We start from the raw sequence: 56672 nt of genomic DNA on the forward strand, positions 1-56672 counted from the left end.
ATCTCCTCGACCACCCGTTCGATCTGCTGTACCAGCTCGGCTTCCGGGTCACGGTCAACACCGACAACCGCCTGATGAGCGCCACCACACTCAGCCGGGAGCTGGCACTCCTCGCCGACGCCTTCGACTACGACCTGACCGACCTCGAGGTCTTCCAGTTGAACGCCGCGTCGTCGGCCTTCCTGCCCCTCGAAGATCGTGAGGAGTTGGCCGACATCATCACAGCAGGTTTCGAGGGTTCGTAAGCGCCCGGACGATACGCTTGGAGCATGCCCCTTCCGCCCCTTCCTGATTCCGCGATCACTGTCGGAGCGCACGCCTCCGACTGGCGGGAGGCCGTAGAACTCGCGGGTGAGGCACTTGCTCGTTCCGGTGCGACGACGCCCGGTTATGCGGCGCGGATGATCCAGGTCATCGACGAATTCGGCGCATACATCGTGATCGCTCCCGGCCTCGCGCTGGCGCACGCGCGCCCGGGTCCGGATGTGCTGGCAGATGGACTCTCGATCGTCACCCTCGACGAGCCCGTCGTCTTCGGGCATCCGCACAACGATCCTGTCGGCGTCGTGATCGGGCTCGCCGTGGCGACACCGGATGCGCATGTCACCAGCGTCGCGGAACTGGCCAATATCTTCAACGATCCCGGTGCGATCCCCGCGCTGGCCGCCGCCGCTGACGTCGGCGAGGTCCAGCGCATCATGGCTGCGAGCGGCGAGGAGGCGTCCCGGTGAAGATCGTCGCCATCTGCGGTGCCGGTATCGGAACTTCCGCCATCCTCAAGGTCAATGCCGAACGGGTTCTCGACCGGCTCGACATCGACGCCGAGGTGACCGCATCCGATGTGGCGAACGTCCGTGCCGTCGCATCCGACGCCCAGGTCATCCTGACTTCGCCTGAACTCGTGGATGCGATCGGCGACACCAACGCCGATATCGTCGTCATCGAGAACTATTTCGACCTCGAAGAACTCGAGGCGAAACTCGAGGCCGCCCTCGGCTGACTTGCGATCGGGTCAGGCGAGCAGGGCGCGCATCCCGTCCGCGAGTTCGCGAACGCGCGACTCGGCGGCGGAGCGACGCTCTGCTGCCGAGCCCTGGTCGCTCGACGCATCGATGTAGACCTTGAGCTTGGGCTCGGTTCCGCTCGGCCGCACCATCACGCGTGAACCGTCCTCCAGCCAGATGCGGAGGACGTCGCTCGGCGGGAGCGCGTCGAAACCGTCCTTGAGGTCGTCGATCTGGCTCACCGGCACCCCTCCGACGTCGGAGGGAGGCGTGGATCGCAGCCGCGCCATGATGACGTCGATGTCGGCGAGGTCCGTGACCCGCAGGGAGATCTGGTCGGAGGCGAAATGGCCGAATCGCTCGCTGAACCGGTCGAGCTGGTCGGCGATCGTCAGGTCGTCGGCCGCGAGTGACGACGCGAGATCGAGGAAGGCGACCGTCGCGGAGATGCCGTCCTTGTCGCGGACCACCTCCGGGTCGACGAGGTAGCCGAGAGCCTCCTCGAAGCCGAAGATCAGACCGGTCGCGCGCGACACCCATTTGAACCCGGTGAGGGTGTCCTGGAAATCGAGCCCGTATGCGTCCGCGACCGCCCTGAGCGCAGGGCTCGAGACGATGGAGCACGCGAGTGTGCCGTTCGGGCCGCTGTCTGTGGCCGCATCGGCTTCGGCCAGCTCTGCGGCGCGCCAACCCAGCAGTGCGCCCACTTCATTGCCGGTGAGGCGACGGTACTCTTCAGGGCTCGACGGGTCGGGGATGGCGATGGCCAGGCGGTCCGCATCCGGATCGTTGGCGACGACCAGCGCGACGCCCGCCTTCCGCGCCGTCGCGAAGGAGAGGTCCAGTGCACCCGGCTCCTCGGGGTTCGGGAAGGCGACGGTCGGGAACCGGGGGTCGGGGTCCACCTGCTCTGTGACCACGACGGGTGCGCTGAATCCGGCGCGCTCGAGAACGCGCGATGCGGTCTCCCAGCCGACGCCGTGCATCGCGGTATAGACGTACGAGACGGCCGCGCTGGGCGTCCGCGCGATGGCCGCGGTGGCTTCGATGTAGGCGTCGACGACGGATTCGGCGGCCACCTCGTACGCGTCCGATCGGGGCAACCCGGTGATCGGCGCTGCGGCGACGCGGAGGATGTGGGCCGCGATGTCCGCATCCGCTGGCGGCACGATCTGGGAGCCGTCGTCGATGCCGCCGAGGTACACCTTGTAGCCGTTGTCGTTCGGCGGATTGTGGCTTGCGGTGACCATCACACCGGCGCTGGTGCCGAGATGCCGTACCGCGAAGGCGAGCACCGGTGTGGGCAGCAGTCGCGGCAGGAGGATCGCACGAACACCGGCCCCGGCCATCAGCTCGGCCGTGTCTTGTGCGAAGATCGCCGAATTCTTGCGTCCGTCGTAGCCGATGACGACGGACGGGGTCGACCCTTCCGCGTGCTCGTGCAGATACGAGGCCAGCCCTGCTGCCGCCTGCGCCACCAGGACGCGGTTCATCCGGTTGGGTCCTGCCGCGATCTCGCCGCGGAGGCCGGCTGTTCCGAACGCGAGCCGTGCATCGAAGCGGGCGTGCAGGTCGTCGAGGGCCTCCGCTGAACCGGCCTCGGCGGCGATCACCAGCGAATCGAGTTCAGCGCGGGTCTCCGGGTCGGGGTCCTGTGCCATCCATGCCCGCGCCTGATCGAGCACGTCGGGTTGCGCGGCGCTCACAGCGCGTCCACGATCCGTGCCAGCAGAGCGCTGATCACCGGCTCGGCTTCACGGCCGGCCTCGATGACCTCCTGGTGGCTGAGGGGAGTCTTCTGGATGCCCGCAGCCAGGTTCGTGACCAGTGACATTCCGAGGATCTCCATTCCCGCCTGCCGCGCGGCGATCGCTTCGAGAGCGGTCGACATTCCGACGATGTGGCCGCCGATCGTCTTCGCCATCTGCACCTCGGCCGGCGTCTCGTAGTGCGGTCCGCGGAACTGGCAGTAGACGCCCTCGTCGAGCGTCGGGTCGATCGACCGGGCGAGCTGCCTGAGTCGGGCCGAATACAGGTCGGTGAGGTCGATGAACGTCGCCCCCTCGAGGGGCGAGTCGGCGGTGAGGTTGATGTGGTCGCTGATGAGGACGGGCGTGCCGGGCTTCCAGTGTTCCTTGATGCCTCCTGCGCCGTTCGTGAGCACCATCGTCGTCGCACCGGTCGCCGCCGCCGTGCGCACACTGTGAACGACCCGCCGCACGCCGTGGCCTTCGTAGTAGTGGGTGCGAGCCCCGATCACGAGGGCACGGTTGCCGTTGGGCAGCAGCACCGAGCGCAGCGTACCGACATGGCCCACGAGTGCGGGAGCGCCGAAGCCGACGATCTCGGTCGCAGGAATGGTCGCAGTGGTCTCCCCGATGAGATCGGCCGCTCTGCCCCAGCCGCTGCCGAGCGTGAGTGCGATGTCGTGGCGTGCGACGCCCGTCTTCTCAGCGATCGCTGCGGCGGCATCCCGGGCGACCTCGAACGGGTCGGCAGCAGGGTCATCGAGCGGGTTCTTGGTGGTGTCAGACATGGATCCACTCTATTGCGATCCCACTTTCGGGTGCTCGGGCCGTGTGGCGCTCATCGGCGCGGTTTGGCGGGCATCCCCGGAAGCGAGAGAATGAGTGCATGTCCTACGAGTTCGAGCGCAAGCAGAGAATCGCCGTACTCGGGGGAGGTCCCGGTGGGTATGAAGCGGCCCTGGCCGGCGCCCAACTCGGGGCCGTCGTGACCCTCGTCGAACGGGTCGGGGTCGGCGGCTCGGCCGTCATCACCGATGTTGTTCCCTCGAAGACGCTCATCGCGACGGCAGAGGCCACCAACGCGATCAGTGAGGCCGCCGACCTGGGTGTGCAGTTCTTCACCCGCGGGGAGTCCGGCAAGCCCGTTCGCCCCGAGATCGCCGTGAACCTCGCGGCCGTCAACAAGCGGGTCCTCGGTCTCGCGCGCCAGCAGTCGGAGGACATGAAATCCGAGCTCATCCGCGCCGGCGTGCGGATCGTCACCGGCGAGGGCCGGCTCGACGGTGCCGGCGCCGTGATCGTCTCGACGGCGAAAGGCGACACGGGTACTGATTTCGACCGGATCGAGGCGGACACGATCGTGGTCTCGGTCGGCGCGAGCCCGCGCATCCTGCCCTCTGCGCAGCCGGACGGCAAGCGCATCCTCACGTGGACCCAGCTCTACGACCTCCCGCACGTGCCGGAGCACCTTATCGTCGTCGGCTCCGGTGTGACCGGTGCGGAGTTCGCTTCCGCTTATACGGCACTCGGGTCGAAGGTGACGCTGATCTCCAGCCGCGACCAGGTGCTGCCGGGCGAGGATGCCGATGCCGCCCGAGTGATCGAGAACGTCTTCAAGCGCAACGGCATGACGGTCCTCTCGAAGTCGCGTGCAGAATCGGTCGAGCGCAATGAGGGCGGCGTCGTTGCGACGCTCTCCGACGGTCGGACCGTGCAGGGGAGTCACTGCCTGATGGCTGTCGGCTCGATCCCGAACACGGCGGGGATCGGCCTCGAGGAGGCGGGCGTGCAGCTGACGGCATCCGGTCACATCCGCGTGAACAGGGTGGCGCGCACGTCCATCCCCAACATCTATGCGGCGGGCGACTGCGCCGACCTGATGCCTCTCGCATCCGTCGCCTCCATGCAGGGACGTACCGCGGTGTTCCATGCGATGGGCGATGCGGTGAACCCTTTCGAACTCCGCAATGTGACGTCCAACATCTTCACCCAACCCGAGATCGCCACCGTCGGCTGGAATCAGAAGCAGATCGAAGAGGGCATCGCCCAGGGTGACATCTACAAGCTGCCGCTGAGGTCGAACCCGCGGGCAAAGATGCTCGGAATCCGCGACGGATTCGTCAAGCTGTTCGCCCGTACAGGTTCGGGAACCGTCATCGGCGGTGTCATCGTGGCGCCGCGAGCGAGCGAGCTGATCTTCCCGCTGGCGCTGGCGGTGGAGCACCGCCTGACGGTCGACCAGGTCGCCCGGGCCTTTACGGTGTACCCGTCGCTGTCGGGCTCGATCTCCGAGGCCGCGCGCGCAATGCACATCGTCCTGTAGGGCCGCGCTGCGCGCGTCCCGCCCCCTCAGGCCCGTCTCCCAGCGCGTCTGGTTCATAAAACAGGAGTTCGCGTCAACAGCGTGACGGATGGGGCAGATGTGCGCGCAATCGTGTCTCGTAGGCCACTCCTGTAACACGAACTCCTGTTTTATGAACGTCACGGTTGTCGCATTGAAGCCGGATTGACTCCTACACAGTTCCTGCTGGTCGTGGTGTTTTCCACAGATTCACGATCTCGGCTCGCTCAGGCTTCTACACCGGCCGAAGCTGAATCGCGTGCGAGAACTTCACGAAACAGTCCGACGCCTCGGTGACGTCGCTACCAGAGCCGAGCTCCTCAGATTCGGTCACCGTCCGCGAGAGTTGACGAATGCAGTTCGAACTGGCCGCCTTCACCGATTGCGCCGCGGGCACTATGCCACCGCGACTGCCACACCGGCTCAGCGGGCCGCGGTCGCCTTGGGGGGCCGGCTCTCTTGTGGGAGCGCGGCATCGACGTACGGTCTCTGGTCGGGTACCGACGCGACCCTGCATATCGCAGTGCCGCCGACGGCGTCGCGGCTCGAGACGACCGGTATGGATGCTGTCATCCGTGTTCACTGGCAGGACGACCTCCAGGAATCTGAATCCTGGCGCGTAAGCCTGGCGGACTGCCTGAGGGGAGTGGTGCGGTGCAACTCTTCGGAGTCGGCCGTCGCCACGCTCGACACGGCGATCACACTCAAGAAGCTCGAGCGGCGGGCGATCGGCCGGATCTTCGCAGGCGAGCCGATCGCATCGCGCATCATCTCGTCCCGCGCGCGGCCGGGCTCTGACTCAGGCGTGGAATCTCTCGCCCGGCAGCGGCTGCAGGACCGAGGGCTCGCGGTTGAACAACAGGTCGCCGTTCCAGGCGTCGGACGAGTCGACATGCTGGTCGAGGGGCGGCTCTTCATCGAGATCGACGGCTTCGAATTCCACTCGTCGCCGCGCGCCTTCGCACAGGATCGCCGACGCGATGCCGCCTTCGTCCTCGGAGGGCTTCAGCGGCTCCGTTTCGCGGCTACCGATGTGCTCCATGAGTGGAGCCGAGTCGAGCGCACGGTCCTGGAGGTGCTTGGGCCCACACGCAGCGCGTTCATAAAACAGGAGTTCGTGTGACAGGAGTGGACTGGAGCGGCCGAATAGGTGCCGAATGATGCATCAGGTGCCAGGCAAATCACCCGAACTCCTGTTTTATGAACAGGCGTGCGGAGGCGGCGCGCGACGGGTTGGGACGGGTCGCGGCGGGGCGGGCGGCTCAGCTGATGTTGAGCAGCAGGTGCCCGGATGACACCGTGGCGCCGACCGTCGTGTTGATCCCGGAGACCGTGCCGTCCTTGTGAGCGGTGAGCGGCTGCTCCATCTTCATCGCCTCGAGCACGAGGACGAGATCGCCTTTGACGACCTGGTCGCCGTTGTCCACGGCAAGCTTCACCACGGTGGCCTGCATGGGCGCGGTGATCGAGTCGCCGGTGGCGGTGTCGACCGCGTGGGCTCCGCCTCGGCGCCGAGGCGCCGGCGTGCTGGCGATGTCGGCGCCGGCCGAAGTCAGGAGCCTGCCCGGGAGGCTGACCTCGATGCGCTTGCCTTCGACCTCGACGACGACGCTGTGGCGCTGCTGGCTCGGCAGGGCCGCACCGAGCGAGCCGCTCCACGGTTCGATCTCGTTCTGGAACTCGGTTTCGATCCAGCGCGTGTAGACCGAGAACGGTTCGCCGTCCTGCGGTGCGAATGCCGGGTCGCGCACGATGGCGCGATGGAAGGGGAGGACAGTGGGCAGACCCGCGACCTCGAATTCGTCGAGCGCACGACGCGACCGCTCCAGGGCGTCCTCGCGGGTTGCGCCCGTGACGATCAGCTTGGCGAGGAGGGAGTCGAACGACCCGGAGATCACGTCGCCGGCCTGGACGCCGCTGTCGACGCGCACGCCGGGTCCGCCGGCGGGCTTGAAGACGTGGATGGGACCAGGGGAGGGGATGAATCCGCGCCCCGCGTCCTCGCCGTTGATGCGGAACTCGAAGGAGTGGCCGCGGGCGATCGGGTCGTCGTAGTCGAGCGTGCCCCCTTCGGCCAGGCGGAACTGTTCGCGGACGAGGTCGATCCCGGTGACCTCCTCGGAGACCGGATGCTCGACCTGCAGCCGCGTGTTCACCTCGAGGAACGACACGGTGCCGTCTTTGCCGATGAGGAATTCGCACGTGCCGGCGCCCAGGTAGCCCACCTCTTTGAGGATCGCCTTGGATGCGCGGTACAGCTCATCCGTCTGCGCGGCCGTGAGGAACGGTGCGGGTGCCTCTTCGACGAGCTTCTGGTGGCGGCGCTGCAGCGAGCAGTCGCGGGTGGAGACGACGACGACGTTGCCGTAGGCGTCGGCGAGGCACTGGGTTTCGACATGGCGGGGCTGGTCGAGGTATTTCTCGACGAAGCATTCGCCGCGTCCGAAGGCCGCGACGGCTTCGCGGGTGGCCGATTCGAAGAGTTCGGCGACTTCGTCGCGGGTGCGTGCGACCTTGAGCCCGCGCCCGCCTCCACCGAATGCGGCCTTGATCGCCACGGGGAGTCCGTACTGGTCGACGAAGTCGAGCACCTCGGCTGCGTCGGCCACCGGGTTGAGCGTGCCCGGCGCGAGCGGAGCGCCCACCTTCTCTGCCACGTGCCGTGCGCTGACCTTGTCGCCGAGCCGTTCGATGGCGTCGGGGGACGGGCCGATCCAGGTGAGTCCTGCACCGATCACAGCCCGGGCGAAGTCGGCATTCTCGGCGAGGAACCCGTAGCCGGGGTGCACGGCGTCGGCGCCGGAGCGCCGTGCGACGGAGAGGAGCTTCTCGATGACCAGGTAGGTCTCGGCGCTCGTCGTGCCGTCGAGTGCGTACGATTCGTCCGCCAGCTTGACGTGGAGGGCGTCCCGGTCCTGGTCCGCGTAGACCGCGACCGAGCCGATTCCGCTGTCCTTCGCGGCGCGGATGACCCGGACGGCGATTTCGCCCCGGTTGGCGATGAGGACCTTGGTTATGCGTGGCACAGTTCTCTAGCCTATGCCGCCCGGGTGCACCCCTTTTGGGTGAACCCGACAAAAATGGGATGCTAGAGGGTCGGGAAGCCTACAAAGCGCGGTTCCACAGGGTGGGCCAGCTCACGCCCAGTTCGATGAAGAGTTCCCGCACGGTTGCGAGTGAGAGTCCCACAACGGTGCTCGGGTCGCCGTCGATCCGGGTGATGAACGGTCCGCCGAGGCTGTCGACGGTGAACGCTCCTGCCACTTCGAGCGGCTCCCCGGTCGCGATGTACGCGTCGATCTCGTCGTCGCTGATGTCGGAGGCGAACGTCACGGTCGCGACGGCCGTCGCGCCGGTCGCTGCGTTGGTGCGCCCACCCCGGTGGTCGATCAGCCAGTGTCCGGAGTGCAGGCGGCCGGTGTCGCCGCGCTGGGAATGCCAGCGTGCGCGTGCGACCTCGGGCGTGTGGGGTTTGCCGAAGACCGAGCCGCCGATCTCGAATGCCGAGTCCCCGCCCAGGATGAACCCGTCGATGGGCTGACCGTCGACCCGTTCGCCGACGACGGCCTCGGCTTTGGCCTGGGCGAGCAGCTGCACCATGGCCGAGGGGCCGAGAGGCCCGCTGGTCGACTCCGCCCGCGCGACGGTGGCCGGTTCGTCCACCTGGGAGGGGACGACGATCGGCTCGACTCCCGCAGCGCGCAGGAGTGCCAGCCGGGCGGGGGACGTTGAGGCGAGGTAGAGGCGCATGTCTTCCTTCGTGCGTGGCGTCGCGCGGTGTGCGATGCTCGACGGATGCCACAGGATGATGTCGAACTCGAGATTACCAACGTCGCGCACGGTGGCGTCTTCGTCGCCCGCTTCGACGGCCGCGTGGTCTTCGTCCCTGACACGATGCCGGGGGAGCGCATCCGTGCCCGCATCACCGACACCACCCACGACCGGTTCTGGCGCGCCGAGACCCTCTCCGTGATCGACGCTGCGCCCGAGCGGCAGGCGCACCTGTGGCCGGCGGCGTCGGTCGAGAAGCCGCCGTCGAAGCGTGCAGGGGGTGCCGAGTTCGGCCACATCCGGCTCGACCACCAGCGCGAACTGAAGCGGCGCGTGATCGTGGACGCCCTCGCGCGCATGGCGAAGATCGACCGCGACGTCACGGTCGAGCCGGCCGGCGCCGCAGTGGCAGGGGTCGAGCCGGAGTCGCCGGATGGTTCGGGATGGCGCACACGTGTGCGCCTGCAGGTCGCGCCCGACGGTGCGTTCGGGCCTTTCGCCTCGCGCTCGCACCACGTCGTCGAGGTGGACGATCTTCCGCTGGCCACGGAGCGCGTCGCTGAGTCGGCTCCGTTCGGCCAGCGTTTCGCGGGTGCCGAGTCGATCGACGTCGTCGCTACGACCGGCGGTTCGGCACACGTCCTGGTGAACGACGCTCCCGTGAAAAGGGGTCGGCGTACGATCCGCCCCCGTCACCGCCCGATGCTGGTGCGCGAGCGCGTCGGCGATCGGGAGTTCCAGCTCGATGCCCGTGGGTTCTGGCAGGTTCACCGCCTTGCGGCGGCAACGCTGACGGAGGCCGTGCAGTCTGCGGTGGACGAGGCGCTGTTCGACCCGCGCGCGGCCAACCTCGACCTGTACGGCGGGGTGGGGCTGCTCGCAGCCGCGATCGGCGATCGCTTCGGCAGCACTGTGCGGATCACGTCGGTGGAGGGTGACGAGACGGCGACGGATCACGCCGCCGAGAATCTCGCGGAGTGGATCGGCGCGAACGCCGTCACCGAGCGCGTCGAACGGTTCGTCACGGGCCTCGCCGCTGAGGCGTCCCCCGCAGAGCGCTCACGGTTCCGCGCCGCAACGGTCATCCTCGATCCTCCGCGCTCGGGTGCGGGCAGGGCGGTCGTCGACGCGATCGCCGAGCTCTCCCCGGCGCAGGTCGTGTACGTCGCCTGCGACCCGATCGCACTGGCGCGCGATCTCGCGACGTTCGCCGGTCACGGCTACGAACTCGGCTCCCTGAGAGCGTTCGACCTGTTCCCGAACACGCACCACGTCGAGGCGGTGGCGATGTTGTCCAGGTGACCGCGCCATCCCGGGCGGCCCCGTGTTACCGCACTACGATGAACATCATGGTGAGGGTGGCAATCGTAGATGATCATGAGTCTGTGCGGCTCGGCTTGAAGGCAGCATGCCAGGAGGCCGGGTACGACGTGGTCCTCACGGCTGCGACCGTGGACGAATTCGTCGCCGAACTCGGCGACCGCGAGTGCGAGGTGGTCGTACTCGACCTCTCACTGGGCGACGGCTCCCGGGTGACCGACAACGTGAAGCGGGTTCAGGCGACCGGGGCGGCCGTGCTCGTGCACAGCATCGCGGACCGGGTGGCGAGTGTCCGCGAGGCCCTCGCCGCCGGCGCTGCGGGCGTGATCCCGAAATCGTCCCCGACGACGACGGTCATGGCGGCGATCGCCACGGTCGCTAGCGGCGACGTCCTGAACAATCTGGAGTGGGCGACGGCGATCGACGCCGACAGCGACTTCGCGAAGGCCCAGCTGGGCCGCCGGGAGCGCGATGTGCTGCACCTGTACGCATCCGGGCTTCCCCTCAAGGCGGTCGCCGCCCAGCTCGGCATCGCCAACTCGACGGCGCGCGAGTACCTCGACCGCATCCGGGTGAAATATGTCGAGGTCGGGCGCCCGGCCCCCACGAAGGTCGACCTGTTGCGACGCGCGGTGGAGGACGGCATCCTGCCCGGGCTCGACCCCGATACCGGCAATGAGCGCAACTAACGGGCCCGCTCGCGCGCTTCCCGGCCAGAACCAGCCGAGGAACCCGATCAGCCGGGCCCGGTTCGAGCGGATCGCCGGTCGCAGTGTCTCGGCATTCGGGCTCGTGTTCGGGCTTCAGACCTTTCCGGTCGCGATTGCGCAACTCCCTGCACTGAAGGCGCCGTGGGGGATGGTCGGCGTCGTCGTCGTCTTCGGTCTGCTCGCGATCATCCCGATCCTCGCGATCGCGCAGGTCTACGTGCGGACGGCGATGGGCACCTTCGCCGTCGTGTACCTGATCAGCGTGGTGACCTGGCCCCTTCTGGCTGTGAACCCCGATGCCATCGGTCAGAAGCCGTGGGTCTGGTTCCTCTGCACCGTGGCTACGGCGTACGCGGCGGTCGCGTTTCCGTTGTGGCTTGCCGCGGCATACACCTTCATCACGCCGATCGCCTACGGGATCATCCGCGCGCTGCCTTCCGGCGGCGGTGTCGGTGCCGAGATCGCCGGTCTCGACTCGGTCTACGCCATCATCCTGGGTGGCGTGATCCTCGTGATCATCGCGATGCTGCGCCAGGCCGCGTCGGCCGTCGACGACGCGCAGAGCGCGGCGCTCGCCAAGTACGCGATCGCGGTGCGCCAGCACGCCACTGAGGTCGAGCGTGTCCAGGTCGACGCGATCGTGCATGACAGCGTGCTGACGACGCTCCTGTCGGCCGCGAGCGCGCGGACGCCGGAGGCGAAGGCGCTGGCCGCGCGGATGGCGTCCGACGCGATCGGCCATCTCCACGCCGCCGAGGCTGCTGACCCCGAGGACCAGACCCTTGTCGGCCTCGACCGGTTGAGCGACAGGATCACGGCTGCGGCGGCCGCCTTCTCGTCGCCGTTCGCGATCGATGTCCGCGACGTCGAGGTGCACACGGTTCCGGTCCACGTGACCGAGGCGGTGTATTCGGCGACCGTGCAGGCGATGGTGAACAGCATGCAGCACGCGGGCGGCCCGTCAGTGCACCGGTCGCTGGAGATCCTGGGCGGCGGTCCGCTGGCGACGGTTCAGGTCACCGTCCGCGACGAGGGCGCTGGTTTCGACCAGGGCGAAGTGCCTGCCGAACGCCTCGGGCTGCGGGTCTCGATCCGCGAGCGCCTGTCGAAGGTCGGGGGTCTGGCGCGCATCACGTCCCGACCGGGCGAGGGCACAACGGTCATGATCATGTGGCCGGCTTCTGAGGACGACGAGAGCGCCGTACCCGTCGAGGCGGATGCACGTGCCGACGGTTCGGAGGTCGCATCGTGATCACCCTCCCTCGTGCGCTCTTCCTGGGGCTCGGTGCCCTGTTCTCGGCGTATCACCTCTTCCTCGCTCTCTCGTCCCTGTCCATCCCGCAGAATTCGGGACCGACGATCGCAGCGATGATCCTGTACGCCGTCGCGACCGTCATCAGCCTGTGGCCGACCAGCCCGACCCGCATGCCGGTGTGGCTGGCGGCGTTCGACCTGGCCGTGTGCGTCGCGGTGCCGATCCTCGTGACCAGCCAGCTCGATCCGGCGAAGGACAACGGCTACGCCACCTGGTACGTCGCAGCTGTCGGAACCCTGATGACGATCGCGGCCGTGCGGCGCCAACAGCTCGCCGCGTGGATCGGCGTGGGCTTCCTGGCCGTCCAGACGATCGTCTGGGCCGGTTTCCCGGCGCTGGCCGGGCTCGGGGTCATCGGCAGCGTCGTGTGGGTGGGGATCGCCGTGGTGATCTCCGGTTCGCTGGCGAAAGCCGGCCGGGATGCGCTGCAGTTCGCGCGCGCTGAGCGTGAGGCGACGGAGTGGCAGGCGGCACAGGAGGCGCACGTCATGGAGCGTCAGCTCCGGTTGCGCCAGACCTACCGGGTCGCGGCTCCCATGCTCGCGGAGATCGTTCGCAGGAACGGGGACCTGACGGAGGCGGAACGCCGCGAGTGCCGGTATCTCGAGGGCGCGATCCGCGACGAGATCCGGGGACGCAAGCTGCTCAACGACGACGTGCGCCGCCAGGTGATGGATGCGCGCCGCCGGGGTGTCGTCGTCAGTCTCCTCGACGAGGGCGGTATCGACGACCTCGACGAGCCGGCGCTCGGTGTCGTGCTCGGGCGGCTCGCGGAGGCGATCCGGGGTACGACGACGGACAAGCTGATCGTGCGCACGGTGCCCCGCTCGTCGAAGACGGCCGTGACGGTGGTGGGATTGCGGATGTCGGACGACGACGCCAACGCGCTCGGCTCGGATGCGACGGATGACGAGGTCGATCTCTGGCTGGAGATCCCTCGGCCGTTCGTCGACGCCTGACACGCACGAGGCGCCCTGACACGGAGAAAGGGCCGGCTGTTCAGCCGGCCCTTCTCGAAAACCCCGAGTCAGGGCGACAACCCGAATATCGCCCTGACTCGCCCCCAAAACACTCGCCCGCTTACCCTAGTCGGCGAGTGATTGGCGGTGTAACTCACGAAGAGAGACACCTAGCAATAACAATATTGACGGGTTGCGCGAAAGTAGAAAAGTCGTCATTTTGGGGGACAGGAGGGGGACACCTCACTTTTCACCCGGCTTCATTGTCCGCGGAATCACGCGTGACCCGCAAGAGGGGGGTCACGAAACCGGGCTCAAGTGGGGTACAGATGTCAGCCGGTGAAGCCTCGCCACGAGCCGTCGCTCGGCGTGAGGGGGCTGCGAAGGGCGCGCTGGCTGCGCTCCCATGCGCTGGCTCCACGAGGGGAACGCACGGCCCGGTCGGCCGCCCGCTCCGCGATCGCAGCGGTCAGCACGGCCGTCACCGCGGCGACCTCGTCGGCGGTGACGCCTCGCGTGACGAACGTGATCTCGCCCGCGTCCTCCGTCTCGGTCACAGCGGGATGTTCCCGTGCTTCTTGGGCGGCAGCGAGGCCCGCTTCGTCCGCAGGGCCCTGAGCGCCTTGATGATGGCGACGCGGGTCGCTGCCGGTTCGATGACGCCGTCGAGTTCGCCGCGCTCGGCCGCGAGGAACGGGCTCGCGACGTTGTAGGTGTACTCGTTGGCGAGCTTGGTGCGCACGGCCGCGACGTCCTCGCCGGCTTCCTCGGCGCGCTTGATCTCCCCGCGATACAGGATGTTCACCGCGCCCTGTCCGCCCATGACGGCGATCTCCGCCGTCGGCCAGGCGTAGTTGAGGTCGGCGCCGAGCTGCTTCGAGCCCATCACGATGTACGCGCCGCCGTATGCCTTGCGAGTGATGATCGTGACCAGGGGAACGGTCGCTTCGGCGTACGCGTAGAGCAGCTTCGCACCGCGCCGGATGACGCCCGTCCACTCCTGATCGGTGCCGGGGAGGTAGCCGGGCACGTCGACGAGCGTGAGGATCGGAATCGAGAACGCGTCGCAGAACCGCACGAACCGGGATGCCTTCTCGCCTGCGTCGATGTTCAGCGTGCCGGCCATCGCGCTCGGCTGGTTGGCGACGATGCCGACCGACCGGCCCTCGACGCGGGCGAACCCGATCACGATGTTCGGGGCGAACAGCGGCTGGATCTCCAGGAAGTCGCCGTCGTCGACGATGTGCTCGATGATCGACTTCACGTCGTACGGCTGGTTGGGGGAGTCGGGGATGATCGTGTTGAGTTTGCGGTCCGCGTCGGTGACCTCGAGTTCGGCGTTCGACTCGTACACCGGCAGTTCCGCGAGGTTGTTGTCGGGGAGGAATCCGAGGAGTGTTCGCGCGTAGTCGAGCGCGTCCTCTTCGTCACTGGCGAGGTAGTGGCTGACGCCGGAGATCTTGTTGTGCGTGAGCGCGCCGCCGAGCTCTTCGAAGCCGACGTCTTCCCCGGTGACGGTCTTGATGACATCCGGGCCCGTCACGAACATGTGGCTCGACTTGTCGACCATGATCACGAAGTCCGTGAGCGCGGGGGAGTAGACGGCACCGCCGGCCGCGGGCCCCATGACGATCGAGATCTGGGGGATGACGCCGGAGGCCGCGGTGTTGCGGCGGAAGATCTCGCCGTACTTGCCGAGGGCGACGACGCCTTCCTGGATGCGTGCGCCGCCGGAGTCGAGGATGCCGATCATCGGTACACCGGTCTTGAGGGCGTGATCCATCACTTTGATGATCTTCTCGCCGGCGACCTCGCCGAGCGAGCCCCCGAAGATGGTGAAGTCCTGGCTGAACACGGCGACGTTGCGGCCGTGGATCGTGCCGACGCCGGTGACCACGGCGTCGCCGTACGGGCGCTTGTTCTCCATGCCGAACGCGTGGGTCCGGTGACGCACGAATTCGTCGAACTCGACGAACGAGCCCTGGTCGAGCAGCAGGTCGATGCGCTCCCGGGCCGTCATCTTGCCTTTGGCGTGCTGCTTCTCGATGGCGGAGAGGCCGCTGGCCGTCACGGCTTCGTGGTAGCGGTCCTTGAGGTCGGCGAGCTTGCCGGCCGTGGTCGAGAGGTCGGTGCGTGGTTCGGTGTCGGTCACGCCGTTCACTCTACCGGCCAGCGGATGGGCCGTGCCGTTGAGGAATACCTACAAATTCGGTTGGTTTCGCTGGTCGGACTGCAGCAGACTTGACCCATGGAGTTCCCTCTCAGCCGTGCCGAAGCATCCGTTCTCGAGATCCTGCCGGAGGCCGGCTCGACGAACGACGAACTCGTCCGGCGGGCGACCGGGACGGAGTCCGGGAACTGGCCGGATCTCTCCGTCGTGGCGACCGCCAACCAGACCCAGGGTCGCGGCCGGCTCGGCCGCAGCTGGGTGTCTCCGGCCGGCAAGTCGCTGGCGATCTCGGTGCTGCTTCGTCCCAGGACACCCACCGGGGACCCGCTTCCGATGGACACTCTCGGCTGGATCCCCCTGATGGCCGGCCTAGCGATGACGCGCACCGTTCGCTCGGTCGTCGCGGAGGGCGTGTCACTGAAGTGGCCGAACGACGTGCTCATCGGCGACCGGAAGGTCTGCGGCATCCTGTCCGAGCTGCTGCCCGACACCTCGGGTGTCGTCATCGGCGCCGGCCTGAACCTCACGCTCGACACCGAGGAGCTCCCCGTCGATACGGCCACGTCGCTGTCGATCGCCGGTGCGAGCGACACCGATCCGGACCGCCTGCTCTCGTCGTACCTCCGCGAGCTCGACGCGCTGTACACCTCGTTCCTGGCGTTCTCCGGTGATGCTGTGGGGTGCGGGCTCCAACGGGATGTCTCCGAGGCGTGTGGAACGCTCGGCCGTTCCGTGCAGGTCGAGCTCCCCTCCGGCGAGCGGCTGGTCGGCACAGCGACCGGCATCGACCCCGATGGGCGCCTGATCGTCGATACGAATGCCGGCATCACGACTGTCGCCGCAGGCGATGTGACTCACCTGCGGTATTAATGGGTCATGAGCAACACGGCGGGCACAGCGGCGACTCCGCCACCTGAACGCATCGTGGCGCGGCTGCGCCCGCACGCTCGCGCATTGTTCTGGCCCAGCCTGATCCTGATCGCCACGTGCGGCGCGCTCGGCTACTACGGCGGACAGTTCACCGAAGTGTGGGAGAACGTCCTGCTCTACGCTTCGGCGGCTGCGATCGTGCTCCTGCTCTTCCTGCTGCCGCTCGCGTTCTGGCTGAGCAAGCGGTACACGATCACGACGCGGCGCATCATCCTGCGACACGGCTTCTTCGTCCGCGTCCGGCAGGAGCTCCTGCACAGCCGTGGCTATGACATCACCGTGCGACGCAGCTGGCTGCAGAGCGCGTTCCGTTCGGGCGATGTCCGCATCAATTCCGGTCTCGAGCAGCCGGTGGTGCTGGCGGATGTTCCGAAGGCCGATCTGGTACAGAGCGCATTGCACGACCTGATGGAGCACTCGCAGAACATCGTGTCGATGCGCCGCCAGCAGGACGAGTCAGCTGTCCCCGACCAGACCGCCGTCTGGGGATCCCGCTAGCGAACCGGATCCACCGGTGCGCGGCCGGAAGCCGGTGCGCTGCGCGCGGTCGGGCGAGAACACCCACCACCGGTACAGGGCGAAGCGGAACAGCATTCCCAGCCCGAGTCCGACGACGTTGATCGCGATGTTGTCGGCGACCAGCGAGACATAGCCGAGCACGTAGTGCGAGATCCACACGCACAGGAGGGGGATGCCCATGCCGGCCAGGCTCACGAGGAAGAACTCGATACCCTCGCGGACGGTGTTCGACTGGCGTTGACCCGAGAAGGCCCAGAATCGGTTGCCGATCCAGTTCGTCACGATGGCAAGGAAGGTGGCGATCACCGTCGCATAGATCGTGCCGTGGTGGACCCCGGAGAAGACAGTCAGCATGAGGCCGTTGAAGACGATGAGGTTGACGACGAAGCCGACAGCGCCGACCGCACCGAACTTCACCAGCTGCGGAAAGAGCCGCGCGGTGCGGGGTGCTGTGGTGGGAGGAGTCTCGGTTTGCTGTTCAGTCATACGTTCGAATCGAATTCATAGGCGAAGATAGACATGCGTTCGCGAGCTTACGCGAGATTCGGTAGGGGTATCTGGGAGTTCCCCTTCCCGTCGCTGAACGTTCTCAGAGGCGTAAGACGCCCTGATGGCGGAACAATACGAGGAGTGACCGGCGAATGGTTCTGAGCACGGTTGGCGTGATCGGTGGCGGACAGCTGGCGAGGATGATGATCCCGCCCGCGGTGGAACTCGGAATCACGATCAAGGTCCTCGAGGAGGCGCCGGGCATGTCCGCCGAGCTCGCCGCCACCGGGGTCGGCGACTACCGTGACCTCGAGACCGTCATCGCCTTCGCCGAGACGGTGGATGTCGTCACCTTCGACCACGAGCACGTCCCGCCGGCGATCCTCCGCGAACTCGTCGCACGCGGCATTCCGGTGCGCCCCGGACCGGATGCACTGCTCTTCGCGCAGGACAAGCTCCACATGCGCGCGAAGCTGACCGAGCTGGGGCTGCCGGTACCCGACTGGGCGGCCATCGAATCCGCCGACGAGCTGGCCGAGTTCCTCGAGACCCACGGCGGCCGGGCCGTGGTGAAGACCGCACGCGGTGGCTACGACGGCAAGGGCGTGCGCGTCGTCTCGGAGCCGCACAGCGTGGACGACTGGTTCCTGGCGCTCGCCGAGGACGGCCGCGGGGGCGCACTGCTCGTCGAGGAGCTCGTGTCCTTCCGGCGGGAGCTCGCCCAACTCGTGGCACGGCGGCCGTCCGGTGAGGTCTCCGCGTGGCCGGTCGTCGAGACCGTCCAGCGCGACGGGGTCTGTGCTGAGGTCATCGCGCCCGCGCCGCAGTCGGCAGGGCGGATCGCCGACCTGGCGGCCGACATCGCGACCGCGGTGGCCACGGGTCTCGGGGTCACCGGGGTGCTCGCCGTCGAACTGTTCGAGACCACAGACGGGCGGCTCCTCGTGAACGAACTGGCGATGCGGCCCCACAACAGCGGCCACTGGTCGATCGAAGGGTCGACGACCAGCCAGTTCGAGCAGCACCTCCGTGCGGTTCTCGACCTGCCGCTCGGCGCCACCGGCAGCCGTGACGTGTGGTCGGTCATGGTGAACATCCTCGGGGGACCGGCGGACGGTACGCTCCAGGACCGGTATCCGGCCGCCCTCGCGGCGCATCCGATGGTCAAGATCCACGGCTACGGCAAAGAACCCCGGCCCGGTCGCAAGGTCGGCCACGTGACGGCGAGCGGAGACGATCTGGACGAAGTCGCCTACCAGGCGCGGAGCGCGGCCGCCTTCTTCGAGGGATGATCGCGCCGGGCACTGTCGCCTGAGCGCGTTTCGCAGCGTGTTCTTTCAGGACTGCCGAATAGCATTGAGGCCATGCCCAGCGTGAACTCCTCCCGGCCCCGCGTCGCCGTCGTCATGGGATCCGACTCGGACTGGACGGTCATGCAGGACGCCTCGGCCGTGCTCGAGGAGTTCGGCGTCGACCACGAAGTCGAGGTCGTCTCGGCTCATCGCACGCCCGAGAAGATGATCGCGTTCGGCAAGGAAGCTGCCGATCGCGGAATCAAGGTGATCATCGCCGGTGCAGGCGGAGCCGCGCACCTGCCGGGCATGCTCGCCTCGGTGACGACCCTCCCCGTCGTCGGCGTCCCTGTGCCGCTCTCGCGGCTGGACGGGCTCGATTCGCTGCTGTCGATCGTGCAGATGCCGGCGGGCGTCCCGGTCGCCACGGTCTCGATCGGCGGCGCGAAGAACGCCGGCCTGATCGCGATCAAGATCCTCGCCACCGCCGACGAAGCACTCACGTCGAAGCTCGCCGCGTACGCGGAGGACCTGGCCGCACTGGTCGAGCAGAAGAACGCGGACCTCAAAGCGAGACTATGACCGTCGCAAGCCCCCTCCGGTACCCGGACGCCGCATCCGCAAAGGTGATGACCAAGCGCGGCTGGTGGCTCGTCGTGCTCAACGTCCTGCTGCCCGGCTCGGCCCAGGTCGTGGCCGGCAATCGCCGACTCGGCCGACTCGGCATCGTGGCGACCCTGACCCTGTGGGCGCTCGTCGTCCTCGCGGGCGTCGTGTACCTGCTGTGGCCGATGGTCATCTACACGATCTTCACCCAGACCCTCAGCCTGTGGATCGTGCAGCTCGCGATGTTCGCCTACGTCGTGCTGTGGGTGGTGCTGACATTGGACACGCTCCGGCTCGTCCGGTTGGTCAAGACTGCGCCGAACGCCCGCGCCTGGATCGCAGCGTTCTCGGTCGTGCTGCTGGTCGGCATCGCGGGCACGGCCGGCTACGGCGCCTTCGTCGCCGGATCCGCTCGTGGCGCCCTTGGCGACATCTTCTCGTCGGGTCCGTCCGTGCCTCCGGTGAACGGCCGCTACAACATCATGCTGCTCGGCGGCGACGCAGGGCCCGACCGCCAGGGCATGCGGCCCGACAGCATGTCGGTGGTCAGCGTGGACGCGACGACGGGCCAGGCGGTCACGATCGGTCTTCCCCGAAACCTCGATCCGGTTCCGTTCCCGGCGTCGTCTCCGCTCCACAAGCTGTATCCGGACGGCTACGGGTTCCAGGACCACTGCGACGTCGACGTGTGCCAGCTGAACTCGATCTACACCGAGGTCTCGCTCTACAAGCCGGGCCTCTACCCGAACGCGACCAAACACAACAGCGACCCGGGCATCGAGTCGATGCGCGACGCGCTCGAGGGAGCGCTCGGCATCACCATCCAGTACTACGTCCTGATCGACATGCAGGGCTTCGCCGACCTGGTGGATGCGCTCGGCGGGGTCGACATCACCGTCACGCAGCGCCTCCCGATCGGCGGCGATGAGAACCTCAACGGCGTCGTCGGGTGGATCCAGCCCGGCAAGCAGCACATGACCGGCTACACGGCGCAGTGGTATGCGCGCTCGCGGCACGGCACGAGCGACTACGACCGGATGGCGCGCCAGCGGCAATTGCAGGATGCGATCCTGAAGCAGATCAACCCGGTCAACGTCGTCACCAAGTTCCAGGACATCGCCAAGGCCGGCAAGCAGGTGATGAAGACGGACATCCCGCAGTCGATGCTCGGCTATTTCGTCGACCTCGGCCTCAAGACGCGCAAGCTTCCGGTGCAGCAGGTCGAGCTCGTGCCGCCGGCGATCGATCCGCAGAACCCTGATTATGCCCAGATCCACAAGATGGTCACGTCCGCACTCGCTCCGAAACCCTCTACCCCTGCTCCGTAGCCGTTTCAACCCCCTCACGCCGATTCCCAGATGACCCCCAAAAGGGTCACAGGGTGCCCCAAGGGGAACTTCGTACACTAAGCCGTCTATGTCAAGCACAGACAGCGGGACTCAGACGAAAAGCAGTGGCCGACTGGCAGCACTGGATGGCCTGAGAGGGCTTGCCGCCCTCGTGGTGGTGCTGCACCACACCATGCTGTTGAACGCGAACTTCCCCGCGTCGCCAGGGGAGGGGAGCCTCCAGCCCGGCACGCCTCTGTGGTGGATGAGCTACACGCCGCTCAAACTCGCCACCGCAGGCTGGGAGTCGGTGATCGTCTTCTTCGTTCTCTCGGGGCTCGTCGTCACGCTGCCGGTCGTCAAGCGGCCGGGCTTCGACTGGATCGCCTACTATCCGCGCCGCGTGATGCGGCTGATGATCCCCGTGGTGGGGGCCGTGCTCGTCGCCGCCGCCTTCGTCGTCGCCATCCCGCAGCGCTCGCTCCAGCCGTCCGGCACCTGGCTGAGCAACTCCAGTACCCCGAACTTCACGTGGGAGTACATCGTGAAGGCATGGGACCTCGTCGGGGGCAACGGTCACATCGACAACCCGCTCTGGTCGCTTCGCTGGGAGATCCTGTTCTCCCTCGCTCTCCCGGTCTTCGTGATCCTCGCCATCTCGCTCCGCAAGTGGTGGAGCGCTGGGCTCGCGGCGGCCGTCGTGGTGACCTGGCTGGGCGTGCGCGCCGGATCTGGCGCCTTCAGCTTCTTCCCCGCATTCTTCGTCGGCGCCGTGCTGGCCGTGCGTCTGGACGCCGTGCGTCTCTTCGCCGGCCGCATCAATCGCTTCGCCGTCCGGCACCTGATCTGGCTCGGCCTCACGATCGGCGCATCAGCCCTTCTGATCTCCCCGTGGCTGTTCGGACCCGGCGCCGGGTCCGAACTGACGGCCGCACTTCGCGCCTTCGCGCCCCTCGCGGCGGCGGGCCTCGTCCTGTGCGCGGTCGGCTGGAAGCCCCTCGGCGGCCTGCTCTCGTCGCCACCGTTCGCCTTCGCCGGGCGCATCTCGTTCAGCCTGTACCTGGTGCATGTCCCGATCCTCATCTTCAGCGCCTACCTGCTCGCCGGGCAGCCGCTGTACGTCGTCGCGCTGGTCGGCATCCCGCTCGCGATCCTCGTCGCGGTCGGATTCACGTGGCTCGTCGAGGCGCGGAGCCACCAGTGGGCGCGCGCGGCCGGCGCGTGGGCCTCGGCGCGCTATGCGGCCGCCTTCCGCGCCACCGAGCCGGAGCGAGAGCGTCCGCAGCTGACCGAGCGAGGCGACGAGGGCCGTTCCGGCAAAGCCGTCGCCGATGCCGCTACAGGTCAGCGTGAAGCTGCCACACCCGCTCAGCGGAGTCGCGCCAGCTGAACGCTCTCGAGCGATCCGAGGCGTGCACCGCGAGCCGGGAACGGAGTTCGCCGTCTTCGAGCACGGACCCGATGGCTGCGGCGAGGCGCTCGGAGTAGCTTTCCGGGCCTTCGCGTTCCACACTCAGCCCTGCTCCGCCGGACACCTCGAGGATCGCCGGATCGTCCGAGTGGATGACCGGAGTGCCGAAGTGGAACGCCTCGACGATCGGCAGGCCGAACCCTTCCGCACGGCTCGGGAAGACGAAGAGGGTCGCGCGGTCGAGAACGACGGCCAGATCGTCGTCGTCGAGGTGCCCGAGCACCCGCACCCGGCCCTCGGGAAGGCCGGCGGAGGCGGCCACACCGGTGGCGCTTCCCTCGCCGAAGCGGTCCGGCCCCGCGACGAGGAGCGGCAATCCGTGGAGATCCGGGAGCGCCATGGCACGGATCAGGTCGGCGACGCCCTTGCGTGGCGCGATCGAGCCCATCGTGAAGATGTAGTGCTCAGGCAGCTGAAGGCGTGCGGCCCGGGCATCCGCGTCCGCTGGAAGACGCAGCGTGGATGCGGGAGCCCCGCCGATCACGCGCACCCGGTCGCCGAAGTCGATGAACTCGGTGAGCTGCTCGGCGACGGCATGCGTCGGGACGACGATGGCGTCGGCGTGCTTCCTGGCACGCTTCGCCATCGACTTGTGCCAGAGCACGCTCGCAGCGCTCATGGATTCGGGCGACGTCCAGGGGAGCACGTCATGGATGGTGACCGTGATCTGGTCGCCATCGTTGAGGCGATCATGCTTGCCGAGCGGCGCGAACAGGCTGGGCGAATGGACCATGCCGCGGCCGCCGGCGAGTGCGATGCCGGACTGCCAGGCGAGGGAGAGCTCGCGGTGTGCGAGCGGTAGGCGGGTGATGCCCGCGATGCCGGGGAGGCGCGCCGAGAGGTCGTCCATGGTCTCCTGCGGGAACGCTGAGGCGACGCCCTGCACGTCGCAGCCGGCTGGGGCCACGGCGATCAGCTGCCGGGTCAGTTCTTCGGCATAGCGGCCGATGCCACCGGGAGAGTCGGCGACGAGTTCGTCAACGACCACTCTCAGGGTTGTCATGCTGCTCCAAGACTCCGTGGCGGGCGGCATCCGCCAGCGCTTCGTTCCAGTCGCGCATCGGCTCGAGACCGACCGCGTTCCACGCCGCGTGACCCAGCACCGAATACGACGGTCGAGGTGCCGGCCGTACGAATCGGGAACTGTCGGTCGGTGTGACCCTATCAGGGTTCAATCCGGCCGCGCTGAACACCGCCTGCGCGAAACCGAACCAGGTCGTCTCCCCGGAATTGGTGCCGTGGTAGATGCCCGCCGGCGCGTCCGCGTCGAGCATCCCGACGATCTGGCGGGCGAGATCGCCCGTCCAGGTGGGCTGGCCGAGCTGATCGGCGACGACGGAGACCGTGTCGTTCGTCGCGGCGAGCCGCAGCATCGTCCGCGCGAAGTTCGGGCCGTCTGCTCCGTAGAGCCAGGCCGTGCGAACGATGTACGTGCCGTCGGGATGCGCGGCGATGGCGAACTCCTCGCCCGCCGCCTTGGTCCGGCCGTACGCATTGATCGGGTCGCGGGGGGCGTCCTCCCGGTAGGGCGAGGTGGCCGTGCCGTCGAAAACGTAGTCCGTCGAGAGCGTCACCAGCTTCGCGCCCGTATCGGATGCAGCGATCGCGAGGTTCTGCGGACCGATCGCATTGACGGCATACGCTTCGTCCTCGTGGGTCTCGGCGTCGTCGACCTTCGTGTACGCGGCCGCGTTGACGACGACATCGTGGCCTCGGACCGCATCCCGCACCGCAGCGAGATCGGTGACGTCGAGCTGTGCGCGCGTGAGCGCAGTCACCTCGCGGCCGTCGAGGGCACGGAGCAGGTCGGCTCCGAGCATGCCGCCCGCCCCCGTCACCAGGTAGCGACCTGAGTGGACCGGCGCCATCGGTCAGGCGTCCAGTGCGGCGCGCGCCTTGAGCGGCTCCCACCACGCTCGGTTGTCGCGATACCACTGCACGACATCCGCCAGACCCTGCTGGAACGGGACGAGCGGCTCGTAGCCGAGCTCGGAGCGAATCTTCGAGATGTCGACCGAGTAGCGCAGGTCGTGGCCGAGCCGGTCGGCGACCCGGTCGACATATGACCAGTCCTTGCCGGTCGCGTCGAGCAGCAGCTGGGTGAGCTCCTTGTTGGTGAGCTCCGTGCCACCGCCGATGTTGTAGATCTCGCCGGCACGGCCGCCGACGAGCACCATCGCGATGCCGCGGGTGTGGTCGTCGACGTGCAGCCAGTCACGGATGTTCAGCCCTTCGCCGTACAGCGGGACGTGCTTGTCGTCGATCAGGTTGGTGACGAAAAGGGGGATGACCTTCTCGGGGAAATGGTAGGGACCGTAGTTGTTCGAGCACCGCGTGATCGAGATGTTCAGGCCGTGGGTGCGGAAATAGCTGCGGGCGAGCAGATCGCTGCCGGCCTTGCTCGCTGAGTAGGGGGAATTCGGCTCGAGGGGGCGGTCCTCGGCCCACGAGCCTTCCGCGATCGAGCCGTAGACCTCGTCGGTGGAGACGTGCACGAAACGCTTCAGGTCGTTGCGGAGCGCGGCGTCGAGGAGCTGCTGGGTGCCGAGGACGTTCGTCTCTACGAAGATCGAGGCGTCGCGAACGGAACGGTCGACGTGCGACTCCGCAGCGAAGTGGACCACCGCGTCAACGGACGGGAACAACTCGTCGAGCAGGCCGCCGTCGCGGATGTCGCCCTTGATGAAGGTGTACCGGGGGGAGGCGGCGACGGGGGCGAGGTTCTCGAGGTTGCCCGAATAGGTCAGGGCGTCGAGGACGACCACCTCTGCGCCTTCGAGGCCCGGGTAGGCGTCCTGCAGGGTGCGCCTGACGAAATTGGAGCCGATGAAACCGGCGCCGCCGGTGACGAGAATCTTCATACGAGCGATCGACCTGTCCTTGAATCGGTGTGCCCGGCGATTCTACCGGGTGCGAAAGGTCCATCTTTCATCGGAAATCTTGCGCTCACGCAAACTTCCGTGATTACGATCACTCCGTGAAAACCACTGCCGGGCGTGCGCGCCGGACTCTCATCGCCTCCATCGTCGCCCTGGTGCTGGCAGGTTCATCGGTGGTCTCCGCCACGGCCGCCTCTGCCACCACAGCACTCGACAACCCGGTGAACCCCGCAGCACTTGCTGTCGGCGACCTCATCAGCGACGCGACCTTCTTCGCGGGCACGTCGATGGACGCGACGGCGGTCCAGTCCTTCCTCACTGGGAAGGTCGCGACCTGCAAGGGGACGACCCCCGCGTGCCTCAAGACATACAGGCAGACGACGCAGACCCGAGCGGCGGATCCGATGTGCAGCGCGTATACCGGAGCCACCCTGGAGACGGCGGCAGCGATCATCGCCAAGGTCGGAGCTGCCTGCGGAATCAGCCCGAAAGTGTTGATCACGCTCATTCAAAAGGAGACCGGCCTGGTGACGTCGGTCCAGCCGACCCAGGCTCTGTACGACCGGGCGACGGGCTACGCGTGCCCTGATGACGGAACCGGCAACTGCGACCCGGCATACACCGGCTTCTACAACCAGGTCTACTGGGCTGCGTGGCAGTTCAAGCGCTACGGAAACCCGCCCGGCACGAGCAACTACTTCACCGACTATCCCGTCGGCAAGGTCAGCCAGGTGCGGTTCAATCTCGACCCGGCCTGCGGCTCCGGTCCGGTGGCGATCTGGAACAAAGCGACGGCTGCGCTCTACTACTACACGCCGTACCAGCCCAACGCCGCCTCGATCGCCGCCTATCCCAGTGAGGGCAACACCTGTTCCGCCTACGGCAACCGCAACTTCTGGGGCATCTACACCCAGTGGTTCGGCAACCCCACGGCCGGCAGCACTCCGACCGTGACGCGATCCGCCGGGTCCGACCGGTACGCCACGGCAGTCGCCGTGTCCGCCGCTGCCTACCCGACGGCGTCCACTCCGGTGGCTGCCGTCTACATCGCGTCGGGCGCCGACTTCCCTGATGCGCTGGGTGCGGCGCCGGTCGCAGCCCTCAGCAGCCGCCAGGGGCCGCTGCTCCTCGTGGCTCCCACCGCCATCCCCGCGAGCGTGGTCAACGAGCTCAAGCGACTCAAACCGACGACGATCTATATCGCGGGCGGCGTGGGAGCGGTCAGCGCAGCCGTCGCCAAGCAACTCGCGTCCTATTCCAGCTCCGTCGTGCGTCTCGCAGGCGTCGACCGCTTCGACACGTCCCGCGTCATCGCCCGCAGCGCTTTCGCATCCGCCTCCACCGCCTACATCGCGACGGGGTTCAACTACCCTGACGCCCTGTCTGCGGGAGCTGCTGCCGGTGCTCACGGTTCGCCGGTGATCCTCGTCAACGGAGGCTCGAAGTCGGTGGACGCCGCGACCAGGAAGCTGTTGACGGATCTCGGCGTCACGAAAGTGAAGATCGTCGGCGGCACCGGCGCCGTGTCGGCCGCCTACGCCCAGAGCCTGGGCAGCTTCGTGACGACTCAGCGCCTGAGTGGCCCCGACCGCTACCAGACGAGCGTTGCGGTGAACGTCGACGCGTTCCCCGGCGCCACGTCCAAGACGTACTTCGCGACCGGCTTGTCGTTCCCGGATGCGCTGGCGGGCGCTGCGGCGGCCGGGGCGGCGGCGAGCCCGCTCTACGTCGTGAAGGCCGGATGCGTCGCGCCGGCTGCCGCAGAGAGCGCCCTCGCGACCCACCCAGGTTTCACGCTGCTCGGCGGTTCGTCCGTGCTCGGCGCCGGCGTCGCCAAGCTCACCGTCTGCCCGTAGCCCATGCCCGGCCCGATCCCTCACCCGGCTGATTGGTAGACTCCGGGGGTGCAAATCCGTGAGCTCGCCATACCCGATGCCTATGAGGTCACCCCGAAGCAGTTCACCGATGACCGTGGGCTGTTCCTCGAGTGGTACCGGTTCGATCGTCTCGAGGAGGCGGTCGGGCATCCGCTCAACCTGAGGCAGGCGAACATCTCGGTCTCCCGCAGGGGCTCCGTTCGCGGGATCCACTTCGCCGACATCCCCCCGAGCCAGGCGAAATACGTCACAGCGCCCCGGGGCGCCGTGCTCGACTTCGTCGTCGACATCCGGGTCGGATCCCCGACGTTCGGCCAGTGGGACAGCGTGCTCCTCGACGATCGTGACCGGCGGGCGGTCTACGTCGCCGAAGGTCTCGGCCACTGCTTCGTCGCGCTGACCGACGACGCGACCGTGAGCTACCTCGTCTCCGACGTGTACAACCCCACCCGCGAGCACGGCATCAATCCTCTCGATCCCGACGTCGCGCTGAGATTCCCCGCCGAGGCAGGAGACCTGCTCCTCTCGCCCAAGGACACCGACGCTCCCGGGCTGGCGGAAGCCGCCGCATCCGGACTGCTCCCGAGCTGGGAACAGGCCCGTGCCTTGTATGCATCCCTCGACCACGGAGGTGAGTAAGCACCATGCGCGGAATCATTCTGGCCGGCGGATCCGGCACCAGGCTGTGGCCGATCACCAAAGGCATCTCGAAGCAGCTGATGCCTATCTACGACAAGCCGATGATCTACTACCCGCTGTCGACGCTCATGATCGCCGGCATCCGCGAGATCCTGATCATCACGACGCCGGAGTACAACGAGCAGTTCAAGGCGCTGCTCGGCGACGGCTTCGAGCTCGGCATCCGCCTCGAGTACGCGGTGCAGCCCTCGCCCGACGGCCTCGCACAGGCATTCATCATCGGCGAGGAGTTCATCGGCGACCAGCCGGTCGCGCTGGTTCTCGGCGACAACATCTTCCACGGCGCCGGCCTCGGGACGTCGCTGCGCAACCACAGCGACATCGACGGAGCGCTGATCTTCGCGTATCACGTGAGCAATCCGCGGTCGTACGGCGTCGTCGAGTTCGACGACGACTTCAAGGCGCTCTCCATCGAGGAGAAGCCGGTCACACCCAAGAGCAACTACGCGGTGCCCGGGCTCTACTTCTACGACAACTCGGTGGTGCAGATCGCGAAGACGATCGTGCCGAGCGCTCGCGGCGAGCTCGAGATCTCGACGGTGAACGAGCGCTACCTCGACGCCGGCGCCCTGCAGGTCGAGGTGCTCGACCGCGGCACCGCCTGGCTCGACACCGGAACGTTCGAATCGATGATGCAGGCGTCGGAGTACGTGCGGGTCATCGAAGACCGGCAGGGCTTCAAGGTGGGCTGCATCGAAGAGATCGCCTGGCGCGCGGGCTGGATCGACGACGGGCGTCTCGCGGAGCTGGCGAAGCCGCTGGTCAAGAGCGGCTACGGCACCTACCTCGAAGGGTTGCTCGGCGCCTGAGCCTGGACGGCGCGCCGCTGGGCCCGTTCGACCCGCATCGTGACGAGGCGGGACCGAACAGTCAGCCCGACCCGCAGCGCCCACCGCAACGGCGCCAGGAGCGGGCCGGGGTACTTCTTCTGCAGGTAGCGGTACGCGCTCTCGTGGTGCGCCCTGAGCATGCGGGTGGACTCGGTCGCGGTCGAATGGGCACCGGTGTGCACGACCTGGGCGCTCGGGACGTAGAGGTTGGACCAGCCCGCGCGTCCCAGCCGGAAGCCGAGATCCACATCTTCGAAATACATGAAATAGCCCTCGTCGAAACCGCCGACGGCGTCGAACGCGCTCCTGCGCAGGAGCACGCACGACCCGCTCAGCCAGCCCACGGCACGTTCATCGGGCTTGGACTCGTCCGAACGGTAGGCGCGCGTCCACGGGTTGCGCGGCCAGATGCCGGTGAGCAGCGCGTGACCGACACCGGTGCGCAGCGAGGGCAGGCGCCTGGCCGATGGATAGGTCGTGCCGTCCGCGTTGAGCACCCGAGGACCCGCTGCGGCGGCGCCCGGGTTCGCGTCGAGACGGTCCGTGAGCGTGCGGAGCGCGCCTTCGCCGAGCTCGACATCCGGGTTCGACACGAGGACGTACGCCGTACCGGGCCCGAGGCTGCGCACGGCTGCGTTGACAGCACCGCCGTAACCGAGGTTCGCGCCCACCTCGAGGAAGGTCGCGCCGTACGAGGCGGAGATGCGTCGCGACTCGGCGGCATCCCGCGAATCGTTGTCGGCGACGACGACCGTCACGGCGGACGACTCGCTCTTCCGCACCGATGCGAGGAACGGTTCGAGGGCGCCGCTCGAGTTGTAGGTGACCGTGACGATAGCGACGGATTCCAGGGGGGTAGCGGACATCGCGGCCCATCCTATCCCGGTCCCCGGTGGGCCCCCTGCGAGGATGCTCGCTGTGCGCCGGAGACACGGACGCCCAGATTCGGCTGTGACCGCGTTGTTACACTGGGTTGCTGCATCGCAAGGCCACGCCCGACGGGCCTAGCGTACGGACTGATGAATGAGGAACTAACGTGAGCATGATCGTCAAGGGCCTGAGAGTCCTCGGAGCCGAGGGCCCGCGGGTCTTCCTCGCCAGGCTTCTCGCCAAAGCCCACACGAGGCTCGTCCGGTACAAGCCGGCCATGCTCGTGGCGAACAACGACGCCGCCGGTGTCGACTGGACGACCCGTCCGGCTCAGCTCGAAGACCAGATCACTGTCCGCGAAGGACCCGTCGACATCGCCTGGGTGATGTCGCCCCCTGGGCGCGAGAGCGGCGGGCACCAGAACCTGTTCCGGTTCATCGACTTCGCCGAGAAGGCCGGCCACCGGTGCACGATCTACCTCTACTCGTCGATGGTCGACCAGGTGAGCATCCCCGACGTCCGCTCCATGCTCGCGAAATCGGCGGCGTATCCGAACCTCGCGGCCGATATCCGTATGTACGAGGCCGCATCCGGAGTGCACGATTCTGCACAGGCCCTGTTTGCAACCGGGTGGGAGACCGCGTACCCGGTCTACCTCGACAAGTCGCGCGCGAAGCGCTTCTACTTCGTCCAGGACTTCGAACCGAGCTTCTACCCGGTGGGCACCGAATACGTTCTCGCTGAGAATACCTACAGGTTCGGGTTTCACGGTATCACCGCCGGGGGTTGGCTCGCCCACAAGCTCCATGCCGAGTACGGCATGAGTACAGACATGTTCGATTTCGCCGTCGACAAGACGCACTATCACGTGACCAACACGAATCGCCGCACCGAGGTGTTCTTCTATGCGCGCCCGGTGACGGCTCGGCGCGCCTTCGAATTCGGGCTCCTCGCGCTCGCCGATTTCGCTGCGATGAAGCCGGACGTCACCATCAACCTCGCCGGATGGAACGTGTCGAACTGGAACATCCCGTTCAAGTACAAGAACCTGGCCAGCCTCGACATCTCCCAGCTGAACGAGGTCTACAACCGCTGCGCAGCGGGCCTCGTCCTCTCGCTTACGAACATGTCGCTTCTGCCCCTCGAATTGATGGCCAGCGGTGTGGCGCCGGTCGTCAATGACGCTCCCAACAATCGACTGGTCTCGGACAATCCCTTCATCGAATATGTGCCCGCCTCCCCACTGGCGATTGCGCGAACGATGGTCGAGGTCCTCGACCGCCCCGATGCGGTGGAACGTACGATCGCCATGTCCAAGTCGCTCGCGAACGTCGACTGGCGCGACTCCGGCAACCAGTTCGTCGAGGCCTTCGAAAGGGTGATGAGTGCCTAGGACCCTCGTAATCGGCGCGAACGGTTTCATCGGCTCGCACCTGGTGGATGCTCTCGTCGGAGCGGACCATGAGGTCCGGGCGTTCGACCGGTTCAGTTCGCGCACGCCCACCTTCGCCACCCGTGACGTCGAGATCGTCCAGGGGGAGTTCCTGAGCCGCGCCGACCTCGACTCTGCGGTGCAGGGCATGGACTACGTCGTCCACGCGCTGTCGACGACGACACCCGCGACCGCCGAGAGCGATCCGACACTGGACATCCGCACCAACGTCGCGCAGACCGTCGAACTCCTCGAGTCGTGTGTCGACGCCAACGTGGGGCACCTCTATTTCACCTCCACCGGTGGAGCGATCTATGGGCCGCAGGGCAAGGCGGAGTATTCGGAGTCCGACCGCGCGCTGCCGATCTCGCCTTACGGCATCGGCAAGCTGTCGATCGAGCACTACCTGCAGTACTTCAAGACCAAGCACGGGCTCTCATCGACGTCGTTCCGGGTGTCGAATCCGTACGGGACCCGCCAACATCCCAACCGCAAGCAGGGGCTCATCCCGATTGCGCTGCGGCAGATCGTGCTCGGGCGGCCGGTGGTCCGGCTCGGCGACGGTTCCATGGTCCGCGACTACGTCTACGTCGAAGACCTGGTGCGGATGCTCGTCCCCGTGCTGGGGCGCGCGACCGAATACGGTCTCTACAACGTGGGCAGCGGCAGCGGCACGAGCGTGAACGAGGTGCTCGAGTCGTTGCGGCGTGTCGTGGGCGGCGATTTCGCGATCGAGGAACGCCCCAAGCCGCCGACGTTCGTCGACACCGTCGTACTGAACACCTCACGGTTCCGTACGGAGTTCGGCGAGATTCCGATGACACCGATGGACGAAGGGATACGCCGGACCTATGACGAAATCCGCTCCGGAATCGAACGCTGACGCCACACCCCTGGCGACGGTGGCGATCCTCACCTACAACGGGGAGACCTACCTGCGGCGGATCCTCGAGCAGGTCAGCGCGCAGGAGGTGGACGGCGAGGTCGAGATCCTCGTGATCGACTCGGGCTCCACCGACGGGACGCTGGGTATCGTCGCCGAATTCCCCCACGTGCGCCTCCACCAGATTCCGAACGGCGAATTCGGGCACGGGCGCACCCGCAATCTGGCGGCCGAGCTCGCGCGGGGGGAATTCATCGCCTACTTGACGCACGACGCGGTGCCGGTCGACCACAACTGGCTGCGCGAACTGATCGCACCGTTCGCGATCGACCCGACCATCGTGGCCGTAATGGGCAAGCAGGTTCCACGCCGTGGGGCGTTCCCGCTTCAGAAGTACGAGATCCAGGGCGTGTTCCGCAATTTCGGCCCCGACTTCGGCACCGCGGTCTTCTACAAGGACTCGTTCGTCACCGATGAGGGCATCCTCGGCGCCATCAGCTTCTATTCTGACGTGAACTCGGCCGCGCGCCGGCGATTCCTGCTCGATGTGATCCCCTATCGTGACGTGCGTTACGCGGAGGATCAGCTGTTCGGCAAGGACCTCATCGAAGCCGGCTATCGCAAGGCGTATGCGCCCCGGGCCGCGGTCGAGCACTCGAACGATCTCACACGCGACGAATACCGGCAGCGCATCTTCGACGAGACCGTCGGCCTCCGCCAGATCGGGACGCCGATCCAACCTCTGAGCAACCAGGGGCGGCTGCGGCTCACTGCGCGCGGTATCGCCGGCGACAGCCTCCGCATCCTCCGCGACCCGGAGTTCAGCTGGAAGCGCAAGCTGTACTGGCTCGCGGCGAACCCGGCATACCAGGTGACCAAATGGGAGAGCTACCGCAGGTCGACGCTGGTCGACCTCGATGATCCTGAGGCCATCCGCGCCGGCTCGCTGGAGCACTCGCGCAAGAAGTGAGCGCGGCCACTCGACTGTGGGCTATTCGACAGTGACGGTCGGGGAGAGGCGCAGGATGCCGTGGCCGACCGCTCCGGTCGGCGTGTCGAAGCTCACCGCGGCCGGTGCCTGGTCGAAGTTGCGGCCCGTCTTGTCTCCAAGACCGACGTTGACCAGGTACTTGCCCGTCCCGATCCGGACGTCCGGGAACGTCATGGTGAGCACGTGCTTGCCCTTGACGTTGGGGAGCACGACGTTCGTGTCCCACGTCGTCGCTTCGTAGAGCCGCGTTCCCAACGGGGTGTCGATCGACATGCCCATACCCCAGTCAGGAACCGGCTTGCGGATGTCAACCGAGACGGTCAGCGTGAGGTCGGATCGGCCCTCGCGTTCGACCATCGCCGCACGGACGTCGTCGATCAGGTAGGGGAAGTCCTCACGGCGGGTGCCGTGTCGCAGGTTCGACGCAAGGCGGTCCTCTTCGTAGCCGTTGCGCAGGATCCGGATGCCCTCGGCAGGATCGCCGTCGTGCTGCACCGCGCCGCCGTGCAGCACCAGCACCCGGTCGCAGAGGTTTCCGACCTGGTCGGCCGAATGGCTCACGAGGACGATGGTGCGGCCCTCGTGCTGGAACTCGGAGATCTTCTCCATGCACTTGCGCTGGAAGGGCTCGTCGCCCACGGCCAGCACCTCATCGACGAGGAGAAGGTCGGGGTCGACGTGTACCGCCACGGCGAAGGCGAGACGCACGTACATGCCGGAGCTGTAGAACTTGACCTGTGTGTCGATGAACGACTCGATGCCCGAGAAGTCGACGATGGCGTCGAAGTAACGGTCGGTGTCGGCGCGGGACAGGCCGAGGATCGCAGCGTTCAGGTAGACGTTCTCGCGGCCCGTCAGATCCTGGTGGAAGCCTGCTCCGAGCTCGAGAAGGGCGGCCATGCGACCGCGCCGGGCGACCGATCCGGTGCTGGGCTGCAGGATGCCGCCGATCACCTTGAGGAGCGTGCTCTTGCCGGAGCCGTTGTGGCCGACGAGCCCGACGGTCGAGCCGACCTCGATCTGGGTGCTCACATTGCGGAGCGCCCAGAAGTCTTCACGGTGCTTGCGGGAGGCCTTGAAGTTGACGAGCCGCTCTTTGAGCGACTTCTCTTTGTGCAGGACGAAGCGCTTCGAGACGTCGTCGACACTGACCAGGATCGGTGAGGTCATGTTCTAGAGCTCCTGTGCGAAGTTGCCCTGAAGGCGGGAGAAGATGCGCTGGGCGAGCCACACGAGCACCAGGCTGACGACCAGGGTGATCGCGAGGCGCAGTTCGAGGTGGTCGGGCCAGGCCTGTGTGAACTTTCCCGTTGCGTCGGAGCCGGCGGCCCAGAGTGCCTTCTGCATGGCGATGATGCAGATGGTGACGGGGTTGGCGAGGTAGAGCTGCTCGAGCCAGTTGCCGTGGAGCGCGTTGTGGACGAAGGTGAACGAGTAGACGATCGGCGAGGCCCAGAAGAGCACCACGAGCGCGATCTCGACAAGGTGCTCCGTGTCGCGGAGGTAGACGTTGACCGCCGAGAGCACGAGGCCGACGGCCGTCGAGAACACGATCAGTGTGACGATCGCGACGGGGGCGAACCAGAGCCTCCCGTCGCCGGGGAACGACGAGAGGAAGGTGATGGCGACCAGCAGCACGACCGCCTGGACCGCGAAGTTGAAGATGGCGCCGCCGACCGAACTGAGCGGGAAGATCTCCCGCGGCAGGTAGACCTTCTTCACCAGCCCCGAATTGGAGACGAGCGAGGTCGTCATGCTCGAGACGGACTCGGCGAAAAGGCCCCAGGTGGTCAGGCCGATGAAGACGAAGATCGCGAAGTCCGGGACGGCGCGTGCAGCCCCGAGGATCTGGCCGATCGCGAAGTAGTAGATGAGGAGCTGGACGAGGGGGCGGACGAGGCTCCACACGATGCCGAGCGAGCTGTCTTTGTAGCGCGCACGGATCTCGCGTCGCACCAGAAGCCAGAGGAGCTCTCGGTGCGCCCAGATCTCGGCGACCGATTTCCCTGTTCCCGTGAAAAAGCCGGTCTTCTGTCCGACGTGCTCCATCGGAAGTGAGGCGATCCGGGACGCGCGCTCCTGCGCTTCTGCGTCCATGGTGGTCATAGCTGTACTGGTCACTCGCCTCACCGACGTGTTCGATCGGCGCCTTCATCTCGGGTTCACGTACCGTTCGACGAACGGACAGGCTCGATTCTAAGGGAAATATCTGTACGTGTTGTGAGGGTGCCCGCGCGCACCTGGGCGATAGCCTGATTGAGCCGCGCCGACCGAGCGGCCCGAACACGCTGGGGACACGATGAGGACACCGCGGTGGAGTGCGCGCACAATCGCTGCATGCGCGCTGCTCACGCTCGGGCTCTCCGGATGCACGACAGGCGGCGTGATCGGACTGCCGGGTTCGCCCGGCCCGTCCTTGACGACCGTAACGCCCACACCGACCCCGACGCCGACCAGTGAACCGGAAGCCGTCATCGTCGTGGCATCCGTCGATGCGGACGGAAAGGCCGTGACGACCTCCGGCTATGTGAACGGGATCATCGAGGACGGTGGGTCGTGCGCCTTCGTGCTCACCTCGGGAGCGTCCACCGTAACGACGACGACGGCCGGCCAGGCCGACAGGTCGACGACCTCCTGCGGCCAGGGCAGCACTCCCATCGGCAGACTGTCCCGCGGGTCGTGGAACGTCGTGCTGACCTACACGTCCCTGTCCCAGAGAACCGTGGTGTCACAGCCCGTGAGTGTGGAGATCCCGTGAAACCGTTTCGACTCGTGGCGGCGGCACTCGCGCTCGCACTGACGTTCACCGTCGTCAGTGCCTTCCCGTTCGAGCAGCCGGCCGCGCAGGCAGCCGACGGCAGGCAGTTCGACCCCGGCGACATCATCAGCGACGCCTTGTTCTTCGACGGCGCCGCGATGAACGCGGCCGACATCCAGACGTTCCTCAACGGCAAGGTCTCATCCTGCCGTTCCGGCTACACCTGCCTCAAGGACTACCGCCAGTCGACGACGTCGAAGGCCGCTGTCAGTGGGCGGTGCAACGCATACGCCGGCGCCGCGAACGAACTCGCATCGGCGATCATCGCGAAGGTGGGCGCAGCCTGCGGCATCAGCCAGAAGGCGCTGATCGTGCTCCTTGAGAAGGAGCAGGGCCTGGTGACGGACGACTTCCCGGGGTCGGGCCAGTACCGGTCGGCCACGGGCTACGGCTGCCCGGACACCGCCGTCTGCGACTCCCAGTACTACGGCTTCTTCAACCAGGTCTACAACGCTGCGTTACAGTTCAAGCGGTATGCGGCCACCCCGACGAGCTGGAACCATGTGGCCGGGCGCGTGAATGCGGTGCGTTTCAGCCCGAACGCCGCCTGCGGCTCCAGCAACGTCTTCATCCAGAACCAGGCGACGGCGGGACTGTACAACTACACGCCGTACCAGCCCAACGCTGCGGCCCTCGCGAACTTGTACGGGACGGGCGACGGCTGCAGTTCCTACGGCAATCGGAACTTCTGGCGGATGTACACCGACTGGTTCGGGTCGACGATCGCGGGCACCAGCCTTCTGCGGACGATGACCGATCCGACGGTCTACGTCGTGTCGGGGACGAACAAGTACCCGATCGCGAACGCCCAGATGCTGGCGGCGTACTCGCCACTCGGCCAGGTGGGTTATGTGTCCGCCCAGTACTTGAGCGCCTACAAGACGATGCAGTTCGCCGGCCGGGTCATCCGCTCGCCGGGCGGAACCATCTACTTCACGGACGCCGGCCTCAAGCTCAGCTTCACGTCGTGCGGCCTGGTGGTCGATTACGGCGGCAGATGCGACGCGACGGGCTTCGTGCAGCTGACGGATGAGCAGCTGAGCCATTTCGCGCCCGGCCCGACCATGGGTCCGGTGCTCGGCACGACCGCCGGGGCCCGCTACTACATCACGGCAGGGACGAAGCGCGAGATCCTCGACGACACGTCGGAGGCCGCCGCAGGGCTCCCGGCGGGGTTCAATGTGCTCACCGAGAACGCGGTGTCGACGCTGCCGTACGGAAACCCGGTGATCCGTGACTCGGTGTTCGTCGCCGAGCGCGGCACTTCGAACTATTCGTATCTCGGAAACGCGGCGCGCTACCCCGTCGACGCTATTGCCGTCGCGGGCGCTGGGCTGCCGAAGACGGCCGCGGGGAGCCTGAGCACCGCCAGCCTGGCGAAGATCCCGGCAGGGGCCACCACGTTCTCCGGGATGGTGACGACGCTGCCGACCGATCCTGTGTCGATCCTGACCGCGGCCGGACGATACACCTGGAGCGGCTCGGCGGCGCTCCCCGCGGTCACCGTGCCCCAGGCCTTCCTGGACGCCTACCCCTCGGTCGGTTCCATCGCGGCCGGTGCATCCGTCAAGACGGCAGGGAGCGCGACCGTCTACATCGTGATGACCGACAAGATCCTGCCCGTCGGGGCATGGGACTCCCTGCTTGCGCTCAACGCCGGCAAGACTCCGACCATCACGACGGTTCCGGATGCGCTCGTCGGCGCGCTCCCGAAGGGACCAGTCGCTCTCACAGCGGGCTCGCTCGTTCGCACGCCGACCAACGCCACGGTCTATCTCGTGAACGGTGTCACCAGCAAGATCGCGCTGTCCGACTTCGTCTTCACGACGGAAGCGGGCATCACCGCCTGGACGATGACGACACAGGCGCGGCTCGACGCGTATCCGCTGGCCCCGACGCTGATGGGATTCGGTGTCGCCTGCGGGACCCAGAACTATGTCAGTGCCGGCGGCGCCCTCCACGGCGTGAGCAAAGAGCTTCAGCCGGCGTTTCCCTTCACGTACGTGCCGCTGGACCAGTTCACCTGTGCGCTGTTGAAGGTTGCCTCGCCGGCAACCGCGTTCATCCGGGTCCCGGACGGCTCGATCTACTTTCTGGAGGCTGGGCAGAAGCGCCCGATCACCTCCATGGCGCGGTTCGTGCAGCTCAGCCAGGGCAAACCGTACCTGAACGTCGTCGCGAAATTCGCCGCCGCCATTCCGACAGGTCCGGCCGCATGACGCCGGGCGGGTGCAGCATTCGCCCATAACCGAGCGGATAGTATTCACTGGTGCAATCGACCGAAACACCCCTGAAGCGCACTCGTCGTTTCAGACCGATCCTCCTCGTCCCCGTATTCACTCTCATCGCTTTGCTGTGCTGGGTGTTCGCGTCGCCGATCGCTTCGAGTCCGGACGACGACTACCACCTGGCGAGCATCTGGTGCGGGCTGGGGGAGCGCCCAGGGCTGTGCGAGTCGGTTCCGGGGCACCCGAACGAGCGCACTGTACCCTGGGCGGTCGGCCAGACACCGTGCAGCCGACACTTCGTGGGCAGCGATGAGACGTGCCCGGTCGACGGACTCGCGCCCGACTCGATGGTCACGGTCTCGCACGTCAATTCGACGGGGTCGTACCCGCCCCTCTACTACGCGACGATGGGGTTGTTCGCGAGTACGAACTTCACCTTCTCCATCCTTCTCATGCGGGCCATCAACGTGATCCTCTTCGTCGGCATCACGAGCTTGCTCTATTTCCTCTTGTCGCCGAGCAGGCGTCGCACCCTCGTGTGGACCTGGTCGATCGTCATCGTGCCACTGGGTGCGTTTCTCATCGCGTCGAACAACCCGAGCGCGTGGGGGATCATTTCTGCGGGCAGTCTCTGGCTCGCGCTCGTCGGGTACTTCGAACAGAACGGGTGGCGCAGCATCTCGCTTGGCGCTCTCGCGCTCGTCGCTGCTGTCATGGGAGCCGGGGCGAGGGCGGATGCCGCGATCTACGCGGTTATCGGTGTCGTGATTGCGCTTGTGATGACGATGTCGAGGACCAGGGCATTCTGGTTGAAGGCCCTCCTGCCTCTGGGCATTGTGATCGTGGCCGGGCTCTTCTACCTGCTCTCCAATCAGTCAGGGGTGGCTTCGAACGGACTCACCGGTATGCACACGGCTGGAGCGATCAATGGCGCCGGGCTGGTCTGGTACAACCTGCTCTGGACGCCCTCGCTCTGGGCGGGGGTCCTTGGTACGTGGCGCCTCGGCTGGCTGGACACGTGGGTGCCCGCCATCACCTCGACCATTGGAATCCTCGCGTTCGGCGCTGCGACGTTCACGGGGATCGCGTCGTGGTCGGCGCGCAAGCTCACGGCGTTGGTGATCGCGATCGTCGCCCTCTTCGCGATCCCGGGTTACATCCTTTACAAGAGCCACGCGATCGTCACCCAGGAGGTGCAGCCGCGCTACATCATGCCGCTCGTGATCATCTTCGCGGGCGTCGCACTCCTGCAGGTCGGGGCCAGGCTTGTGGACTTCACGAGACTGCAGACCCTCGTTGTCGTGATCGGGGTGAGCGTCGCGAACAGTGCAGCACTCCACGACACGATGCAGCGCTATATCTCAGGCTTCTATGTCTACGACTGGAACCTTGACCACGCCCAGCACTGGTGGTGGAACACGCCGGTGCCACCGATGGCCGTGTGGATCGTCGGCTCACTCGCCTTCGCAGCGGCGGTGTATTTCGCCCTGACCCCTCGGCCTCTGGCAGGGGAAGCCGAGGCATCGTCGTCCGCGCGTTTCAGCGTCGTCGACGAGGCGGACGCCGACCGGCGATCACCGGCGACCGCGGAGGCGATCGCTCAGGCGACGCCGATCACGCGGTAGGTCACACCCGGCCACGCGCCCGGTGCGCTCACACGGCGGCCGTCGATGAAGGCCTTCACGCCGGGCAGATCGTCCGGTCCGGTGGTGCGATACTCGGCGTGGTCGGTCTGCACGATGGCCGCGTCGATCTCGTCGCCGAAGTGGTACGGCTCGAACCCGAGGCCGCGCAGTTCATCGTCGGTGTAGAGCGGGTCGTGCACCAGTGGCACGGCGTGGCGCGACCGCAGCGCATCGACGGTGGGGAAGACGCCGGAGAACGCCGTCTCCTTGACGCCGCCACGATAGGCGGCGCCGAGCACCACGACGCGGGCGCCGGCGATCGAACCGTACGCGCCCTCGAGCATCGACACGGCGTGCATCGGCATGGCCGCGTTCGCTTCGCGGGCCGCCTTCACGATGGTCGCCTCGGGGTCGTTCCAGAGGTACAGCCGGGGATAGACGGGGATGCAGTGGCCGCCGACGGCGATGCCCGGGCGGTGGATGTGGCTGTACGGCTGCGAGTTCGACGCCTCGATCACCTGGTAGACGTCGATTCCGGCGCGCTCGGCGAAGCGGGCGAACTGGTTCGCCAGCCCGATGTTGACGTCGCGGTAGGTGGTCTCCGCGAGCTTCGCGAACTCGGCCGCCTCGGCGGATCCGAGATCCCAGACCCCGTTCCCGCGTGCGAGGTCGGCGCGCTCGTCGAAGTCGAGGACGTCGCGGTAGAACGCGGCGGCCTTGGCGGCGCCCTCCGGGGAGAGGCCGCCGATGAGTTTCGGATACTTGCGCAGGTCTGCGAAGATCCGGCCGGAGAGCACGCGCTCGGGCGAGAAGACGAGGTCGAAGTCCACTCCCTCGACGAGACCCGACGTCGATTCGATGAGCGGCTTCCAGCGGGTGCGGGTGGTGCCCACGGGAAGGGTCGTCTCATAGGAGACGAGCGTGCCCGGCGTGAGGGTCTCGGCGAGCGACTTCGTGGCCGCATCCATCCATCCCCAGTCGGGGCGGGCGTCGAGGTCGACGAACAGCGGCACGACGACGACGACCGCGTCGGCTTGGGGAACCGCATCCGCATAGTCGGTCGTCGCGCGCAGGTTGCCGGAAGCGACCGCGTCCGCCAGGAGTTCGGCCAGATCGGCCTCCCCGGGGAAGGGCGCGATCCCGCCGTTGACGAGTTCGACGGTCTGCGCGTTGACGTCGACTCCGACGACCTCGTGGCCCTTCGTCGCGAACTGGACCGCGAGGGGGAGTCCGATCTTACCTAGTGCGATTACCGCGATTCTCATGTGCGAGGTGGTCCCTGAATACGTCGTACGTTGATAGTGTCTAGGCTTTCAATCCTATTCGCGACTCATCGAGCGGATGACCGAGAGCGCACCAGACGGCGGGAAGGAGACGGTTCGAGGATGGGGAACCCCCTGAAGTCCCTGGCCTCAGCGGTCGCGAGGCGGGCCGCAGCGAACCGGCATCGGCTTCCGCGCTGGGTCGCGTCCGCCCTCGACTGGGCGATTGCGCGACCGAACAGCCTGATCGGCGCGCTGGCCTACCGGGTCATCGGAGCGACGGACGGAACGCCGAGTGCGAATCCGGCTCTCGACGGGGAGACGACCCGGCTCTACATCGGCCCGGCGAACTACGCCGGCCAGGGCCGCGAGTGGGCTGCCGCCGCGCAGGCGAGCCGGGAGGGAACGCGAGCGATCAACATGGTCGTCGACGTTCCCGGGATGATCCGGTTCGCCGCTGACATCGAGGTGCCGTTGCGGGTGTACATGGGCTCCGGGGCCTGGCAGAAGGAGCAGTTCGAATACGTCGGGCGGTTCACGCACTGCCTGGTCGAGAGCGGCCGGCCGCTCTTCGGCGGACTCTTCGGTCAGGATGCATTCGCCGAGGCCGCCGCGCTCGCCGAATCGGGGGTCAGTGTCGCGATGATGTGCCACGGGAGTGACGTGCGCCAGCATGCCCGGCATCGCGAGAACCACCGGTGGTCGCCCTACGCCGACCGCTCGCTCTACAGCCGGTCCGCCGAACGGCGGGCGACGGAATTCGTGGGCGGGCTCGAGCGGTTCGACGGCCCCGTCTTCGTCTCGACTCCCGACCTGCTCGACGACGTCCCGTTCGGCATCTGGTGCCCGGTCGTCGTCGACACGGAGCGCTGGTACCCGGGAGCCGCGCCGATGGAACGGGATCGCCCGGTCGTCGTGCACTCGCCGAGCTCGTCGGCGATCAAGGGGAGCGACCTCATCGAACCCCACCTCCGGACACTCGAGGACGAGGGGCTGATCGAGTACCGCCGTCTCGAGGGCGTTCCGTGGGCGCAGATGCCCGACATCATCCGGGATGCGGACATCGTGCTCGACCAGTTCCGCATCGGCAGCTACGGCGTCGCCGCGTGCGAGGCCCTGTCGACCGGGCGGGTCGTCGTCGGCCAGGTCGCGGATCACGTCCGTGCGCGGGTCGAGGAGCGCACCGGGTCCGAGCTTCCCATCATCGAGGCCAACGTCGAGACCGTCGGTGTCGTGGTCCGGGAGCTCCTGGGCGATCGTGACCGTGCGCGGCGGGTCGCGGCCGATGGCCAGCGGTTCGTCACCGAGCTGCACGGCGGATTCGCCGCTGCGGAGACCCTCAGCCGTGCCTGGCTGGGTTCGGACGCCCTGCGGCCGGGTCCCGGCCGATGACGTCGATGCCATCGGCTGCGAATAGGCTTGAGCCATGCGTGTCCTGAGCGTCGTCGGCGCCCGCCCCCAGTTCGTCAAGCTCGCCCCCATCTCGTCGGCTATGGCAGGCAAGGTGGACCACATCGTGGTCCACACCGGCCAGCACTACGACGAGCTCATGTCCGACGTCTTCTTCCGCGACCTGGGGATCCCTGCCCCGGATGTGAACCTCGCGGTCGGGTCGGGGAAGCACGGCGCGCAGACGGGCGCCATGCTCAGCGCGCTCGAGCCGGTCTTCGAGGAGTATGCGCCCGACTGGGTGCTCGTCTACGGCGACACCAACTCGACGATCGCCGCGGCGCTGGCCGCCGTCAAGCTGCACCTGCCGCTCGCGCACCTCGAGTCGGGGCTGCGCTCGTTCAACCGGCGGATGCCCGAGGAGCACAACCGGGTCCTCACCGACCATGCGGCCGATCTGCTGCTCGCGCCCACCGAGGTTGCCATGCGGCACCTGGCCGACGAGGGGTTGGCCGACCGGAGCGTGCTCGTCGGCGATGTCATGACCGATGTGCTCTTCCGCGTGCGTGACGCAGCCCTGGCCGAGAACGCGGCGCCACCGCACGGTCTGGTGCAGGGCGAGTACTACGTAGCGACCATCCATCGCCCGGACAACACGGACTTCCGGGGCCGCCTCGAGCAGATCGTCGAGGGGCTGGCCGCACTGGACCGGCCGGTGCTCCTGCTTGCGCACCCGCGTCTCGTCGCCGCCGCCGCGTCGTCGGGCGTGCAGCTCGACCGGGGCGCGATCATCCTCACCTCGCCGCTGGCGTATCCCGAGCTCATCCGTGCGGTGAGCGGCAGCCGCGGTGTCATCACCGACTCGGGTGGCCTCCAGAAGGAGGCGTTCCTGCTGCGGGTGCCGTGCACGACCGTGCGGCCGGAGACCGAGTGGGTGGAGACCGTCGATCTCGGGTGGAACGTGCTGGTCGGCTCCGACGTGTCCCGCCTGGCAGCGGCCGTCGAGAGGCCGCTGCCGCCGGCGACGGATGCCGCGCCCTACGGCGAGGGCGACGCCGCCGAGCGCGTGGTCGAGGTGCTCACCGAGCGCGCGACGTCCGCCTGAGCGCATCGAGGACCACAACGGCCGCCCGGTGTCCTGTGGCGGCGATCGAGGCGTTCTCCCTCGCCCACGCCACCCGACGGTCGCGCTCGCGCTCGGTCTCACCGCTCAGCTCGGCGTGCACGGCACCGAGCATCGCCTCGGCCACCGAGTCCGGTTCGTGCGCAGTGCGCCAGCCGAGGCCGGCGTCCTCGACCAGGTGGGCTCCGACCCCGGAGCCCGCGAAGACGACCGGGGTGCCGCAGGCCGCCGCCGCATAGGTCTTCGTTGGTTTCGCGAAGTCGTACCCGACTCCCGGCGTGATGCTGGCGAGTGCGGCGGTCGCCCCTCGGATCCAGGTCGCGGTCTCGGTCGGCGGGATCACGCCGCCGAGGACGACGCAGGTGAGGCCCAGCCGCTCGGCCGCGGCGCGGATGGCGGGCTCTTCGACCCCCTGGCCGAAGAAGCGGAGCGTGGCCGCGGGGAAGGCTTCGAGCACCGCCGGCATCGCTTCGACGAACACCGACGGGCCCTGCCATTCCGACATGGCGCCGGTGTACACGAACGTCGGCGAGGTGGTCTCGGCGACGGGTCCGTCCGGACGGAAGATCTCGGTGTCGACGCCGTTCCCGATGGCGTGGATGCGCTCAGGAGCGACCCGGAAGGCCACGACCTTGTCGCGGACCTCCTCCGACACGGCGACGACGGCTGCAGCACGCCGCATCACGAACCCTTCGATGCGGCGCATGACGGCGATCATCGGCGAGGGGGCGCCGAGCGCGATCAGGCCGTCGGTCCAGACGTCGGCGGCGTAGTAGACGAAGGGGCGCCGGCGCAGCCACGAGGTGATGGCGACGACGAGGCCCGTCGTGGGCGGCGGCTCCGAGACCACGAGGTCGGCGGCCGAGAACAGAAGCCGGAAGAACAACGGGATGTCGAAGCTCAGGTACTGTACGTAACCGCGGACGTTGCCACCCGCGTCGCGCAGCACCGGCGCGCGCGCCGTCGTCACTCCGGGGTCGACGGGCTCGGGAGCGGAGCCGGCGGGCGGAATCGTCGTGACGACGCGCACGGTGGCACCTTCGGCCGCAAGACCGCGCGCGAGGGCGCGAAGCCGGAAGGACGCAGCACCTACTTCAGGCGCGTAGAGCCTCGTTGCGACGACGATGTGCGGGGCCCGGCTCACTCGGAGACGTTCACCGTCCTCGACTGCAGCGCCGACAGGAGCACCGCTTCGGCGACCCTGACGTTCTGGAGTCCCTCGCGCATCGTCACGATGTTGCCGCCCAACCCGAGGATCGCGTCGCGGAACGCCTCATGCTCGAGACGGAGCGGTTCGCGTTTCGCGAAGGCGTACCGCAGCATCGAACCTTCGGATACGCCGCGGAAGGCCATGACGGACTCCCACTCGGTCGCGACGGTGCCGTTCTCGAAGAAGGTGAGGTCGCTGCTGATGGTGTCGGCGACGAACGCCCCGCGCTCGCCGGTGACCACGGTCACCCGCTCCTTCATCGGCGAGAGCCAGTTCACGAGATGGTTGGTGATCACATGGTTCTTCAGGCGTGCGGTGAACGAGACCATGTCCTCGAACTCGCGGCCGCTGCGGAGCGCGGTGTGCGCCGAGACGGTCGCGAACGGGCTCTGGGCCAGCCATGAGGTGAGGTCGATGTCGTGCGTCGCAAGATCCTTGACGACGCCGACGTCGGCGATCCGCGACGGGAACGGCCCCTGGCGGCGCGTGGCGATCTGGTAGACATCGCCGAGTTCGCCGGCCTCGATGCGCTGCCGCATGTTCTGCAGGGCCGGGTTGAATCGTTCGATGTGACCGACCGCGCCGACGAGTCCCCGCGACTCGAACGCCTCGACGATGCGGGCGCTCGACTCGACGTCGCCGGAGATCGGCTTCTCGACGAGCGTGTGGATCCCGGCGTCGGCGAGCCGGAGGGCCAGGTCTTCATGGAACACTGTCGGAACGGCGACGACGGCCGCGTCGATCCCTGCGGAGATCAGGTCTTCGACGGAGTTCGAGACCTCGAGGTCGCCCGCGACCCTGTGGGGATCGCCCATCGCATCCGCGACGCCGGCGAGAACGACACCATCCGTCTCGCGGATCACGCGTGCGTGATGCCTCCCCATCATGCCCAGGCCGACCAGGCCGATCCTCAGCTCTGCCATCACGAACCCGCCTTCGCAAGGGCGTTGACGGCCGAGACGATGCGCTCCAGGTCGCTGCGCGAGAGCGACGGGTGGACCGGGAGCGACAGCACTTCAGCGGCCGCCCTCTCGGTCTCGGGCAGGTCTTCGGTGCGCTGGAACGAGGGGAGACGGTGATTGGGGATCGGGTAGTAGACGCCGCTGCCGATCGCGTACTCGTCCCGCAGCGCCTTGGCGAGACCGTCGCGGTCGTCCTGAACGCGGATCGTGTACTGGTGGTAGACGTGGGTCGCGTCCGCTGCGACCGGCGGTGTGACGACACCCTGGAGCTCGGCGTCGAAGAAGGCGGCGTTGTCCCGTCGCTGCTGCGTCCAGCCGTCGATCTTGGTCAGCTGCACGCGACCGATCGCCGCGTGCAGGTTCGTCATCCGGGCATTGAAGCCGACGATCTCGTTCTCGTACTGCTTCTCCATGCCCTGGTTGCGCAGCAGCCTGAGCCGGCGCGCAACCTCGTCACTGCCGGTCGTGACGATGCCGCCTTCGCCGGACGTCATATTCTTCGTCGGGTAGAGGCTGAACATCGCGAAGGAGCCGAAGGCTCCGACGGGGACTCCGGCCTTCGTCGCGCCGTGCGCCTGCGCCGCGTCTTCGAAGAGCTGCAGCCCGCGCTGCGACGCCAGGTCGCCGAGGGCGACGACGTCGGCCGGGTGTCCGTACAGGTGCACGGGCATGATGCCGACCGTCCGCTCCGTGATGACGGAGGCGACCGAAGCGGGATCCAGCGCGAAATAGTCGGGCTCGATGTCGGCGAAGACGGGGGTCGCGCCGGTGAGTGCGACCGAGTTGGCCGTGGCGGCGAACGTGAACGACGGAACGATGACCTCGTCGCCGGGGCCGACGCCTGCGGCCAGGAGGCCGAGGTGGAGGCCGGCGGTTCCCGAATTCACGGCTACAGCGTGACGACCATCGACCAGGTGGGCCGAGAACTCGGTCTCGAATGCTGCGACCTCGGCGCCCTGTGCGAGCATCCCCGACACGAGGACGGCGTCGACCGCCGCCCGCTCCTCATCGCCGATGATCGGTTTGGCGGCCGGGATGAACTCCAGCTGCTCGGTCATGCGGAAACCTCTCTCAGTTCGTCGTTCTCTTCGCGGTAGCGCGCTCCCGTCTCGGGGCACACCCACTCGTCGCCTTCGGCCTCGAGCGGCACGCCGGCCCGGCCGACCCAGCGGATGCGTCGCGCGGGCACTCCTGCGACGAGCGCGAAGTCGGGCACATCTTTCGTCACCACGGCCCCGGCCGCGACGGTCGCCCAGCGGCCGATCGTGACGGGCGCGATACAGACCGCGCGGGCTCCGATGGACGCGCCGTCGCGGATCGTCACCCCGACCGGCGTCCAGTCGTGGGCGCTCTTCAGCTCGCCGTCCGGCGTCACGGCGCGGGGATAGGTGTCGTTCGTCAGCACGACGGCCGGGCCGATGAACACACCGTTCCCCAGAACCGCGGGCTCGTAGACCAGGCCGTAGTTCTGCACTTTGCAGTTGTCGCCCATGACGACGCCCGGGCCGACGTATGCGCCGCGCCCGATGATGCAGTCGCGACCCATCTGCACGCCTTCGCGTACTTGGGCGAGATGCCAGATCTTGGTGCCTTCGCCGATCGCCGCTTCAGTCGACACATCGGCCCCGGGTGCAATAAAGACCAACGCTGCCGGTCCTCTCGGTGAATTCTTCGGCTCGGGGAGCGGGGGCGCTTCCGCAAAGAAACTACCATGTGAAGCTTGCCGGGCCCCGGTCGCGGCCCGCCCCCGACCGCGTGCACAGGGCCCGGTCAGGACGGGCCGGATAGGATTGGTGCAGTCGTCACATGCGCGAACCCATCAACCGAGGAGTCACCATCAGCACGCCCGTCGAGCAGCGTACCTGGCTCGTGGTCCCCCTCTTCAACGAAGCCCCGGTGGTCCGCGCGGTCGTCGAGCAGGCGCGCGCCACGTTCCCCAAAGTGGTCTGCGTCGATGACGGCAGCTCGGATGCGTCGGTGGCCGAGGCGACGGCGGCCGGCGCAATCGTGGTGCGGCATCCCATCAACCTCGGTCAGGGCGCGTCCCTCCGGACGGGCCTCGACTACGCCATGCGCGACCCCGGGGCCGACTACTTCGTCACCTTCGATGCCGACGGACAGCATCTCGTCGACGACGCCCTCGTCATGGTGAAGATGCTCGATTCCCAGCCTCTCGACATCGTCGTCGGCTCCCGCTTCCTCGATGGCCGCACGTCGGTCTCCCCGCTGAAGCGCGTCGTTCTCAAACTGGGCATCGTCTTCGAGCGGCTCAGCACGGGCGTCCGGCTGACGGATGCGCACAACGGCCTCCGCGCGCTGAACCGCCACGCAGCGGAGACCATCGCCATCACGCAGAACCGCATGGCCCACGCATCCGAGATCGTCTCGGAGATCGGCCGCAATGACCTGAGGTGGGCCGAAGCGCCCGTTCACGTCGTGTACACCGACTACTCCCGCTCCAAAGGGCAGTCCGTGTGGAACTCGGTGAACATCCTCAGCGACCTTTTCTTGAAATAGGAGTCCTCGTGGAAAACGGGCAATTTGTGATCAAGATCATCCTGGTCGTGGCGTTCGCCGCGTTCGCCGTCTTCCTCATGCTCCCAGGGCGGGGGGTCCGGCATGCGGCGATCCGTCGCCTGGTGATGGTCGCCCTTCTGGCGATCACGGTGCTGGCCGTGGTGTTCCCGTCGGCCGTCAACCAGGTGGCGCATTTCGTCGGCGTCGGCCGTGGCACCGATCTGCTCCTCTACGGGCTCATCGTGGTCTTCATCGGGAATTCGATCCTCGTCCAGCGCCGTTACCGCAACACCGAACGGCAGATCACCGAGCTCGCTCGCCAGCTCGCCATCCTCCAGGCGCCGCCGCCCGGCTCCGTCGCACCGGTCGAGGAACCCCTGGCCCAACACCCCGCCGACGCCACGGGCAGCCAGACGCCCATCCCCTAGGATCGGTCGTATGCGGACCCTGATCACCGGCGGAGCCGGCTATATCGGCTCGCATGTCGTCCGACTCCTCAGGGATCGCGGCGACTCGGTCGTGGTGGTCGACGACCTTTCGACCGGTTTCGCAGACCGGGTCGCCGGCACGCGTCTGGTGCGCCTCGATCTGGCCTCGGACACCGCTCCGGCCATCATCGAGGCCGTGCTCCGCGAGGAGCAGATCGATGCGGTCCTCCATTTCGCCGCGCGCAAGCAGGTCCACGAGTCGGTGAACAGACCCGCCTGGTACTACGCGCAGAATGTCGGCTCCCTGGCCAATCTCCTGCTCGCCATGGAGTCCGCCGAGGTGTCGAGGCTGGTGTTCTCGTCGTCGGCCGCCGTCTACGGCGCGGTCGAGGGGGATGCGGTCGCCGAGTCGGCCCCCACCCACCCCGTCAATCCGTATGGGCGGACGAAGCTCATCGGCGAGCAGCTCATCGACGACGCCGCCATCGGTACAGGCCTCTCGGCGGTGAGCCTCCGCTACTTCAACGTCGGGGGTGCTGGCTGGCCGGACCTGGCCGATCGCGCGATCCTCAATCTCATCCCGATGGTCTTCGAGCGCATCGACGTCGGGCTGCCTCCGGCGATCTTCGGAGACGACTATCCGACCGCCGACGGCACGTGCATTCGCGACTTCGTCCACGTGCTCGACCTCGCGGATGCGCATGTCGAAGCCCTGGACCACCTGGCCGGAGGTGCGCACGGCCACCAGGTCTTCAACGTCGGCACCGGCGAGGGAACGAGCGTCCGCGCCATGATCGAGGAGATCCTCGCCGTCGCGGGGTCGGGCCTGGTGCCGGAGGTGCACGACCGGAGGCCGGGCGACCCCGCCTCGGTGGTGGCGTCGCCCGCCCTCATCGCGGCGACGCTCGGCTGGCGGGCACAGCGCGGTCTCGACGAGATCGTGCGCTCGGCGTGGGACGCCCACCTGACCCGGGCACCGGGCGAGTGAGCCAGACGGCCGAGGCCGCGCCCGGGACGGCGCGGACTCGCACCCGCAGCGCGTTCTGGATCCCGTTCGCCTTCATCGCCGTCCTCAGCTGCCTCTGGGCTCTCGCTGGTCCTCTCTTCTCCGTCCCCGACGAGAACGCGCACGCGACGAAGGCGATCGCCCAGGTTCGCGGAGAAGTCGTCGGGGCGACAGAACCGGGAAAGAAGTACCTGGTCGTCGACCTGCCGACGGGTTACCACTACAACCATTCGGCGATGTGCTACCTGTTCGTCCCCACCCAGTCGGCGCACTGCACCGCGAGCTTCGGCGACGGGACCGGCAGGAACTATTTCGAGAACTGGGTCGGGGCCTACAACCCGATCTACTACTACCTGGTGGGCTGGCCGAGTCTCCTCACCGACAACGGCGCAGTGGGCGTCTATGCAATGCGGATCGCGAGCGCCCTCCTCGGCGCGCTGCTGCTGGCGTGGGCGTTCCAGTCGGCGCTGTCGTCGTTCCGGTCGCGCTGGCTTCCGCTCGGCCTCCTGCTCGTCGCGGGCCCCATGGTGCTCTACCTCGTGGGATCGGTGAACCCGAACGGCGTCGAGATCGCTGCGGCGGCCGCCTTGTGGGCGTCCCTGCTCCGCCTTCTCGAGCGCCACGACGACCGGCTCGAGGCGGCCTGGAGCGCCCTTCCCAGCTGGTACCTGTGGCTCATCGTGACCGTGTCGTCGATCCTCCTCGCGAATGCGCGCTCCGTCGGCCCGCTCTGGCTCGTCATCGTGGTAGCGGCCTGCGTGGCCATCGCGGGACGGCGTGCGGCTAGAGCCTTCTTCACGCGCGGGCGCAACTACGTATGGATCGCCGTGATCGCTGCGGGGACGCTCTTCGCCGGCATCTGGACCCTCGCGACCGGGGGAGTGGGCGCCCAGGCCGGAGCCGGCGACGCTCCGCTCGTCGGCAAGGGGTTCCTCTCGGGTTTCGCCGCCATGATCCGGTTCACGCCCGCCTTCCTCGAACAGCAGCTCGGCGTCTTCGGCTGGCTGGACACGCCTCTGCCGTGGATCCTGTATGCGGTCATCTCGGTCGCGATCGGCCTGGTCGTCGTGCTCGCTCTCACCGGGACGGATCGCCGTTCCGCCATAGTCGTGCTGTCGTCGCTCGTCGCGATCGTCCTGATCCCTGCGGTGGTCCAGGCGCTCACCATCGGGCGCACGGGCATGATCTGGCAGGGGCGTTACGGGCTGTTCCTGTTCCTGGCCGTGCCATTGCTCGCGGCCTGGATGCTCTCCGCACCTGCGGGCGCTCGGCTCGCCTTCCTCTCGGTGCGCGTGAGCTGGGTCGCGCTCGGCCTTGCCGGCGTCTTCAGCATCGTCGCGTTCTTCGCGGTGATGCGCCGCTATGTCACGGGCTTCGGCGAAGGCATCGGCAAGATGTTCCACCCTGATTGGCAGCCGCCGCTCGGCTGGGAGGCCCTGGTCGGCCTCTATGCGCTCGCCATGACGGGTTTCGTGCTCTGGCTCGGCTTCAGCGCTCGCCGCATCGCCGTCGCCGAAGACGCTCGCCGCGCTGACCGGGTGGGCGCCAGGTGACGACCCTGCGGGTCGCGATCGCGTACGACTGCCTATACCCGGTGAACACCGGCGGAGGCGAACGCGTCTATCGCCGAATGGCCGAACTCCTCGTCGAACGCGGCCACAAGGTCGACTATCTGACCCGCAGGCAGTGGGATGGGGCCGCACCGGATGCCTCGTTCCGCGTCGTGCCGGTGTGGTCGGGTGAGATCTACGACGACGCAGGCGGCAGGCTCACGAGCGCCGCGGTCGGCTTCGCCCGTGCGCTGTCCCGGTATCTGAGGCGCCATCGTCACGATTACGACCTGGTCATCGTGAGCGCCCTTCCCGTGCTGAACGTCTTCGGCGCCCGTGCCGCCCTCCTCGGGTCGCGCACACACGTCGTCACCGACTGGCTCGAGGTCTGGCCGTGGCGCAAATGGCGCGAATACTCGGGCGCCCTCGTCGGCTCGGCCGCATTCTTCCTGCAGGTGACCGGACTGCGGATCGCCGGTGACATCACGGTCAACAGCTCTTTCACGCGCGCCAGGGTCCGGCGCTATCGGCGGCGGAGCGCTCCGGTGGTGCTCGGCCTTCTCGATTTGGTCGGCGCTCCCGGTCCGACCCCGACCGTTCCCGTCGACGGAGGTCTCGCCCTCTTCGCCGGGCGCCACATCCCTGACAAGCAGCTCGCCTCGCTTCCGGCGGCGATCGCGGTGGCCCGACGGTCGCGCGATGACGTGCACCTGGTCGTGGCCGGTGCCGGCCCCGAGACGCAGCGGCTCCGGGATGCCGTGGCGGCGTCGGGGCAGGAGGCCGCCATCCGGATCGTCGGTCGCGTCGATGACGACGAGCTCGACCGTTTGATGGCGTCGGCGGGTGTGCTCGTGAACCCCTCACGACGGGAAGGGTTCGGACTGGTCGTCGCGGAGGCGGCCGCCCGGGGGACACCGAGCGTCGTGGTCGCCGGCGAGGACAACGCCGCCGCCGAGCTCGTGCACGATGGGGTCAACGGCTTCGTCGCGGAGTCCGTCTCCGCAGACGACCTGGGTTCGGCGATCCTCCGCGTGCTCGACGCGGGCGAGGGACTGAGAGTGTCCACCCTGGGCTGGTTCGAGCGTGCGCGCGAAACGCAGAACCTGGCCCGCTCGGTGGACGAGCTGCTCGCGCGCTACGAGGCGTCGAGAGCGCGCTGAAAGCTTCGCACGGTGCCGCGTGCGGCGGCCGTCCACGTGAAGCCGGCGGCGCGTTCGCGGCCGAGCGCCGACAGCTCGGCACGCTTCGCCGGGTCGGAGAGCAGGCGGCGGATGCCCTGGGCGAGGCTCGTGACGCTCTCCGGGTCGACGTAGACGGCCGCGCCGCCGCCGATCTCCCGGAGCACCGGCAGGTCGGAGCAGATGACCGGGCACCCGTGCGCCATGGCCTCGAGCACGGGGAGCCCGAAGCCCTCGAAGAGGGTAGGGAGCACCACGCAGCTTGCTTCGCCGTACAGGCGTTCGAGTTCGTCGTCGGCCACCCAGCCGAGCAGCTGCACGTGGGTCCTGAGCCCGAGCCGTTCGACGATCGGCGCCAGAGGGTCGTCGCCGTGGCCGCCGGTGATGACCAGGTGCGGCCGTTCCCGCCCGGGGATGAGGGCAAGCGCCTCCAGCAGCATCCCGAAGTTCTTGTGCGGCATGCGGTTGCCGACGCTGAGCATGAAACCGTCGTGCCGCTCGGTCGCCACCTGAGTCAGGTGGTCCGGCCCGCCGGCGAGGGGGACGACGTCGATCCGGTCCTCCGGCACCTCGAGCACGTGTTCGATGTCGTCTCCGGATGCCCGGCTCACGGTGAGCACCCGGGTCGCGCGCCGTGCGGCGCCGCGCATCAGCGCGCGGAGGACGGGGGCGTACGGCCCCGGCACCCATTCCGGATGGCGGAACGGCAGGAGGTCGTGGACCGTGAGCACGAGGGGCACCGACGATCGCCATGGCCCGATGTTCGCTGGGGAGTGCACCAGGTCGGCGCCGAGCCGCCGGGCCGCGCCGGGTACCGCCGTCAGCTCTCCGCGTGCCCAGGCGACCCGGCTCTCGCCACTGATCCCGGAGTCGATCACCTCGCCAGGGAACCAGGAGGTGTCCATCGCGGCCAGCTCCCGCGAGGCGTACCCGACGTATTCGAACCCGACGTGCTCGAACCCGTATGGGCCTGCGCCGAGGGCGCGGTAGAGGTTGCGGGCGTAGGACTCCATGCCGCCCCTGGTGCCCGTGTAGAACAGGAGGTCGACGAGGATGCGTGTCACGAGGCCTCCAGCGCCTGCGCACGCGCGACCTGGCGGCGGCGCGCGAGCTCGTAGAGCAGTGCCTGCAGCAGTTCGCCGGCGAGCAGGACGGCGAAGATCAACGCGAGACTGTTCAGCGCGATGATCGCCAGCGCCGCGCCGAAGGTCACGACGGCGACGCTCGCGCGGAGCACGGTGAGGAGCTTCGCCTGGCCCATCCGGCGAAGCGCAGCGAAGGGGATGGTGGTCGCAAGCGAGGCGGCGCGCCAGAGACAGGCGACGAAGAGGGGGACCAGCGTGGCCTCCAGCGTCCACGCCTGGGCGAAGATGAACTCGAAGACGCCCAGGAACTCGCACACGAAGATCACGACGATGGCGCCGACCACCGACACGGCGGACACGACGATGTCCAGCGTCGAATGCTGTTTCAGCAGCCGGAGGCGCATGAAGTTGAGGGGAATGGCCAGAAGGCCGGAGACCGTCGAGATGGAGGTGAAGAGCACGGCCGGCACCGGCCCCAGGAGGGCGAGGATGGTCGCGTTCAGCAGGGGGTAGATGCCCCCGGTGATCGTGACGTCGGCCACCACCCACGCCATGACGCGGGGTTCCGGCCGGCTGGCCTTGTGCGAGACGGGGAGCGACCGGACGATCGTGGCGACCACGATCCCGGTGACCAGGGGGATGAGTCCCCAGCTCTGACCGGCGAATGCCACGAGGACCCCGGTGAGCGCTCCGGCGCCGACGGCGATCGCCGCCCACATCTCACGGATGTCGAGGCGCTCGGCGACGGAGACCCCGCGCCCGACCTCGAGCGAGGCGAGAAGGATCGGAAGGCCGATGCACAGCACCACCGCGTTCTGGTACTCGACCGCGATGGCCGCAGCGGTGATCACCGACAGCCCGGCCAGCCACAGCGGGAAGGTGACGCGCCGGTCGGTTCCGGCCGAACTGAGCCGGGACTCGACGACCACGGCGAAGGTGACCTGGCCGAAGAACGTCCCGATCAGGACGGCGACGGCGATCCAACCCTGTTGCTGGATCGGGAACACCCGCGACGAGATGGATACGGTCGCTGCGGGGATGACGGCGAGCGAGACTCCGCCCACGAGGGTGATGAGCGAGAGCGCCGCGCTTTTCAGCCGCAGCTCAGGGGGAAGCTCGGTCGTCACGATCACGCCCGCCGATCGCCGACGCGGAGGCGGAGCGAATCGAGGAAGCCGATCGCACGATCGACGCCGGGGACGTGCCGCGGCCGCCGGAAGCTGACGGCTCCGGCGCGCCACCCGGCCAGCCGGCCGGTCGTCGAGGCGAGGTCGCGCGAGAGCACGAGGTCGCCGACGCAGACGATCGCCTCGGTGACCAGCGCACGGATGCCGTAGCGGCCGCGGAGCACGCCGTAGGCGCGCAGGAGGTAGCCGCGCCCGAATCCAGCCATCCTCCGCTGCGAGGCGGAGCCGCGGCCCGACGTCGCCCCTCCCAGGTGCACCCCTTGAGCATCCGGAACGAGGACGGAGCGCCAGCCGGCCGCGCTCAGGCGTAGCGCGAGGTCGAGCTCCTCGCCGTACATCACGATTCCCTCGTCGAGCAGGCCGACCTCGTCGAGGGCGGAGCGCCGGTAGGCCGCGACCGCGCCGTACGGTCCGAGCAGGCGGGTGGACGGATGCGCCGACAGGGCCTGGTCCACGCTCGCGCCGTTGTACCGCACGAAGCCCGCCATGGTCGGGTCGGCGCAGATGCCGTAGGCGTCGACACGCCCGTCGGGCTTGAGCAGGAGCGGACAGGCGCTGCCGACGCGGGCGTCGTCGAACGCGGATGCCAGCCGGGCGACGAGCTGGGGGGCCGCATCGACGTCGTTGTTGACGAGGATCACGACGTCTGCCGACCCCGCGCGGATGCCCGCGTTGCAGGCTCCGGCAAAACCGCGGTTCCGGTCGAGCGCGACGACCGTGACCTCGGGGTAGCCGGCGCGGAGCCGGGCGACCGTGTCATCCGGCCCGGCATCGTCGACCACGATGATGTTGCAGGGGAGGGACTGCCGCTGGAGGTGCTCGAGGCACGACCTGGTGAGCTCCCACTTTCCGTACACCGGGACGACGACGTCGACGGTCGCGGTCACCGGCTCTCGTTCCTCACCATCCCTCAACTATCGCATCACCGGACCGGTCGCCGGGCGCGGCGCGGCAGACCGGTTATGATCAGATCGCCCTTCCACATCAAGCGAGGACACTCCCGTTTTCATGACAACCGTCCAGGTGATCGAGCTCACCATCCTGATGCCCTGCCTCAACGAGGCGGAGACTCTCGCCACCTGCATCGACAAGGCTCGCGGCTACCTCGACCGAAGCGGTGTGGTCGGTGAGATCGTCGTCGCCGACAACGGAAGCACCGACGGTTCTCAGGCCATCGCGGAGGCCCACGGTGCGCGGGTCGTGAACGTCCTCGACAAGGGCTACGGGTCGGCTCTCCTCGGCGGGATCGCGGCGGCGAACGGAACCTACGTCATCATGGGCGACGCCGACGACAGCTACGATTTCGCTGATCTCGACCAGTTCGTCGCGCGGCTGAGGGCCGGAGACGACCTGGTCATGGGCAACCGGTTCCTCGGCGGGATCGAGCCGGGCGCGATGCCCCCGCTGCACAAATACCTCGGCAATCCGGTGCTCTCGTCGATCGGCCGGCTCTTCTTCCGGGCGCCGATCCGCGACTTCCATTGCGGCCTCCGCGGGTTCAACCGCCAGGCGATGCTCGACCTGCACCTGCAGACGACCGGCATGGAGTTCGCCAGCGAGATGGTGGTGAAGGCGTCGCTCGGCGGCCGCCGCGTGAGCGAGGTCCCGACCACCCTCAAGAAGGACGGGCGGTCAAGGCCGCCGCACCTGCGCAGCTGGAGGGACGGCTGGCGTCACCTGCGCTTCCTGCTCATCTTCAGCCCGCGCTGGCTCTTCCTCGTACCGGGGACGATCGCGTTCGCACTCGGCATCCTCGGCACGTTCATCCTGACCTTCGGCCCCTTCTCGATCGGCGAGATCGGCTTCGATGTCGCAAGCCAGGTGTACTTGGCTGCGATCGCCGTCGTCGGCTACCAGGCCGTGATCTTCGCCATCCTGTCGAAGATCTACGCACAGCACGAGGGCTTCCGAATACCGCGAAGCCGCAACTTCGATCGACTCGAAAAACGGATCAGCCTCGAATCGAGCGCGGTCGTCGGCCTCATCCTCTTCCTGATCGGCCTGACCGTTGCCATCCTCCAGCTCGTGATGTGGGGCAGTACCGGGTTCGGTGCGCTCGAAATCGACCGGACCGTGAGGACCGCCATCTCTGCTGCCCTCCTGATGATGCTCGGTGCCCAGACGATCATGGCGGGGATGTTCCTCGGCGTGCTCTCGGTCGTGCTGAAGCGTTCGTGACGTGACGGTTGAGATCTCGGTCGCCCTGTGCACCTACAACGGGGCGGCATACGTCGAGGAGCAGCTGGCGAGCATCCTCGACCAGGCACGGGCCCCCGATGAGCTCGTCGTCTCCGACGACGGCTCCTCCGACGGCACCCTGGAGGTCGTCGCCGCGACGGTCGCCGCCGCCGCTGCGCGCGGGATCTCGCCGGAGGTCGTCGTGCTGGCGGGCGCGGCGCCGTCAGGGGTGACCGCGAACTTCGAGCGGGCGGTGGCCCAGACGACGCGCCCCCTCATCGCCCTCAGCGACCAGGACGACGTCTGGCACGCCGACCGGCTCAGCCGTCTCGCCGCGCGATTCGACGACGAGGGTCTCACCTTCGTGCACACCGATGCGCGGCTCGTGGACGAGGGCGGCGCGCCCCTGGGGTCGACCCTCTTCGAATCCCTGGAGCTCACGGACGAGGAGCTGCGGCTGGAGGAGCAGGGGCGTGCCTTCGAGGCGCTGCT

At 67.7% G+C, this 56672-nt stretch carries 54 protein-coding genes (2 of these 54 running past the window's edge); 32 read left to right on the forward strand and 22 right to left on the reverse strand.

Going from position 1 to position 56672, the window contains the following annotated elements:
- The 3 genes in view from G3T36_RS14005 to G3T36_RS14015 are tightly spaced (at most 24 nt apart) and all read left to right on the forward strand, a layout consistent with a single transcriptional unit that may run on beyond the window.
- Window positions 1-245: the 3' portion of an adenosine deaminase gene (locus G3T36_RS14005; protein ID WP_163290439.1), read on the forward strand. Its footprint begins 874 nt before the window's first position; 245 of the gene's 1119 nt are visible here — the last part of the coding sequence; its start codon lies beyond the left edge, outside the window; the stop codon is at window positions 243-245.
- A gap of 24 nt (window positions 246-269) precedes the next feature.
- Complete coding sequence (locus G3T36_RS14010) at window positions 270-731, forward strand: PTS sugar transporter subunit IIA (RefSeq protein WP_163290440.1); 462 nt, start codon at window positions 270-272, stop codon at window positions 729-731.
- Window positions 728-1000 carry a PTS sugar transporter subunit IIB gene (locus tag G3T36_RS14015; protein ID WP_163290441.1) on the forward strand — a complete coding sequence of 91 codons (273 nt, stop codon included), beginning with the start codon at window positions 728-730 and terminating at the stop codon, window positions 998-1000. The genes G3T36_RS14010 and G3T36_RS14015 overlap by 4 nt, the downstream gene beginning before the upstream one ends.
- 12 nt (window positions 1001-1012) lie before the next feature.
- On the opposite strand, the gene G3T36_RS14020 is transcribed toward G3T36_RS14015, so the two are convergent.
- Entirely contained in the window at window positions 1013-2665 is a 1653-nt protein-coding gene (locus G3T36_RS14020) for a phospho-sugar mutase (RefSeq protein ID WP_163290718.1), read from the reverse strand.
- 41 nt (window positions 2666-2706) lie between these two features.
- Window positions 2707-3540, reverse strand: coding sequence for a purine-nucleoside phosphorylase (locus tag G3T36_RS14025; RefSeq protein WP_163290442.1), 834 nt, complete (start codon window positions 3538-3540; stop codon window positions 2707-2709).
- A 98-nt stretch (window positions 3541-3638) separates the two neighbouring features.
- On the opposite strand from G3T36_RS14025, the gene G3T36_RS14030 reads away from it, so the two are divergent.
- Window positions 3639-5075: an NAD(P)H-quinone dehydrogenase gene (locus tag G3T36_RS14030; protein WP_163290443.1), complete on the forward strand. Its 1437-nt coding sequence runs from the start codon at window positions 3639-3641 to the stop codon at window positions 5073-5075.
- A gap of 817 nt (window positions 5076-5892) precedes the next feature.
- Here the strand turns inward: G3T36_RS14030 and G3T36_RS14035 are convergent.
- The 3 genes from G3T36_RS14035 to G3T36_RS14045 form a co-directional block, all read right to left on the reverse strand.
- Entirely contained in the window at window positions 5893-6135 is a 243-nt protein-coding gene (locus G3T36_RS14035; RefSeq protein WP_163290444.1) for a hypothetical protein, read from the reverse strand.
- A 220-nt stretch (window positions 6136-6355) separates the two neighbouring features.
- On the reverse strand, window positions 6356-8119 hold the full coding sequence (locus G3T36_RS14040; protein ID WP_163290445.1) for an ATP-binding protein: 1764 nt from the start codon (window positions 8117-8119) through the stop codon (window positions 6356-6358).
- A 79-nt stretch (window positions 8120-8198) separates the two neighbouring features.
- Window positions 8199-8843 carry a Maf family protein gene (locus G3T36_RS14045; RefSeq protein WP_163290719.1) on the reverse strand — a complete coding sequence of 215 codons (645 nt, stop codon included), beginning with the start codon at window positions 8841-8843 and terminating at the stop codon, window positions 8199-8201.
- A gap of 45 nt (window positions 8844-8888) precedes the next feature.
- On the opposite strand from G3T36_RS14045, the gene G3T36_RS14050 reads away from it, so the two are divergent.
- Genes G3T36_RS14050 through G3T36_RS14065 form a run of 4 tightly spaced genes read left to right on the forward strand, consistent with a single transcriptional unit; the run spans window position 8889 to window position 13168 of the window.
- Window positions 8889-10166, forward strand: a complete 1278-nt coding sequence (locus G3T36_RS14050; RefSeq protein WP_163290446.1) for a class I SAM-dependent RNA methyltransferase — start codon at window positions 8889-8891, stop codon at window positions 10164-10166.
- Between the two features lie 47 nt (window positions 10167-10213).
- Window positions 10214-10873, forward strand: a complete 660-nt coding sequence (locus G3T36_RS14055) for a response regulator transcription factor (protein WP_163290447.1) — start codon at window positions 10214-10216, stop codon at window positions 10871-10873.
- On the forward strand, window positions 10860-12146 hold the full coding sequence (locus G3T36_RS14060; RefSeq protein WP_163290448.1) for a sensor histidine kinase: 1287 nt from the start codon (window positions 10860-10862) through the stop codon (window positions 12144-12146). The genes G3T36_RS14055 and G3T36_RS14060 overlap by 14 nt, the downstream gene beginning before the upstream one ends.
- Window positions 12143-13168 carry a DUF8320 family protein gene (locus G3T36_RS14065; protein WP_163290449.1) on the forward strand — a complete coding sequence of 342 codons (1026 nt, stop codon included), beginning with the start codon at window positions 12143-12145 and terminating at the stop codon, window positions 13166-13168. The genes G3T36_RS14060 and G3T36_RS14065 overlap by 4 nt, the downstream gene beginning before the upstream one ends.
- 332 nt (window positions 13169-13500) lie before the next feature.
- On the opposite strand, the gene G3T36_RS19540 is transcribed toward G3T36_RS14065, so the two are convergent.
- Both G3T36_RS19540 and G3T36_RS14075 read right to left on the reverse strand, forming a co-directional pair.
- On the reverse strand, window positions 13501-13725 hold the full coding sequence (locus G3T36_RS19540) for an acyl-CoA carboxylase epsilon subunit (protein WP_163290450.1): 225 nt from the start codon (window positions 13723-13725) through the stop codon (window positions 13501-13503).
- Window positions 13722-15329, reverse strand: a complete 1608-nt coding sequence (locus G3T36_RS14075) for a carboxyl transferase domain-containing protein (protein ID WP_163290451.1) — start codon at window positions 15327-15329, stop codon at window positions 13722-13724. The genes G3T36_RS19540 and G3T36_RS14075 overlap by 4 nt, the downstream gene beginning before the upstream one ends.
- Window positions 15330-15416: 87 nt before the next feature.
- Here G3T36_RS14075 and G3T36_RS14080 point away from each other — a divergent pair, with 87 nt between their 5' ends.
- Together G3T36_RS14080 and G3T36_RS14085 are read left to right on the forward strand one after the other, a co-directional pair.
- Window positions 15417-16208, forward strand: coding sequence for a biotin--[acetyl-CoA-carboxylase] ligase (locus tag G3T36_RS14080; RefSeq protein ID WP_163290452.1), 792 nt, complete (start codon window positions 15417-15419; stop codon window positions 16206-16208).
- Between the two features lie 6 nt (window positions 16209-16214).
- Window positions 16215-16766, forward strand: coding sequence for a PH domain-containing protein (locus tag G3T36_RS14085; protein WP_193571232.1), 552 nt, complete (start codon window positions 16215-16217; stop codon window positions 16764-16766).
- Here G3T36_RS14085 and G3T36_RS14090 read toward each other — a convergent pair.
- Window positions 16725-17273 (reverse strand): GtrA family protein, encoded by a 549-nt coding sequence (locus G3T36_RS14090; RefSeq protein ID WP_163290453.1) that lies wholly within the window; start codon window positions 17271-17273, stop codon window positions 16725-16727. The genes G3T36_RS14085 and G3T36_RS14090 overlap by 42 nt on opposite strands.
- A gap of 155 nt (window positions 17274-17428) precedes the next feature.
- Between G3T36_RS14090 and G3T36_RS14095 the strand changes: the two genes are divergently transcribed.
- The 4 genes from G3T36_RS14095 (at window position 17429) to G3T36_RS14110 (ending at window position 21892) form a co-directional block, all read left to right on the forward strand.
- Window positions 17429-18568 carry a 5-(carboxyamino)imidazole ribonucleotide synthase gene (locus G3T36_RS14095; RefSeq protein WP_163290454.1) on the forward strand — a complete coding sequence of 380 codons (1140 nt, stop codon included), beginning with the start codon at window positions 17429-17431 and terminating at the stop codon, window positions 18566-18568.
- Between the two features lie 72 nt (window positions 18569-18640).
- The gene (purE, locus tag G3T36_RS14100) at window positions 18641-19150 is read left to right on the forward strand and encodes a 5-(carboxyamino)imidazole ribonucleotide mutase (protein ID WP_163290455.1); all 510 of its coding nucleotides are present in this window, start codon (window positions 18641-18643) and stop codon (window positions 19148-19150) included.
- Window positions 19147-20502, forward strand: coding sequence for an LCP family glycopolymer transferase (locus G3T36_RS14105; RefSeq protein ID WP_163290456.1), 1356 nt, complete (start codon window positions 19147-19149; stop codon window positions 20500-20502). Before purE ends, G3T36_RS14105 begins: the two co-directional genes overlap by 4 nt.
- Window positions 20503-20590: 88 nt before the next feature.
- Entirely contained in the window at window positions 20591-21892 is a 1302-nt protein-coding gene (locus G3T36_RS14110; RefSeq protein WP_240148548.1) for an acyltransferase family protein, read from the forward strand.
- Here the strand turns inward: G3T36_RS14110 and G3T36_RS14115 are convergent.
- The 3 genes from G3T36_RS14115 to rfbB are packed head-to-tail and all read right to left on the reverse strand — an operon-like array spanning window position 21840 to window position 24834.
- Window positions 21840-22976 carry a glycosyltransferase family 4 protein gene (locus G3T36_RS14115; RefSeq protein ID WP_163290457.1) on the reverse strand — a complete coding sequence of 379 codons (1137 nt, stop codon included), beginning with the start codon at window positions 22974-22976 and terminating at the stop codon, window positions 21840-21842. The genes G3T36_RS14110 and G3T36_RS14115 overlap by 53 nt on opposite strands.
- Window positions 22951-23841 (reverse strand): dTDP-4-dehydrorhamnose reductase, encoded by an 891-nt coding sequence (gene rfbD / locus G3T36_RS14120; RefSeq protein ID WP_163290458.1) that lies wholly within the window; start codon window positions 23839-23841, stop codon window positions 22951-22953. Before rfbD ends, G3T36_RS14115 begins: the two co-directional genes overlap by 26 nt.
- A 3-nt stretch (window positions 23842-23844) precedes the next feature.
- Window positions 23845-24834 (reverse strand): dTDP-glucose 4,6-dehydratase, encoded by a 990-nt coding sequence (gene rfbB, locus G3T36_RS14125; protein WP_163290459.1) that lies wholly within the window; start codon window positions 24832-24834, stop codon window positions 23845-23847.
- Between the two features lie 116 nt (window positions 24835-24950).
- Here rfbB and G3T36_RS14130 point away from each other — a divergent pair, with 116 nt between their 5' ends.
- From G3T36_RS14130 to rfbA, 3 genes are read left to right on the forward strand one after another with little or no spacing between them, the layout of a single operon-like run.
- Complete coding sequence (locus G3T36_RS14130) at window positions 24951-26708, forward strand: cell wall-binding repeat-containing protein (RefSeq protein ID WP_163290460.1); 1758 nt, start codon at window positions 24951-24953, stop codon at window positions 26706-26708.
- A gap of 48 nt (window positions 26709-26756) precedes the next feature.
- Complete coding sequence (locus G3T36_RS14135; RefSeq protein WP_163290461.1) at window positions 26757-27368, forward strand: dTDP-4-dehydrorhamnose 3,5-epimerase family protein; 612 nt, start codon at window positions 26757-26759, stop codon at window positions 27366-27368.
- A 5-nt stretch (window positions 27369-27373) separates the two neighbouring features.
- A complete protein-coding gene (gene rfbA, locus G3T36_RS14140) occupies window positions 27374-28237 on the forward strand; it encodes a glucose-1-phosphate thymidylyltransferase RfbA (protein WP_163290462.1) in 864 nt (287 codons plus the stop codon).
- Here rfbA and G3T36_RS14145 read toward each other — a convergent pair.
- Entirely contained in the window at window positions 28210-29124 is a 915-nt protein-coding gene (locus tag G3T36_RS14145; RefSeq protein WP_163290463.1) for a glycosyltransferase family 2 protein, read from the reverse strand. The two genes, rfbA and G3T36_RS14145, sit on opposite strands and share 28 nt — an antisense overlap.
- Before the next feature lie 176 nt (window positions 29125-29300).
- On the opposite strand from G3T36_RS14145, the gene G3T36_RS14150 reads away from it, so the two are divergent.
- The 3 genes from G3T36_RS14150 to G3T36_RS14160 are packed head-to-tail and all read left to right on the forward strand — an operon-like array spanning window position 29301 to window position 32413.
- The gene (locus G3T36_RS14150; protein WP_240148570.1) at window positions 29301-30521 is read left to right on the forward strand and encodes a glycosyltransferase; all 1221 of its coding nucleotides are present in this window, start codon (window positions 29301-29303) and stop codon (window positions 30519-30521) included.
- Window positions 30514-31443 (forward strand): NAD-dependent epimerase/dehydratase family protein, encoded by a 930-nt coding sequence (locus tag G3T36_RS14155; RefSeq protein WP_163290465.1) that lies wholly within the window; start codon window positions 30514-30516, stop codon window positions 31441-31443. The genes G3T36_RS14150 and G3T36_RS14155 overlap by 8 nt, the downstream gene beginning before the upstream one ends.
- Window positions 31412-32413, forward strand: coding sequence for a glycosyltransferase family 2 protein (locus tag G3T36_RS14160; protein ID WP_163290466.1), 1002 nt, complete (start codon window positions 31412-31414; stop codon window positions 32411-32413). The genes G3T36_RS14155 and G3T36_RS14160 overlap by 32 nt, the downstream gene beginning before the upstream one ends.
- Window positions 32414-32434: 21 nt before the next feature.
- Here G3T36_RS14160 and G3T36_RS14165 read toward each other — a convergent pair whose 3' ends face one another.
- Window positions 32435-33604 carry an ABC transporter ATP-binding protein gene (locus G3T36_RS14165; RefSeq protein ID WP_163290467.1) on the reverse strand — a complete coding sequence of 390 codons (1170 nt, stop codon included), beginning with the start codon at window positions 33602-33604 and terminating at the stop codon, window positions 32435-32437.
- A gap of 3 nt (window positions 33605-33607) precedes the next feature.
- The gene (locus G3T36_RS14170; RefSeq protein ID WP_163290468.1) at window positions 33608-34540 is read right to left on the reverse strand and encodes an ABC transporter permease; all 933 of its coding nucleotides are present in this window, start codon (window positions 34538-34540) and stop codon (window positions 33608-33610) included.
- A 193-nt stretch (window positions 34541-34733) separates the two neighbouring features.
- On the opposite strand from G3T36_RS14170, the gene G3T36_RS14175 reads away from it, so the two are divergent.
- Genes G3T36_RS14175 through G3T36_RS14185 form a run of 3 tightly spaced genes read left to right on the forward strand, consistent with a single transcriptional unit; the run spans window position 34734 to window position 39105 of the window.
- Window positions 34734-35192: a hypothetical protein gene (locus G3T36_RS14175; RefSeq protein ID WP_163290469.1), complete on the forward strand. Its 459-nt coding sequence runs from the start codon at window positions 34734-34736 to the stop codon at window positions 35190-35192.
- A complete protein-coding gene (locus G3T36_RS14180) occupies window positions 35189-37471 on the forward strand; it encodes a hypothetical protein (protein WP_163290470.1) in 2283 nt (760 codons plus the stop codon). Before G3T36_RS14175 ends, G3T36_RS14180 begins: the two co-directional genes overlap by 4 nt.
- 50 nt (window positions 37472-37521) lie before the next feature.
- On the forward strand, window positions 37522-39105 hold the full coding sequence (locus G3T36_RS14185; protein ID WP_163290471.1) for a DUF2142 domain-containing protein: 1584 nt from the start codon (window positions 37522-37524) through the stop codon (window positions 39103-39105).
- Here G3T36_RS14185 and G3T36_RS14190 read toward each other — a convergent pair.
- The gene (locus G3T36_RS14190; protein ID WP_163290472.1) at window positions 39081-40370 is read right to left on the reverse strand and encodes a nucleotide sugar dehydrogenase; all 1290 of its coding nucleotides are present in this window, start codon (window positions 40368-40370) and stop codon (window positions 39081-39083) included. The two genes, G3T36_RS14185 and G3T36_RS14190, sit on opposite strands and share 25 nt — an antisense overlap.
- A 120-nt stretch (window positions 40371-40490) precedes the next feature.
- Between G3T36_RS14190 and G3T36_RS14195 the strand changes: the two genes are divergently transcribed.
- Entirely contained in the window at window positions 40491-41759 is a 1269-nt protein-coding gene (locus G3T36_RS14195) for a glycosyltransferase family protein (protein WP_163290473.1), read from the forward strand.
- 34 nt (window positions 41760-41793) lie between these two features.
- Entirely contained in the window at window positions 41794-42861 is a 1068-nt protein-coding gene (gene wecB, locus G3T36_RS14200; RefSeq protein ID WP_163290474.1) for a non-hydrolyzing UDP-N-acetylglucosamine 2-epimerase, read from the forward strand.
- On the opposite strand, the gene G3T36_RS20010 is transcribed toward wecB, so the two are convergent.
- The 4 genes from G3T36_RS20010 to G3T36_RS14220 are packed head-to-tail and all read right to left on the reverse strand — an operon-like array spanning window position 42836 to window position 46669.
- Window positions 42836-44023: a glycosyltransferase gene (locus G3T36_RS20010; protein WP_163290475.1), complete on the reverse strand. Its 1188-nt coding sequence runs from the start codon at window positions 44021-44023 to the stop codon at window positions 42836-42838. The genes wecB and G3T36_RS20010 overlap by 26 nt on opposite strands.
- Entirely contained in the window at window positions 44020-45012 is a 993-nt protein-coding gene (locus G3T36_RS14210; protein WP_163290476.1) for a Gfo/Idh/MocA family protein, read from the reverse strand. The genes G3T36_RS20010 and G3T36_RS14210 overlap by 4 nt, the downstream gene beginning before the upstream one ends.
- Window positions 45012-46109, reverse strand: coding sequence for a DegT/DnrJ/EryC1/StrS family aminotransferase (locus G3T36_RS14215; protein WP_163290477.1), 1098 nt, complete (start codon window positions 46107-46109; stop codon window positions 45012-45014). Before G3T36_RS14215 ends, G3T36_RS14210 begins: the two co-directional genes overlap by 1 nt.
- Window positions 46106-46669 carry an acyltransferase gene (locus tag G3T36_RS14220; RefSeq protein ID WP_420811051.1) on the reverse strand — a complete coding sequence of 188 codons (564 nt, stop codon included), beginning with the start codon at window positions 46667-46669 and terminating at the stop codon, window positions 46106-46108. The genes G3T36_RS14215 and G3T36_RS14220 overlap by 4 nt, the downstream gene beginning before the upstream one ends.
- 188 nt (window positions 46670-46857) lie before the next feature.
- Between G3T36_RS14220 and G3T36_RS14225 the strand changes: the two genes are divergently transcribed.
- Genes G3T36_RS14225 through G3T36_RS14245 form a run of 5 tightly spaced genes read left to right on the forward strand, consistent with a single transcriptional unit; the run spans window position 46858 to window position 51712 of the window.
- Window positions 46858-47568 (forward strand): glycosyltransferase family 2 protein, encoded by a 711-nt coding sequence (locus tag G3T36_RS14225; protein WP_163290479.1) that lies wholly within the window; start codon window positions 46858-46860, stop codon window positions 47566-47568.
- 8 nt (window positions 47569-47576) lie between these two features.
- Window positions 47577-47996, forward strand: a complete 420-nt coding sequence (locus tag G3T36_RS14230) for a DUF2304 family protein (protein WP_163290480.1) — start codon at window positions 47577-47579, stop codon at window positions 47994-47996.
- A gap of 10 nt (window positions 47997-48006) precedes the next feature.
- Window positions 48007-48984: a UDP-glucose 4-epimerase GalE gene (galE, locus tag G3T36_RS14235; protein ID WP_163290481.1), complete on the forward strand. Its 978-nt coding sequence runs from the start codon at window positions 48007-48009 to the stop codon at window positions 48982-48984.
- Window positions 48981-50555: a DUF2142 domain-containing protein gene (locus G3T36_RS14240; RefSeq protein WP_205245067.1), complete on the forward strand. Its 1575-nt coding sequence runs from the start codon at window positions 48981-48983 to the stop codon at window positions 50553-50555. Before galE ends, G3T36_RS14240 begins: the two co-directional genes overlap by 4 nt.
- Window positions 50552-51712, forward strand: a complete 1161-nt coding sequence (locus G3T36_RS14245) for a glycosyltransferase (protein ID WP_163290483.1) — start codon at window positions 50552-50554, stop codon at window positions 51710-51712. The genes G3T36_RS14240 and G3T36_RS14245 overlap by 4 nt, the downstream gene beginning before the upstream one ends.
- Here G3T36_RS14245 and G3T36_RS14250 read toward each other — a convergent pair.
- The 3 genes from G3T36_RS14250 to G3T36_RS14260 are packed head-to-tail and all read right to left on the reverse strand — an operon-like array spanning window position 51688 to window position 54889.
- Entirely contained in the window at window positions 51688-52794 is a 1107-nt protein-coding gene (locus G3T36_RS14250; RefSeq protein ID WP_163290484.1) for a glycosyltransferase, read from the reverse strand. The two genes, G3T36_RS14245 and G3T36_RS14250, sit on opposite strands and share 25 nt — an antisense overlap.
- Window positions 52791-53948, reverse strand: coding sequence for a hypothetical protein (locus G3T36_RS14255; RefSeq protein WP_163290485.1), 1158 nt, complete (start codon window positions 53946-53948; stop codon window positions 52791-52793). The genes G3T36_RS14250 and G3T36_RS14255 overlap by 4 nt, the downstream gene beginning before the upstream one ends.
- Window positions 53945-54889 carry a glycosyltransferase gene (locus tag G3T36_RS14260; protein WP_163290486.1) on the reverse strand — a complete coding sequence of 315 codons (945 nt, stop codon included), beginning with the start codon at window positions 54887-54889 and terminating at the stop codon, window positions 53945-53947. Before G3T36_RS14260 ends, G3T36_RS14255 begins: the two co-directional genes overlap by 4 nt.
- A 121-nt stretch (window positions 54890-55010) precedes the next feature.
- Between G3T36_RS14260 and G3T36_RS14265 the strand changes: the two genes are divergently transcribed.
- Together G3T36_RS14265 and G3T36_RS14270 are read left to right on the forward strand one after the other, a co-directional pair.
- Entirely contained in the window at window positions 55011-56180 is a 1170-nt protein-coding gene (locus tag G3T36_RS14265; protein WP_163290487.1) for a glycosyltransferase family 2 protein, read from the forward strand.
- A gap of 1 nt (window position 56181) precedes the next feature.
- Window positions 56182-56672, forward strand: the 5' portion of a protein-coding gene (locus G3T36_RS14270) for a glycosyltransferase (protein WP_163290488.1). The gene runs 496 nt beyond the window's last position; 491 of the gene's 987 nt are visible here — the first part of the coding sequence; it begins with the start codon at window positions 56182-56184; the stop codon falls past the right edge of the window.

Origin of the sequence: Leifsonia tongyongensis, from assembly GCF_010686705.1 — a bacterium.
GTDB classification, from domain to species: domain Bacteria; phylum Actinomycetota; class Actinomycetes; order Actinomycetales; family Microbacteriaceae; genus Diaminobutyricibacter; species Diaminobutyricibacter tongyongensis.

What these genes read in the sequence shown, in the direction of transcription:
- G3T36_RS14215 (WP_163290477.1), bottom strand. Translation starts at nt 46,109, where the DNA reads ATGACCGAGCAGCTGGAGTTCATCCCGGCCGCCAAACCGATCATCGGC.
- G3T36_RS14035 (WP_163290444.1), bottom strand. Translation starts at nt 6,135, where the DNA reads ATGGAGCACATCGGTAGCCGCGAAACGGAGCCGCTGAAGCCCTCCGAG.
- G3T36_RS14095 (WP_163290454.1), top strand. Translation starts at nt 17,429, where the DNA reads ATGGTTCTGAGCACGGTTGGCGTGATCGGTGGCGGACAGCTGGCGAGG.
- G3T36_RS14115 (WP_163290457.1), bottom strand. Translation starts at nt 22,976, where the DNA reads ATGACAACCCTGAGAGTGGTCGTTGACGAACTCGTCGCCGACTCTCCC.
- G3T36_RS14020 (WP_163290718.1), bottom strand. Translation starts at nt 2,665, where the DNA reads ATGGCACAGGACCCCGACCCGGAGACCCGCGCTGAACTCGATTCGCTG.
- G3T36_RS14175 (WP_163290469.1), top strand. Translation starts at nt 34,734, where the DNA reads ATGAGGACACCGCGGTGGAGTGCGCGCACAATCGCTGCATGCGCGCTG.
- G3T36_RS14160 (WP_163290466.1), top strand. Translation starts at nt 31,412, where the DNA reads ATGACGAAATCCGCTCCGGAATCGAACGCTGACGCCACACCCCTGGCG.
- G3T36_RS14225 (WP_163290479.1), top strand. Translation starts at nt 46,858, where the DNA reads ATGCGCGAACCCATCAACCGAGGAGTCACCATCAGCACGCCCGTCGAG.
- G3T36_RS14145 (WP_163290463.1), bottom strand. Translation starts at nt 29,124, where the DNA reads ATGTCCGCTACCCCCCTGGAATCCGTCGCTATCGTCACGGTCACCTAC.
- G3T36_RS14025 (WP_163290442.1), bottom strand. Translation starts at nt 3,540, where the DNA reads ATGTCTGACACCACCAAGAACCCGCTCGATGACCCTGCTGCCGACCCG.
- G3T36_RS14030 (WP_163290443.1), top strand. Translation starts at nt 3,639, where the DNA reads ATGTCCTACGAGTTCGAGCGCAAGCAGAGAATCGCCGTACTCGGGGGA.
- rfbA (WP_163290462.1), top strand. Translation starts at nt 27,374, where the DNA reads ATGCGCGGAATCATTCTGGCCGGCGGATCCGGCACCAGGCTGTGGCCG.
- G3T36_RS14170 (WP_163290468.1), bottom strand. Translation starts at nt 34,540, where the DNA reads ATGACCACCATGGACGCAGAAGCGCAGGAGCGCGCGTCCCGGATCGCC.
- G3T36_RS14150 (WP_240148570.1), top strand. Translation starts at nt 29,301, where the DNA reads ATGATCGTCAAGGGCCTGAGAGTCCTCGGAGCCGAGGGCCCGCGGGTC.
- G3T36_RS14080 (WP_163290452.1), top strand. Translation starts at nt 15,417, where the DNA reads ATGGAGTTCCCTCTCAGCCGTGCCGAAGCATCCGTTCTCGAGATCCTG.
- G3T36_RS14060 (WP_163290448.1), top strand. Translation starts at nt 10,860, where the DNA reads ATGAGCGCAACTAACGGGCCCGCTCGCGCGCTTCCCGGCCAGAACCAG.
- G3T36_RS14190 (WP_163290472.1), bottom strand. Translation starts at nt 40,370, where the DNA reads ATGAGAATCGCGGTAATCGCACTAGGTAAGATCGGACTCCCCCTCGCG.
- G3T36_RS14165 (WP_163290467.1), bottom strand. Translation starts at nt 33,604, where the DNA reads ATGACCTCACCGATCCTGGTCAGTGTCGACGACGTCTCGAAGCGCTTC.
- G3T36_RS14090 (WP_163290453.1), bottom strand. Translation starts at nt 17,273, where the DNA reads ATGACTGAACAGCAAACCGAGACTCCTCCCACCACAGCACCCCGCACC.
- G3T36_RS14210 (WP_163290476.1), bottom strand. Translation starts at nt 45,012, where the DNA reads ATGGCAGAGCTGAGGATCGGCCTGGTCGGCCTGGGCATGATGGGGAGG.
- G3T36_RS14050 (WP_163290446.1), top strand. Translation starts at nt 8,889, where the DNA reads ATGCCACAGGATGATGTCGAACTCGAGATTACCAACGTCGCGCACGGT.
- rfbD (WP_163290458.1), bottom strand. Translation starts at nt 23,841, where the DNA reads ATGGCGCCGGTCCACTCAGGTCGCTACCTGGTGACGGGGGCGGGCGGC.
- purE (WP_163290455.1), top strand. Translation starts at nt 18,641, where the DNA reads ATGCCCAGCGTGAACTCCTCCCGGCCCCGCGTCGCCGTCGTCATGGGA.
- galE (WP_163290481.1), top strand. Translation starts at nt 48,007, where the DNA reads ATGCGGACCCTGATCACCGGCGGAGCCGGCTATATCGGCTCGCATGTC.
- G3T36_RS14105 (WP_163290456.1), top strand. Translation starts at nt 19,147, where the DNA reads ATGACCGTCGCAAGCCCCCTCCGGTACCCGGACGCCGCATCCGCAAAG.
- G3T36_RS14085 (WP_193571232.1), top strand. Translation starts at nt 16,215, where the DNA reads ATGAGCAACACGGCGGGCACAGCGGCGACTCCGCCACCTGAACGCATC.
- G3T36_RS14195 (WP_163290473.1), top strand. Translation starts at nt 40,491, where the DNA reads ATGGGGAACCCCCTGAAGTCCCTGGCCTCAGCGGTCGCGAGGCGGGCC.
- G3T36_RS14265 (WP_163290487.1), top strand. Translation starts at nt 55,011, where the DNA reads ATGACAACCGTCCAGGTGATCGAGCTCACCATCCTGATGCCCTGCCTC.
- wecB (WP_163290474.1), top strand. Translation starts at nt 41,794, where the DNA reads ATGCGTGTCCTGAGCGTCGTCGGCGCCCGCCCCCAGTTCGTCAAGCTC.
- G3T36_RS14045 (WP_163290719.1), bottom strand. Translation starts at nt 8,843, where the DNA reads ATGCGCCTCTACCTCGCCTCAACGTCCCCCGCCCGGCTGGCACTCCTG.
- G3T36_RS14110 (WP_240148548.1), top strand. Translation starts at nt 20,591, where the DNA reads ATGTCAAGCACAGACAGCGGGACTCAGACGAAAAGCAGTGGCCGACTG.
- rfbB (WP_163290459.1), bottom strand. Translation starts at nt 24,834, where the DNA reads ATGAAGATTCTCGTCACCGGCGGCGCCGGTTTCATCGGCTCCAATTTC.
- G3T36_RS14055 (WP_163290447.1), top strand. Translation starts at nt 10,214, where the DNA reads ATGGTGAGGGTGGCAATCGTAGATGATCATGAGTCTGTGCGGCTCGGC.
- G3T36_RS14010 (WP_163290440.1), top strand. Translation starts at nt 270, where the DNA reads ATGCCCCTTCCGCCCCTTCCTGATTCCGCGATCACTGTCGGAGCGCAC.